Raw genomic sequence first — 56,314 nt, forward strand, 5'->3', positions numbered from 1 at the left:
TCGTCGACGGTTTCTGGGCTGCTGGCGTCGACGTGCGTGGCGGCGGCCCAGGAACGCGGGAAACTGAAGCGTTGGCGGCAGAGAATCTTGTCGGCCACGCGCATGCCATCGTCCTTTCAGGGGGCTCCGTTTTCGGCCTTGCAGCAGCCGATGGCGTCACCGTTGTTTTGTCCAGCCTGGATCACGGTTTGCGCTTGAGCGCTGGCAGTCCGGCGATTCCCATCGTGCCGGCTGCAGTGCTGCATGATCTTTCTAACGGCGGTGACAAGTCCTGGGGCTTGGAGCCGCCTTACCGGCGCCTTGGCATGGACGCAGCAGCTGCCGCCTCAGAGAGATTCGAACTCGGCAGCATTGGCGCCGGACGTGGTGCCAGAGCCGGACTGCTGCCTGGCGGCCTGGGATCAAGCTCGATTGCACTTGTAGACGGACTGATCGTTGGCGCGCTGGTTGCAGCCAACCCGGTCGGGTCTGTTCAGATGCCCGATCAGCGCAGCTACTGGGCCTGGCCGTTCGAGCTGGACCAAGAGTTTGGTGGCTACCGGCCTGAGCCCGCATCGATACTGCCGTGCAGCGAGCCGTCACCGGATGACTCCCGCCTGGCCGCCATCGGGCGCCTGCAAGCCGGGGCGAATACCACGCTGGCCATCGTCGCCTGCAACGCTGATCTGAGCAGTGCCGAGTGCAAGCGCGTTGCGATGATGGCCCACGACGGCATGGCCCGGGCCGTCAGGCCGGCTCACACGCCGTTCGATGGCGACACCGTATTCGCCTTGGCCGGCAAGCAGTTGAGCATGGGCACCGGTCTGGCACGGCAGGCGAAGGTCGGGCAAATCGGCGCCGCCGCCGCAGACTGCCTGGCGCGAGCCATTGCACGAGCGGTCTACATCGCCTCCATTCAAGCGGCTTGAACCGGCGGCGGTCTGACATAGCTCAAGCGCAATCGATGCTGGCAGCCCAGAATCCACGAGCTTGAGTCGCTGCAGTCGCAGGACCTCCAGCGAACACCATCACAGCATCGAGAGGGACATCATGTACAAGCGGATTCTGGTTCCATTGGACGGCAGCAGTACCTCGGACCGCGCACTCAAGGAAGCCGCGCAGTTGGCCAGCCAGCTGGGCTCGACACTGGTGCTCATGCATGTTCTTGATGACTTCCCGCTCTACGGCGAGATGGCAGTCACGCCCAGTTTTCAGCAGACGCTTGAGGTCTTGCGGGCTTATGGTGGTGAGTTGCTGCTCAAGGCCTCCAAACAGGACTTCATGACGGGCTTGCCGCATGAAACCCTTCAGCGCGAGGCCTTGGGGGCGCGCGTCGCGGATGTGATTGTGGAGCAAGCCGCAGTGTCCAACTGCCAGCTCATCGTTCTGGGCACACATGGGCGGCGCGGCATCAATCGCCTGCTGATGGGCAGTGACGCTGAACTGGTGCTCCGCCAGAGCATGGTGCCTGTGCTGATGGTCAAGGCTGAGTCGTTTCCTGACTGAACAGGACGCCCTCGTCTGCCTCAGGCTTTTCCGCCACCGCTGCAACGAAGGGGTGGCTGCGGCGGCCTCTCCTGCAGTTCACTGCTGAGTTGCTAGGCCGCAGCCGCATGACCCACGGTCTGCGAGAGCAGCACCTCATGGTCATGTGCGAGGCCCAAAGCATTCGCCATCGCAGCGCGGTCCAGCCACGCCCGGATGACGGTCGCAAGTCCGACGCTTGCAGCGTAAAGATAGATGTTCTGAGCGATGGCGCCAGCGGCGACATGGGCATACGCCGAGCGCTGCGCAGCCGGCACCATCTTCATGCGCCCGTGATCGGCGACGAAGATCAAGTCCAGCGGCGCGCTGTCGACAAAGTCCTGGTAGCCGCTGATGCGCCGCAGGTCGGCCGCGCACAACAACTCAAGTTGGTGACGAGCCGGATCAAAGCGGTAGGCGCCTTGAGGCAGTGCCACGATGATGTCGACTTCCTGTGCATTCAAGGCTGATGGTGCCGTGCGGCCACCGCCTGGGCGGTTCTGGCCATTAGCGGCCCAGAGCAGATCAGACAGTTGTTGAATTGGCAGCGCCTCAGTCCGGTAGCTGCGCACCGACTGGCGATGCTGCAGGGCCTGCATCAAAGGCATGCCACCTGTGCGCAGGGGTGGCGGCAGCACCACCGTGGAGGCCCCGCTTCCCTTGGCCGGCTCAGGTCGCAGTGCGCCCATCGCGCCGAGGACCAGTTTGGTCAGCATGTTCGTCATGATCGCTTCCCTCCCCTGCGTCACAGCGTATGCCTTCTGTTTGCGTCTGGATTGCGCTGGCTCAAGCTGTCGCAAGAAGCGGGCTTGGGGTTCGCGGGGCAAAAGCATGGCTACAATGCGCGCGGTCAGGAGAGAGCTTCCTCGCGGAAGCCGCCGAAGGCGCAGTGGCACCGGTGATCCCAAGCTGCGAACGCTCAGGCAAAAGGACTGACAAGACGCCAATAACCCGGCGTTCCTCACTGGAGAGAGATGGGTCTTTGAATCCATCCACCGAAGGGGCAAGCTGTCGACGATCTGTCGGTGGCCAATCTCTCAGGTAAAGCGGACAGCGAGGGCATTTCCCCCCACTTCATTGGAAGTGGGTTACCAGAGTGCCCTCGGAGTTTTCAGTCATGTCCGCCAGCGAAGTCCTCCACAAGACCCCCCTGCACGCCCTTCATGTCGAACTCGGTGCCAAGATGGTGCCGTTTGGCGGCTATGACATGCCGGTGCAGTACCCCGCAGGCATCATGGCCGAGCACAAGCACACGCGTGCATCCGCTGGCCTGTTCGACGTCTCCCACATGGGCCAGGTTCGCCTGGTCGGCACCGGCGCCGCAGCGGCGATGGAAACAATCGTGCCGGTCGACGTGGTCGACCTGGGCGTCTTCAAGCAGCGCTATGCGCTGTTCACCAACGACACCGGCGGCATCCTGGACGATCTGATGATCTGCCGCCGCCCGGACGATCTGTTTGTGGTGGTCAATGCAGGCTGCAAGGTGCAAGACATCGCCCATATGCAAGCCAAGCTGGGTGGCCAGTGCGAAGTGATTCCCATGCCCGAACAAGCGCTGCTGGCGCTGCAGGGCCCGAAGGCCGTGACCGCGCTGTCGCGACTGAACCCCGAGGTCGCCAAGTTGACCTTCATGACCGGCGGCTTCTTCGAGCTCGACGGTATCCCCACCTTCCTGACCCGCTCGGGCTACACCGGCGAAGATGGCTTCGAGATCTCGGTCCACCAGGACCAGGCCGTGGCTCTGGCCCGCAAGCTGCTGGCTCAATCCGAAGTGATGCCCATCGGCCTGGGCGCGCGCGACTCGCTGCGACTGGAGGCGGGACTGTGCCTCTATGGCCATGACATCGACACCAGCACAACGCCGGTCGAAGCCTCCATCACCTGGGCGATCCAGAAGGTCCGCCGGCCCGGCGGCGCGCGCGCGGGAGGCTACCCCGGAGCAGCGGTCATCGAGCAGCAGCTCAGCCAGGGTGCGACGCGCAAGCGCGTCGGCCTGATCAGCGGAGAGCGCATGCCGGTTCGTGAAGGCGCCAAGATCGTTGATGCCAGCGGCACCGAAATCGGCGTGGTCACCAGCGGCACGCTGGGTCCGACGGTCGGCAAGCCGGTGGCGCTGGCCTATCTGCAGACCCCTCACGCGGCCCTCGGCACGGAGGTCTTTGCCCTGGTGCGCGACAAGCGCACGCCGATGACGGTCACCTCCACGCCTTTCACGCCCAACGGATACTTCCGCGGCTGATTCCCAGATTCCAACTTTGACACGGAGCCTTTCCATGAGCATCAAGTACACGCCCGACCACGAATGGGTCCAGATCGAAGCCGACGGCACCGTGACCGTGGGCATCACGGTCCACGCACAGGATGCGCTGGGTGATGTGGTGTTTGTCGACCTGCCCGAAGTCGGCGCGAGTTTTGCCAGCAAGGACGTCGCCGGCGTCGTCGAGTCGGTGAAGGCTGCGGCTGATGTCTACATGCCGGTCAGCGGCGAGATCACCGCTGTCAACGAAGAACTGCGCAATGACCCTGCGCTGGCCAACAGCGACCCGCTGAAGTCCGGTTGGTTCTTCAAGGTGAAGCTCTCCAACCCGTCCGAGCTGGATGCGTTGATGGACAGCACCGCCTACGACGAGCTGGTCAAGAACAGCTGAAGTGAGATAAACCCCTCGCTCAGGCCCGCCGCGCTGAACGCGGGCGTGACTGGGCGGTCCCTAGAGGGGAGACGGTGATGTCGGCAGCTCGGAGCCGCCTGCATCATCTGGCGGGCCGGCTTGGGGCGGCCCGGCGCTCGGCCCGCCGAAACCACAGATAGAGAGATTGTTGCCATGTTGATGTCTGCCCTGAAGCCGCTCGGCGAACTCGAGAACGCCGCTGAATTCCATGCCCGCCACATTGGCCCCGATGCCGCTGACGAAGCCGCGATGCTGTCTGTCATCGGTGCGGCCTCCCGCCGTGCCCTGATCGAGTCGGTGGTGCCGGCCTCGATCAAGCGCTCGCAAGGCATGCAACTGCTGCCCGCCATCAGCGAGGCGCAGGCACTGGCTGAGCTGAAGGCCTTGGCCTCGCAGAACCAAGTGCTGAAGAGCTTCATCGGCCAGGGCTACTACGGCACGCTGACGCCGGGCGTCATCCTGCGCAACATCCTCGAGAACCCGGCCTGGTACACCGCCTACACGCCCTATCAGGCTGAAATCTCGCAAGGCCGCATGGAGGCGCTGGTCAATTTCCAGACCATGCTGACCGACCTGACCGGCATGTCGATCGCCAACGCCTCGATGCTGGACGAGGCGACTGCCGCCGCCGAGGCCATGACCTTGGCAGCCCGTGGCGGCAAGAGCAAGAGCCAGGTTTTCTATGTGGCCGATGATGTGCTGCCCCAGACGCTGGAGGTGATACAGACGCGCGCCAATCCCCTCGGCATAGAGGTTCGCGTCTGCAGCGGCGATCAGGCCTTGGACAACGACAGCTTTGCTGTGCTGCTGCAGTACCCTGGCGTCAACGGCGAAGTACGCGACTACGCCGACTGGATCGCCAAGTACAAGGCTCGCAGCAACGGCGTCGTCATCATGGCTGCCGACCTGTTGGCCCTGACCCTGATCAAAGCCCCGGCCGAGCTGGGTGCCGACATCGCTGTTGGCAACACCCAGCGCTTCGGCATGCCCATGGGCAACGGCGGCCCGCACGCCGCCTATCTGGCTTGCCGCGACGAATTCAAGCGGTCGATGCCTGGCCGCCTGGTCGGCGTCAGCATCGACTCGCACGGCAAACCGGCCTATCGCCTGGCGCTGCAGACCCGCGAGCAGCACATCCGTCGCGAGAAGGCCACCTCGAACATCTGCACCGCCCAGGTCCTGCCGGCCGTGGTTGCCAGCATGTATGCGGTCTATCACGGCCCGCAAGGCCTCAAGCGCATCGCGCAGCGCGTGGCCAGCTACACCGCGATGCTGGCGCAAGGCCTGACCGAGCTGGGCCGCAAGGTGCTGACCTCGCAAGCCTTTGACACCCTGACCATCGAGACCGGGGTCGACACCGATCGCATCCTGGCTGCGGCACTCGCCGCAGGCGCAAATCTGCGTCGCGTCTCCGATCAGCACCTCGGCGTTTCGCTGGACGAGACCAGCACGCAGGCCGACGTGGCCTCGCTGTGGTCCTGGTTCGCCAGTCCCGGCCAGAAGCTGCCCGAGCTGGCGGCCTTTGCCAAGGGTGTTGATTCGCTGATTCCGCCGGCGCTGCGCCGCAGCAGCGCCTTCCTGACGCACCCGGTCTTCAACCGCTATCACTCCGAGACCGAGATGCTGCGCTATCTGCGCAGCCTTGCCGACAAGGATCTGGCGCTGGACCGAAGCATGATTCCGCTGGGCTCTTGCACGATGAAGCTGAACGCCACCAGCGAGATGATCCCCATCACTTGGCCGGAGTTCGCCAACATCCATCCCTTCGCCCCGCAGAATCAGCTGAAGGGTTATGCGCTGCTGGACCAGCAGCTCACCGCCTGGCTCTGCCAGGCAACCGGCTACGCGGGCATCTCGCTGCAACCCAACGCCGGCTCGCAAGGCGAGTACGCCGGCCTGCTGGCGATCAAGGCCTGGCATGAGTCGCGCGGCGAAGGCCATCGCAAGATCTGCCTGATTCCTGAGTCGGCCCACGGCACCAACCCGGCCTCGGCCCAGATGGTTGGCATGCAGGTGGTGGTCACCAAGTGCGACAAAGAAGGCAATATCGATCTGGTCGATCTGCAGGCCAAGTGCGAGCAGCATGCCGCCAATCTGGCCGCGATCATGATCACCTACCCCTCCACCTATGGCGTGTTCGACACCCATGTGACGGAGATCTGCGCGATGGTGCGCAAGCATGGTGGCCGGGTCTATGTGGACGGCGCCAATATGAACGCGCTGGTCGGCGTGGCGGCACCGGGCGAGTTCGGTGGCGATGTCTCGCACCTGAACCTGCACAAGACCTTCTGCATCCCACACGGCGGTGGCGGCCCCGGTGTCGGACCGGTCTGCGTGGTCGAGGACCTGGTGCCCTTCCTGCCGGCACATCGCTCGGCCGGCATTGGTGCCGCAACGAATATCGGTGCGGTCAGCGCAGCACCTCTGGGCAATGCCGCGGTGCTGCCGATCTCGTGGATGTATGTGCGCATGATGGGCGCCGACGGCCTGACGGCTGCCACTGAGGTGGCGATCCTGTCTGCCAACTATGTGGCGGCGCGTCTGGCCGATGCTTACGACATCCACTTCAGCGGCAATATCGCTGGCGTCAAGGGCGGCGGCGTGGCGCATGAGTGCATTCTGGACCTTCGCCCGCTGAAGGAAACCAGCGGCATCAGCGCCGAGGATGTGGCCAAGCGCCTGATCGACTACGGCTTCCATGCGCCGACGTTGTCCTTCCCGGTCGCTGGCACGCTGATGGTCGAGCCGACCGAGAGCGAATCCAAGCATGAGCTGGACCGCTTCTGCGACGCGATGCTGGCGATCCGCGCTGAGATTGCCAAGGTCGAGGCGGGCAGCTGGAGCCGCGAGGACAACCCGCTGGTGAACGCGCCGCACACTGCCGAAAGCATGCTCAAGGCCGACTGGGCGCATGGCTACACCCGCGAGGAGGCTGCCTATCCGCTGGCTTCGCTGCGCAAGCAGAAGTACTGGGTGCCGGTCGGCCGTGTCGATAACGTGCATGGCGACCGCAACCTGTTCTGCTCCTGCCTGCCGCTGAGCGAGTACCAGTAATCTCCGCGTGATCCCGGGCTTGCCGTCCACCGACTGCGCAGCCCTGATGACCGCCTGTCCGACACCTTCGGCAGGCGGTTTTTTCCAAGCCGGCCCACTCCACACCGGAAGGATTCCGAATGGCTGTCTCCGTATTCGACCTCTTCAAGATCGGCATCGGGCCTTCGAGCTCGCACACCGTCGGCCCGATGCGTGCCGCGCGGCTGTTTGGCTTGCGGCTCAAGCACGACGGCCTGTTGGCGCGCACCGCGCGCGTGCAGGTCATTCTCTACGGCAGCCTGGGCGCCACCGGCAAGGGCCATGGCAGCGACAAGGCCGTGCTGCTGGGGCTGGCTGGCCATGAACCGGACAGCGTGGATGTGGAAGCCATTCCCGCACTGCTCGACGCCATCCGCGCCGGCGCGATGAACCTCATCGGCGAACACGAGCTGCGTTTCGATGAGTCGAAAGACCTGGTCTTCAAGCGCCGCGAATCGCTGCCTTTCCATGCCAACGGCATGCGCTGCCTGGCTTTTGATGCCGACGGTGAGGAGATCGCCAACCGCATCTACTACTCGGTGGGCGGTGGCTTCGTGGTCAGCGACGAGGTGGCCGCCGACGGCTCCAAGCAAAAGGTCATTGCGCCCGATGCTACGGTGCTGCCCTTCCCTTTCAAGAGCGGCGACGAATTGCTGGCGCTGACGCGCCAGCATGGCATCAGCATTGCCGACGTGATGCGCCGCAACGAGCGCCGCTGGCGCACTGATGAAGAGACCCGCGCCGGCTTGCTGCGCATCTGGCAGACCATGCAGGACTGCGTCACGCGGGGCTGCCGCACAGAAGGCATCCTGCCCGGCGGCTTTAAGGTGAAGCGCCGCGCCGCGCAACTGCACCGCGACCTGACCAGCAACCCGGAAGCCGCCTTGCGCGACCCCCTGCAGGTGATGGACTGGGTCAACCTCTACGCACTGGCGGTCAATGAGGAAAACGCCGCCGGTGGCCGGGTGGTGACTGCGCCGACCAATGGCGCGGCCGGCATCGTGCCTGCGGTGCTGCATTACTACACACGCTTCGTGCACGGATCCAACGAAGATGGCGTCGTCGACTTTCTGTTGACGGCGGCGGCCATCGGAATTCTCTACAAGGAGAACGCCTCGATTTCTGGCGCCGAAGTCGGTTGTCAGGGCGAGGTTGGCGTGGCCTGCTCGATGGCGGCTGCAGCCTTGTGCCAGGTGATGGGCGGCACCCCCGAACAAGTGGAGAACGCGGCCGAGATCGGCATGGAGCACCACCTGGGACTGACCTGCGATCCGGTGGGCGGACTGGTGCAGATTCCGTGCATCGAGCGCAATGCCATCGCCTCGGTCAAGGCGATCAACGCGGCGCGCATGGCGCTGCGCGGCGATGGCACGCACTTCGTCAGCCTCGACAAGGTCATCAAGACCATGCGCGAGACCGGAGCCGACATGGCCGCCAAGTACAAGGAAACCGCACGCGGCGGCTTGGCAGTGAATATCGTCGAATGCTAAAAAAGGCGCTGCCTCTCGGCAGCGCCAACCCTCTCCTCCTCCCCCCCCTCACTTTTTAGCGCGGATCTTTGCCAGCTCGGCCTGGGTTTCGTTCCACAACTCCATACCGACATTAGTGGCAATGGACGCGTTGACGCGAGTGAGCCTGTCGCGCATGCGGGCTGCCTCGGCAGGGCTCAGTTCATTGATCTGCATACCCTTGGTCCTCAGGTCTACCAAGGCCTTGGCGGCTTCTGCGCGTGTGTCCTTGCGCTCGAAGTCGCGGCTGATGACCGCAGCCTTTTGCAGCACCGTGCGCTCGTCCTGGCTCAGTCCGTCCCAGTATTTCTTGCTGACCAGCATGATCCACGGGCTGTAGACGTGGTTGGTCACGGTCAGGTACTTTTGCACCTCGTAGAACTTGGCTGAAAGGATGGTGTTGTACGGGTTCTCCTGCCCGTCCACCGCCTTGGTCTCCAGTGCACTGAACAGTTCAGAGAATGGCAGCGGCACCGCATTGGCGCCCAGCGACTTGAAGCTCTCGAGGAAGACATTGTTCTGCATCACGCGCAGCTTGATGCCGTCCAGGTCTTCCAGTTTCGCGACGGCACGCTTGTTGTTGGTCAGGTTGCGGAATCCGTTTTCCCAGTAGACAAGTCCCACCAGACCTTTTTCTTCGAGCTTGGCCTTGACCTTGTCGCCGATCGGGCCATCAAGCAGCGCATCGGCCTCCTTGCTGTTGTTGATCAGGAAGGGGGTGTCCCACAGGGCCATTTCCTTGGCAATGCCGACCAACGTGGCGGTGGATCCCACCATCATTTCCTGCGCACCACCGATCAGGGCCTGCTGCATCTGGGTGTCGGGACCGAGCGCGGCGTTACCGATGGCTCGCAGCTTCATCTTGCCGCCCGATAGCTTCTCCACGTTCTCGGCAAACACCTTGACGGCACGGCCTTGGTTGCTGGCTTCGGCGAGGCCGTAGCCAAATCGGATCATGCGCGGCTTGATGTCCTGCGCTTGGGCAGCAGTGGTTCCGAGGGTCAGGGAAATGATGCCAAGTGCAAGCAGGCTGCGGCGAAGGGTTTTCATTTGTGGGTCTCCTGGTTATGGTCGGGTCATGACTAACGCATCCACGCCATGGGCGCGATGACGATCTGCGGGAACACGGTGAACAAGGTAAGTATCAGCACATAGGTGATCAGGAAGGGGTTCACCCCCTTGATGACCTGGTGCATGGAGAGTCGCCCAACACTGGCCACCACATTCAGCACCGTGCCAACGGGCGGGGTGATCAGGCCAATGGCACCGTTGAGCACGAACATCAGGCCGAAATAGACGGGGTCGATGCCGGCCTTGACGGCGATGGGCAACATCACGGGCGCGAAGATCAAGATGGTGGGCGTCAGGTCCAAGGCCGTGCCGATCAGTACCAGGGTGATCATCATCATGGCCATCAGCAGGCGCGGCGACTCGATCAGACCGCCCAGCCAGCCGCTCAAGACATTGGGTAGGTCAGCGAGCGTGATCATGTAGCTGGCCACCTGGGCACCAGCACATAGGAACATCACAACGGCGGTGGTCTTGGCCGCGCGCACCAGCACGTCGTGAAGCTCACGCAGATTGAGCTCGCGGTGAATGAAGGCTGCCACCACCAAGGCGTAGAACGCTGCCACCACGGCTGCTTCGGTGGGCGTGAACAGCCCCGACTTCATGCCTCCAATGATGATCAGGGGCATCAGCATCGCCCAGAACGCCTTGACGGTGGCACGCAGCCGCTCGCGCATGGGCAAGGGTGTGCCGGAAGGCAGATCCATGCGGCGCAGTTGCAGCTTCCAGGCCACGATCAGTCCCAGCCCCATGATCAAGCCCGGCACGATGCCTGAGATGAACAGGGCAGAGATCGAGGTGTTGGTCGTCACCCCGTAGATCACGAAAGGCATCGATGGCGGGATGATGGGGGCGATGATGCCGCCGGCGGCGATCAGGCCCGCCGAGGTGTGCATGGGGTAACCATGGGCCCGCATCATGGGCAGCAGGATGGTGGCCAGAGCGGCAGTGTCGGCCAGCGCCGAGCCACTCATGCTGGCCATCAACACCGCTGCGCCAATGACCACGAACCCCAGGCCGCCGCGGATATGTCCGACCCAGGCCTGCGCCATGGCGATGATGCGCCGGCTGATGCCACCCGCGTTCATCAACTCTCCGGCCAGGATGAAGAAGGGCACGGCCAGCAGCGGGAAGCTGTCGATACCGGCCACCATGTTCTGTGCGAGCAGCTGGGTGTCCCAGAAGTCCAAGGCCCAGGCCATGCCGGCACCGGTCAGCACTAGGGCGATGGCCATCGGCATGCCGATACCCATCAGCACCACCATGCCCAGCACGAAGATCACGAAGGCCAGAGCCTCATTGCTCAAATTCAACCAGGCCATATCACTCCACCTCCACACCGTGGCCCAAATCCAGCGGCGTGCGCCTGATCAACTGGGTCAACGCGATCACGCCGATCACAAGCGCACTCAAGAGCGCCGGCAAAGGCAGCAGCGCACTGGAGTAGCCCAACACCACCGATTGACTGTCAAGTCCGACCACCACCTGCTGCCACGCACCCCAGCCCACCAGTACGCAGGCCAGCAGCACGGCCAGGCGTATCAAGCCCGTCATCAGCTTCATCAAATGCGGCTTTTTCCGCAGCGGTATCAACAGACTGGTGAACGCCATGTGCTCACCGAGTGGATAGGCCGCCGTGGCACCGATGAACACCATCCAGACGAACAGCAGTCTCGACAGCTCCTCACTCGCTGCCACGCCGCTGCCGAAGGCATAGCGAAGCACGACATTGATGAAGACCGCCGCGGCCATCACCGCCAGGCAAAGAGCCATGGCGGTTTCACTGCTTCGTTGCCACAGCGGTTTGGCTGGGCTTGCGTTTGTGATGGGGCTCATCAGCCGCCTCCTTTAAGCCAGGCCAAGACCTGAGCAAGTTGTTGATCGAGGGACGTGGCGGCGGCGACCGTGACGACACCCTCTTCATCATCTGGCGCTTCCAGTGCGGCGAACTGGCTGGACACCAGGCTCACCGGGAACAGATGCTCAGCTGAGCGCGCCGCGACGCGCTGCAGCGACAGCTCCCGACTGATGTCCAGGTACACAAAGCGCAGACCCGGTGATGCAGCCCTCAGCTGATCGCGATAGCTGCGCTTCAAGGCCGAGCAGGCCAGGACACCGCCGTGCTCTGCGCCGGCAAGCGCGGCGGACAGGCGCTCCAGCCAGCCCTGGCGGTCCGCATCGGTAAGCGGGATGCCGGCGCGCATTTTTGCGATCGATTCGTCGGCGTGATACGAATCGCCTTCGATGTACGGCGTGCCCAAGGCCTGAGCCAAGGTGAGGCCCAGACTGGACTTGCCGCAGCCGGCGACTCCCATCACCACAAGCTTTCTCATCTTTCGTCCACCTCTCGACCAGACCTGTTTCGCAATTTCATACCGATGACTTGTTATGGATAGCGCTATCCGACTCGCGCCGAAAAGAGGGCGACCGGATATCGCCTCTATGTTCAACGGCCCCCGCAAGGACCGATTGCTTCTCTAGCCGGCCTGTCGTCTCGCAAGGACAAATATCCTTGCGCGCCGAAGCTGGACAGCGCTATCCTAAGCCAAACTCAATTCAAGCCAATCAGGGTATACACGCAACGATGTCGAGCTCGAACGTTAAGAAGGCCGCCAACTCCCCTGTCCCATCACCGGCACGCCGCCCGCGTGCGAGCGGGCGCACGACCCTGGCCGATGTCGCCCAGGCCGCACAGGTCAGCCCGATAACCGTGTCACGCGCGCTGCGCGGAGAACGCGCCGTGGCCCCAGACCTGGTCGAGCGCGTGCAGGCTGCCGCTCGCGAGTTGGGCTACGTGCCGGATCCGGCTGCTCGTGCGCTGGCGTCCAGTCGCAGCAGCCATGTGGCGGTCTTGATCCCCCTGCTGAGCAATGCGCTGTTCGTGGACCTGTTGGACGCCGTGCAGCGCCGGCTGCTCCCGGCGGGCTATCAAACCCTGATCGGAGTGACACACTACGACCCGGCCGAGGAAGAAGCCTTGCTCAGCAACTTTTTGCTGCACCGCCCCGCGGGCCTGATCGTCACCGGCTTCGACCGCACCGATGCGGCGCGCCAGTTGATCGAAAGCAGTGGCGTGCCCTGTGTCCATGTGATGGAAACGACACAGCAGGACGGTGTCTACAGCGTCGGGTTTTCACAGTCCGATGCGGGCGCGGCCATGACGCAGGTCCTGATCGATCGTGGCTACCGGCGCATTGCATTCGCGGCGGCGCAACTGGACCCCCGTACCCTGCAGCGCGTCCAAGGCTACCGCCAAGCCATGCAGGCTGCCGGCCGCCTGGATCACAAGCTGGAATGGCTGAGCCCTGAACGTTCTTCGCTGGCCTTGGGAGGCGAATTGTTCGAACGCATCCATGCGGATGACCCGGCGGTCGACGCCATCTTTTTCAACAATGACGACCTGGCCCAAGGTGCCTTGCTGGCTGCCCTTCGACTGGGAGTGAAAGTGCCCGAGCAGGTCGCCGTGGCCGGCTTCAACGACTTGACGGGCAGTGACCAGATGCTGCCCCCACTGGCCACTGTACGCACTCCGCGCAGTGCCATCGGCGCGCGCGCTGCGGTGATGCTGATGAAGCTGATGCGCGGCGAAGCCGTGGCGGAGCCGAGCTCGGACCTGGGCTTTGAACTGGTGCTGCGCGGCAGTGTCTGAATGCACCGCCGCGCATGCGCCATCAGTCGGCCCCTGAAGGGGCCAGAGCAGTATCATGAGACTGCTGCACGTCCTCAACCAAGGCCTTGGACTGGCGGTCTCGCACCAGATAGCTGTAGATCACCGGCACCACAACCAGGGTCAGCAGCGTCGAGGTGATCACGCCGCCGATGATGGCGCGGCCCATCGGCGCCTGGATTTCGCCGCCTTCATTGAGCGCAATCGCCATTGGAAGCATGCCGAACACCATCGCCGCGGTCGTCATCATGATCGGCCGCATGCGGATCAGACCGGCCTGCAGCAGCGCCTCGGCCACGGTGGCGCCGGCCTTGCGCGCATGGTTGGCGAAGTCCACCAGCAGAATGGCGTTTTTGGTCACTAGACCCATCAGCATCACCAGGCCGATCATCGAGAACACATTCAGCGTCGAGTTCCACAGCAGCAGCGCCAGCATCACGCCGATCAGCGCCAGGGGCAGCGAGGCCATGATCGCAATCGGCTGCAGGAAGCTGCCGAATTGGCTGGCCAGCACGATGTAGATGAAGATCACCGCCAGCCCCATCGCGCCCAGCAGGCCCGAAAACGCCTCGGCCTGCTGCTTGCCGGCGCCGTCCACCATGAAGGAGACGCCTGGCGGCAACTGGGTGGACTTGATCAGCTTCTGTACCTCGGCATTGACCTCGCCCGAGGTACGTCCCTGCACGCCGGCGAAGACGGCCTCGCGCCGCTGCAGGTTCTGGCGCCGGATCACCTCCGGGTTGAAGACCTGCTCGATGGTAGCCACCTGGTCGAGCGCGATCGGGGAGCCGTCCTTGGCAAAGGCAACCGGCAGCTTGCGCATCTGCTCCACCCGTTCGCGCTGCTCACGCGGCAGGCGCAGCAGCACCTCGACCTGGTTGCCGTCCGGCGTGGTCCAGTAGGTCGCAACCTCGCCGTTCACATAGGCGCGCAGCGAGGAGGCGATCTGCGGTGCAGACAGGCCCAGTTCCCGTACGGCTGAATCCTTCAGGCGCACCGCATAGGCTGGCAAGCCGGGTTTGACCGTCGTATCCACGTCCACCGCACCCGGCACCTTCTTGATCTTCTCGACCAGGTCGGTGGCCGCCCGGGTCAGGGCCTCGGGATCGCTGCCCAGCAGCGTGATCCAGACCGGCTTGTCGAAGCCGACGCTGACCTCGATGCCCGGGATCTTGGCGATGTCGGCGCGGATCGCATCCTCGATCTGCTTCTGGCTGCGCTGGCGCAGCTTGCGATCCACCAGGGAGATGTTCATCGCGGCCTGGTTGCGGCCGGTGCTCAAGCCCTCGCCGGTGCTGCCCACCACGGTCGACAGGGTCTTGATCTCGGGATATTTCGAGACGATCTCCTCGACCTGGCGCACCTTGGCATCACCACGCTCCAGGCTGGAAGCCACCGGCTGGCGCAGCGTCACTTGCGTGAATCCCTGGTCGGTCTGTGGCACGAACTCGCTGCCCACCAGCGGCGCGAGTGCCAGCGCCACGACAAAGCTTGCAGCACCGCCAGCCAATACCAGACCGCGCGGCGTGATAGTGGCCCAGCGCAGGCGGCGCGGGCTGCTGCGGTCGCGCTGCCCCTGGCTGTCAAAGCCGCGGCCGTAAGCCGGCATCGGCGGCACGAACATGCGATAGCGACGGCCCGAGAACGCCCAGTGGATCAGGCGCTCGTAGGCGCTGTGCATCCAGTCCATCATGCGGTCGGTGCCGCGCATCAGATGGCCCAGCACAGGCAGCTTGGCCAGGCGCGTGCTCGGCGGATCCTTCCAAACGCTAGACAGCATCGGGTCCAGCGTGAAGCTGACGAACAGGCTCACCAGCACCGCCACCGCCACCGTGATGCCAAAGGGATGGAAGAACTTGCCAATGATGCCCCCCATGAAGGCCACCGGCACGAACACAGCGCAGATGGCGAAGGTGGTGGCCATCACCGCCAGGCCAATCTCATTGGTGCCATCGAAGGAGGCCTGGTGGTGGTCCTTGCCCATGGCGACGTGACGCACGATGTTCTCGCGCACCACGATGGCATCGTCGATCAGCAGGCCGATGCACAGCGACAGCGCCATCATCGTCATGAAGTTCAGCGTGAAACCGAAGGCATGAACGGCGATGAAGCTGGAGATCACCGCGATCGGCAAGGTCAAACCGGTGATGATGGTCGAGCGCCAGCTGTGCAGGAACAGGAAGACGATGGCCACCGTCAGCAGCGCGCCTTCGATCAGCGTGTGCTTCAGGCCGGTCAGAGAATTCTTGACCCAGTCGCTGCTGGCGTAGATCAGGTTCAGCTCCACATCCTTGGGCAGGCCGCGACGCAACTCCTCCATCGCTTCCTTCACCGCATCGCCGGTCTTGACGATGTTGGCGTCCTGCTGCTTGAAGACATTGAAGGTCACGGCCGGTGCGCCGTTGATGCGGGCCAGGTTGTCGGCCTCGCGCTCACGCTCCACCAGGGTACCCAGGTCGCCCAGCGTCAGCACCAGATTGCCGCGCCTCGCCACCACCTGATTGGCGAACTGCTTGGGGTCCTTGATTCGGCCCTCGACGCGCAGGATCGCGTCCGAGGTCTTGTCCGACAACACGCCCACCGGCTGGTCGGCATTGGCCTCGCGCAGAGCGCTGGCCACCTCGGCCGGTGTGATGCCATAGGCGCGCAGACGCAGCGGATCGAGGTCGATGCGCACCTCGCGCGTCACCATGCCGCCGACATCGACCTTGGCGACGCCCTCGACGCGCCCCAGGCGCTTGGCGATGGTCAGCTCGCTCATCATCGAGAGCTCGCGCGCCGGCCGGGTCTTGCTCATCAACGCCATCACCACCACAGGTTGGGCGTTATCGGCCTGGAAGCGCGAGACGATGGGCGCCTTCACGTCCTTGGGGAAGACCGCCTGCACGGTGGCGATGCGATCGCGCAGATCCTGCATCGCGCGGTTCATGTCGGTGTTCAGCGAGAACTCGACATTGGCCTGCACGCGCCCTTCGAAACTGCGCGACTGGATCTTGTCGACACCAGCGATAGTGTTGAGCGCCTCCTCCAGCGGCTTGGCGACTTCACGCTCCACCGCCTCGGGCGAGGCTCCGGGATAGCGCACATCAATATAGGCGCCGGGCAGCGAGATGTCGGGCATCTGCTCGACACCGAGCTTGGCGTAGGAAAACAGGCCCAGCACGCACAGGGCCACCATCACCATGGTCGCGAAGACCGGGTTCTGGATCGAGACTCGGGTCATCCACATCGGAGTCTCTCCTGCATCACTGCTGGTTGGTCGCGCCGCTGGCGGCCGCGCTGGCCACCTGCGCACGACTGGACACAACAGCCGCCTTAGCGCCATCGCGAAGGTTGTCGAAACGTGCAGCCAGCACCAGGGCCTCAGGCGCCAGGCCGGTCAGCACCTCGACCCGGCCTTCGCGCACATCGCGGCGACCGGTGGTGACGATGCGCCTAACCAGCGCACCGTTCTCGATCAGCCAGACCTGCTCCTGGCCGGAAGTGCTGCTGAGTGCGGCAATTGGCACCGCCAGCCGCTGAGTCTCGTCCGGCAGCTCGACACGTGCCATCGCGTACTGGCCGGCCCGGAATTCTTCCTTGGGATTGGCCAGCTCCAGCGTGACGCCGATCGAGCGCGTGCCGGGCTCGGCGGCCGGTGCGATGCGGGCGATGCGCGCTTCCACCGGGCGTTCGATGCCTTCGATGCGGACCTGCACCGGCATCCCCGGCTTCAGCCTGCTGACCTCATGGGTGCCGACCAGCCCGGCCAGTTCCAGCTTGCTCAGGTCGACGATGGTCAGCAGCTGCTGTTCGGCCGTCAGTTTTTCACCAGACAGCGCGTGCCGCTTGGCAACCACGCCGCTGATCGGCGCCACCAGCGCCGCCTGGCGCAGCGACGACTGACTGGTCTCGAGCTGCGCCTGGGCCACGGCCAGCTGGGCGCGAGCCGCCTCCAATGCTGCACGTGAAGTGTCCAGCGCCGTCGCGGCGATGAACTGTTGGTCGGCCAAGCCTTGGTTGGCCTTGTATTGGCGCTCGGCTTGCTCCAGCTGCGCCTTCGCAGACGCGACGCCGGCGCTGCGCTCGGCCACACGGTGGCGCAGTTCGTCCAGATCGATCTGGCCCAGCGCTTGGCCGGTGCGCACACGGCTGCCCTCAGCCACCGCCAGGCTCAGCAGCGTGCCGGCCGACTTGCTGCGCACGACGACCGTGCCCGGCGCCACCAACGGGCCGGAAAACTCGACCATGGCCGGCATGCTGACTCGCAAGGGCTTGAGCACCTCGTTGGCGACGAACTCCAGCGTCGGTTCAACCTTGGCCGCAGCTGTCGGCTTTGCGCCTGCATTCTTGCCGGCCCATATTGCCGCTCCCCCACCAGCCAGAGCCAGCACCGCCACGCCGCCAATCACCCATTGCTTGCGCATGGTCTCCCCTTCTTCGTCTGAGCTTGAAAACCGGCGCAGTGTATGGGGCCTGTTTGACAGGAACGGCGCAACTGCGACGAAACGCAGAAAGCTCGGCACGACCTGCAGAGTGCCTGGACCGGCCGCACAGGCCGCCTGCCCCATCAGTCCTGTGGGTGCGGCGCGGCAAGATGCAGTCGGCGGCTGCGCCAGCAGCACCACGCACCGCCCAGTGCAGCGGCACTGGCCGCCCAGAACACCACCGCATAGCCCATCTGCTGGGCCAGCCAGGCGCCGCCCACACCGCCGATGACGCCCGAGCTGCCGTAGCCCAACACCGAGTAGAGTGCCTGGCCGCGGCCACGCAGACGGCCTGGGAAATAGCGCGACACCAGCGCGATGCAGGCCGTGTGCTGCGCGGCAAAGGTCAGCGCATGGGTGCTCTGCGCCAGCACTAGCACCCAGAGCTGGCTGCCGAAGGCTGCGGTCAACGCAAATCGCCCGCTGGTCACCAGCGCAGCGGCCACCAGCCAGCCATGCAGGCTGCCGCGCTCCAGCAGCCGGCCCTGCAGCCAGAACCAGGCGATTTCCACCACCACCGAGACGGCCCACAGCATGCCGACCACCGGCTTGCCATAGGCCAGGCTGTCGAGATACAGGCTGAAGAAGGCATACAGCGCCGAGTGGGCCAGCACCGTCAGAAACACGCCGGCGAAGAACCAGCGAACCTCGGCGCGCCGCAGCACCTCGGACACCGGTGGCGACTCTTCATGCTCATGCGCGGCCGGTGCCGGCTGCACCGGCAGGCGCCAGGCCGCCATCACAACCAGGGCCAGCGAAATCAGCAGACACCAGACGAAGTGCTTGAGCCCGAAATGCTCGAACCACCAGCCCGCGGCCAACACGGCGGCCAGAAAGCCGATCGAGCCCCAGACGCGCACGCGCCCATAACGGCGGGCATCCATGCCCCCGCTGGCCGACAGATTGGCCGCCACCACTGTTTCGGTCAGCGGCACGATGGCGGCGTTGAACATGAACATCAGAAAGCTCGCCACCGCCAGCACCGCAAAGTTGGGCGGCAGGGCAAAGCCCAGCGCCGCCAGTGCGCTGGCCACAGCAGCCAGGCGGATCAGCTCGACGCGGCGCCCGCTGCGATCGGCCAGCGCGCCCCAGACATAGGGCGCAAACAGACGGGTCCAACTGGATACCGAGGCGAGCAGGCCGATCGCGAACACCGACAGGCCCAGCTCCTGGTACCAGAGCGGGGCATAGGGGTTGAAGACGCCGATCGAGAAGAAGTAGGCGCAGGACAGGACTGCGCTGGCCGCCAGGGTGCGACCGGCATCGGCCATCAGCGCTGGCCGGCGATCGGTGGCACCGGCAGGCGCACGTCAGCGCACTGGGCGCGGTGGCGCAGTGCGTGGTCCATCAGCACCAGGGCCAGCATGGCTTCGGCAATCGGCGTGGCGCGGATGCCGACGCAGGGGTCGTGGCGGCCGAAGGTCTCCACCGAGGTGGACGCCAGGCTGCGGTCGATCGAGGCCTTGGGCGTGCGGATGGAGCTGGTCGGCTTGATCGCGATCGATGCCGTGATGTCCTGCCCAGTGGAAATGCCGCCGAGCACGCCGCCGGCATGGTTGCTGACGAAACCCTCGGGGCTGAGCTCATCGCCATGGTGGCTGCCGCGCTGTGCGACGACACCGAAGCCATCGCCGATCTCGACGCCCTTGACCGCATTGATGCCCATCAGCGCGTAGGCGATGTCGGCATCGAGCTTGTCGAACAGCGGCTCGCCCAGGCCCACCGGCACGCCGCTGGCCTGCACCAGGATGCGCGCACCGACCGAGTCACCGTCGCGGCGCAGTTGGTCCATATAGGCTTCCAACTCGGCGATCTTGCTTACGTTGGCGGCGAAGAAGGGGTTGTTCGGCACATGGCCCCAGCCCTCGAACGGGATCTCGATCTCGCCCAACTGGGTCATGCAGCCGCGGAACTCGGTGCCATAGCTCTGCTTGAGCCATTTGCGCGCGACCGCGCCAGCGCCCACCATCGGCGCGGTCAGGCGTGCCGAACTGCGGCCGCCTCCGCGCGGATCGCGCAGGCCATATTTGCGCCAGTAGCTGTAGTCGGCGTGGCCGGGGCGGAAGGTGTCCAGAATGTTGCCGTAGTCCTTGCTGCGCTGGTCGGTGTTCTTGATCAGCAGGCAGATCGGCGTGCCGGTGGTCCGGCCTTCGTAGACGCCCGAGAGGATCTCCACCGCATCCGGCTCGTTGCGCTGGGTGACATGGCGGCTGGTGCCGGGGCGGCGACGGTCCAGCTCGGGCTGGATGTCGGCCTCGCTCAGCTCCAGCCCGGGAGGGCAGCCGTCGATCACGCAGCCGATGGCGGGTCCGTGGCTCTCGCCGAAATTGGTAACGCGGAACAAGTCGCCGAAAGTGCTGCCTGACATGGGAAACCCGGGGTGAACGAGGCGACCATTCTACGGGCCGCCCAAGCAAAAGACGGCCCGCAGGCCGTCCTTCGCGCGGGGCCAACCGGGCCTAGAGCTTGGACTCGGGCTGCGTCTCGCCCTCCTCGACCGGCCAGTCGCGGATATAGGCCTTGAGCATGCGGTTCTCGAAATCCTGGCTGTCGACCACCGCCTTGGCCACGTCGTAGAAAGAGATCACGCCATTGAGCGTCCGCCCGCCCAACACCGGCATATAGCGCGCGTGGCGGCCCAGCATCATGCGGCGCACCTCGTCCATTTCGGTCTCGGGCGTGCAGGTCAGCGGATGGTCGTCCATCACCGAGCGCACCAGCAGATGGCCGACCGATCCGCCGTTCTTGACCACGGCCGCGATCACTTCACGGAAGGTCAGCATGCCGACCAGATCGCCATGCTCCATCACCACCAGCGAACCGATGTCGTACTCAGCCATCGTGGTGACGGCTTCGGCGAGCGGCTGGTCGGGTTGGACGGTGTAGAGCGTGCCGCCTTTGACACGCAGAATATCGATGACTTTCATGGGGAAGATCCTTTGCCGGCTGCGACCGACTGGGCCGGAATTGCGCTGTGGGCAACATAGCACACAATCGCGCCACAACACATCTCGGAGACACCATGTCTGGCTTCGCCGACCCCGGCTTTGACACCTTGGCGCTACACGCTGGCGCTGCGCCCGATCCCACCACGGGTGCCCGCATCACGCCGCTACATCTGAGCACGTCCTTCGTGTTCGAGAGCGCCGAGCATGCCGCCTCGCTGTTCAATATGGAGCGCGCCGGGCATGTCTATTCGCGTCTGTCCAATCCGACCACAGCCGTCTTCGAGGAGCGTATGGCCGCGCTTGAAGGCGGCGTCGGCGCCATCGCCACCGCCAGCGGGCAGGCCGCGCTGCACCTGGCCATTGCCACCATCGCCGCGGCCGGCTCGCACATCGTCGCGTCCAGCAGCCTCTATGGCGGCTCGCACAATCTGCTGCACTACACGCTGGCGCGCTTCGGCATCAGCACCACCTTTGTCAAACCCGGCGACCTCGACGCCTGGCGCGCCGCGATCCGCCCAGAGACCCGGCTGCTGTTCGGCGAAACCGTCGGCAATCCGGCGATGGATGTGCTGGACATCCCCGGCATCTCGGCCATCGCGCACGAGGCCGGCCTGCCGATGCTGGTGGACGCCACGCTGTCGACGCCCTATCTGATCCAACCCTTCGCGCATGGCGCGGATCTGGTGTTCCACTCGGCCACCAAATTCCTCTGCGGTCACGGCACCGTGGTCGGCGGCGTGCTGGTGGACAGCGGCGGGTTCGATTGGGACGCGGCGCATGCGCGAAGCGGGCGCTTCGCCGAGTTGTGCGAGCCCTACGCCGGCTTCCACGACATGGTATTCAGCGAGGAAAGCACGGTCGGCGCCTTCCTGCTACGCGCGCGCCGCGAAGGCCTGCGTGACTTCGGCGCCTGCATGAGTCCGCACACCGCGTGGTTGATGCTGCAGGGCATCGAAACCTTGTCGCTGCGCATGCAGCGCCATGTGGCCAATGCGCAGAAGGTGGCCGAGTTCCTGGTGGGACAGGACTTCGTCGAGCGCGTCGGCTACCCGGGGCTGGCCTGCCATCCCAGTCATGCGCTGGCCCAGAAGCTGATGCCGCGCGGCTGCGGCGCGGTGTTCAGCTTCGACATCAAGGGCTCGCGCGAGCAGGGCCGGCGCTTCATCGAGGCGCTGCAGATCTTCTCGCACTTGGCCAATGTGGGCGATGCCCGCTCGCTGGTGATCCATCCGGCTTCCACCACGCACAGCCGCATGGACGACGCGGCGCTGGTCCGGGCCGGGATCGGTGCCGGCACGATTCGCCTGTCTATCGGCCTGGAAGATGCTGACGACCTGATCTCCGATCTGAAGCGCGCGCTGAAGATTGCCAGCAAGTGAAGAAGCGGAGCGCCTAGACATCATGGAACTTCGAGTCCTGGGCCAGACGGCCTATGCCTATACCGGCGGCAAGCGCTTTGACCCCGCCCTGCCCTGCGTCGTCTTCATCCACGGCGCGCTCAACGACCACAGCGTCTGGACCCTGCTGGCGCGCTGGCATGCACACCATGGCTACAGCGTGCTGGCCGTCGATCTGCCCGGCCATGGCCGCAGCGGCAATTGCGCACCGCTGCCCGATGTGCAATGCCTGGCCGATTGGGTCTTGGCGCTGCTGGACGCCGCCGGCGTGGCGCGTGCCGCCCTGGTGGGCCACAGCATGGGTTCGCTGATCGCGTTGGAGGCCGCTGCGCGCGCACCTGAACGCTCCAGCCATCTGGTGATGGTGGGCACCGCCTATCCGATGAAGGTTTCCGAAGCCCTGCTGGCCACGGCACGCGAAACACCGCTGAAGGCCATCGACATGGTCAACAGCTTCTCGCACTCGGGGCTGGCGACCAAGCCTTCCTATCCGGGGCCGGGCGCCTGGCTGCATGGCGGCGGCCGCGCGCTGATGCGACGCATCCAGTCCCGGCAGGGCCAGACCAATCTGTTCGAGCATGACTTCAAGGTCTGCGATGCCTATGCCGGCGGCCTGCAGGCGGCCGAGCGCGTCACTTGCCCGGCCAGCCTGATCCTCGGCGAGCGCGACCAGATGACCTCGCCGCGCCAGACCCGCGAGCTGGCCGCAGCGCTGAAGGCCCGGGTCTATACCGTGCCAGCCGGGCACGCCTTGATGGCCGAATCGCCGGATCCGGTGCTGGCCGCGATGCGGCGCGCGCTGGCGAACTGAAGTCAGCGCCAGGCGCTACCAGCGGCAGCCCTTGCCGCGCAGCGCATCGGCGGCAATCGCGGCCGCGCCCACCAGGCCGCTGTCACGATGCGCATCGCGGCAGTCGGCCCGCGCCGCGCCCTCGATGCTCTCGCCCAGCTTGCTCTTGCGCTCAGGTGGGTGCGGCAGCAGCTGCAGCACGCCGCGTGAGCTGCGCACTGAGACCTCGCCCGCGCGCGGCAGCGACAGGTTCAGTTTCGCTGGCGGCGCACTGGCCGAGGCCGAGGGCGGCGTGGCCACATCGTGGCCCAGCTGCGCGCCCGCGTCAGGGCCAGCGGCGACCGGCAGCCTGGGCGGCGGTGGCAGCAGCGGCAGTGCCGAGGCAGGTGGCGGGATGGCGGAAGTCGCCGGCATGGCAGGCGCGCTGGGCAGAGGCTGCAGCTCCGTGGCGTTTGCACTGACGGCTGCGGAGTCAGACAGCTTTTCGATCGGCCGCTCGATCGGTGTCGGCTGACGCGGCGCCGCAGGCAGGGCTGCCACCTCCGGCGGGGACTCGGCCTTGGCCGCAGCCGGCGCCAGCGGTGCGGTGGGCGCGCGGCGCGAGATGGCCGCAGGCTCCGGCAGGCTCGAACGCTGTACGGTCGGCAGGCTGAGCCCGGGCACAGCCTCCACCAGCTCAGACACTGCTGGCAATGGCCCGGTGCGTTCCAGCGCCGGTGTGCTGGGCGTGGGCAAGCGCAGCCGAGGCGCAGGTGCCAGTGCAGCCGCCGCAGCGGTCGCATCAATCGCCGACAAGGCTGGCGTCGCCAGGCGTTCGACCGCCGCCGGCGGCGGCTCCAGGCGTCTAGGTACGGTCGGCGCAGCTGGCAATGCAGCCGATAAGGGAGGCAGCACGGCCGCAGCGCTCGCGTCATCGCTGCCGGCCGCACTCGACAAGGGCTGCAGCGAGTCGGGCACACGCCCCACGCTTTGAGGGCTGCTTAGGCCGTTGGAAACCGCCGCAGGTTCCGTACTGCTGAGCGGCGCGACATCACCCAGGGGCTGCACCGCTTGTTGTGCATCTCGCGCTTGCCACAGGCCCAGCCTCGCGGCGCCTGGCTCAGGCGCTCGTGCTGCGGCATCCGATTCGGCGCGCACCGCGCCGCCGAATCGTCGGGACTTGGCCTCGCCCTGCGGGCCATTGTCCGGGACAGGCGGCGCTGGTGGACCGCTGCGGGCCTGGGGCTCATCCCAGCGCAGGCGCACGCTCAGGCTGCCCCAGGCGCCCTCACCCGGCCTCGCTTGCCCGCCGGGGGTGTTGCCCAGCATCAGCACCAGCCAGACGTGCAGCAACAGCGCCAGCACAAGGCATTGGCGCAGGCGCTGTTCGGCCAATCGAGGCTGCCTCGTCAAAGCTAGGGTCGAAGGTAGTTGCAGCACGGCAGACGCGGAGGGCGCAGTCGGAGAAGCCGGAATGCCGCGCAGTGTGCCAGAGCGGGCTTGTCCCGATGGTGGTCGGCGCGGCTTGCGCGTGCAATCAGGCCCTCTCCCACTGCATCCGCCCGAACATGAGCCAGAGCGCCGATCTCGACCGCGTGAAGAGCTTCAGCAGCTTCGCTGAGTTCTACCCCTTCTACTTGGGCGAGCACAGCAATCGCATGTGCCGCCGCCTGCACTTCCTGGGCTCGACGCTGGCGCTGCTGTGCCTGGGCATGCTGGTACGCAGTGGCGACTGGAGCTGGCTGCTGTACGGCCTGCTGGCCGGCTATGGCTGCGCCTGGCTCGGCCACTTCGGCTTTGAGAAGAACAAGCCGGCCTCGTTCAAGCGCCCGCTCTACAGCTTCATGGGTGACTGGGTGATGTATCGCGACATCTGGCTTGGCCGGGTCAAGCTCTGACCCCGTCCCCGGTGCTCAAGCGAGTGTGCGGCGCAGATTGAGCAGCATGTCGGCCACCATTTCAGGCAGCTCGTACCGAAGCTTCCAGCCCCAGTCTTGCTGGGCCACGCGGTCGTCAATGCGCTGCGGCCAGCTGGCGGCGATGGCCTGACGAAAGTCCGGCGCATAGCGGATCTCGAAGCCGGGGATGTGCTTGCGGATCTCGGTAGCGATCTCGGCCGGCGTGAAGCTGATGCCAGCAAGGTTGTAGGAGCCGCGCTGGGTGATCGCCTCGGCCGGCGCTTCCATCAGCTCGATCGTGGCGCGCAGCGCATCGCTCATGTACATCATCGGCAAGGCCTGACCCTCTTCGAGGAAGCAGCTGTAGCGGCCCTCCTTCAGCGCGGCATGGAAGATCTCCACAGCGTAGTCGGTGGTGCCGCCGCCCGGCGGCGTCTTCCAGCTGATCAGGCCCGGATAACGCAGGCTGCGCACGTCAACGCCGTGGTTGGCGTGGTACCAGGCGCACCAGCGCTCGCCGGCCAACTTGGAGATGCCGTAGACCGTGGTCGGGTCCATCACCGTGCTCTGCGGCGTGTCGAGCGCCGGCGTGCCAGGGCCGAAGGCGGCGATGGAGCTGGGCCAGAACACGCGCTCCAGCTTGGCGGTGCGCGCCAGCTCCAACACATTGAGCAGGCCCTTCATGTTCAGGTCCCAGGCCCACATCGGGTGCTTCTCGCCACTGGCTGATAGCGCCGCCGCCAGGTGATAGATCTGCGTGATGCTGTGGCGTTTCACAACTGCGGTCAGCGCGGCGGCGTCGGTCACGTCCAGCATCTCGTGTGCCAACTGCGGCACGCGGCCTTGCGGGGCCACATCGCTGGTGATGACGGCGTCATTGCCGTGACGCTGGGCCAGTTCCAGCGCCAGCTCACTGCCGATCTGCCCGTTGGCACCAATGATCAGGATGCGGGGGCTTTTCTTTTGCTTCGTCGTCGTCATGCTCAGGCCTTGATCAATCCAAGTTCACGTCCGGCCTGCGCGAAGGCGGCCACGGCACGCTCCAGGTGTTCACGCTCGTGCACGGCCGAAATCTGCACGCGGATGCGCGCCTGGCCTTTGGGCACTACCGGGAAGAAGAAACCCACGGCATAGACACCCAGTTCCAGCAGGCGCGCGCTCAGGCGCTGCGCCATCACCGCGTCATAGACCATGATTGGCACGATCGGGTGGGTGCCGGGCTTGATCTCGAAGCCTGCTTGCTGGATGGCCGCGCGGAAATACGCCGTGCTGGCCTCCAGCTTGTCGCGCAAGGCCGTTGAGCCTTCCAGCAAGTCCAGCACCGCGATCGAGGCGCCGACAATGGACGGCGCCACCGTGTTGGAGAACAGGTAGGGGCGCGAGCGCTGACGCAGCAGCTCGATCACTTCCTTGCGGCCGCTGGTGAAGCCGCCCGAGGCACCGCCCAGCGCCTTGCCCAAGGTGCCTGTGATGATGTCGATCTTGCCGAACACCTCGCAATATTCATGCGTGCCGCGGCCCGTCTTGCCCAGGAAGCCGCTGGCATGGCATTCGTCGATGCCCAGCAGCGCGCCATAGCGGTCAGTGATGGCCCGGATCTGGTCGAGTTGCGCAATGGTGCCGTCCATCGAAAACACGCCGTCGGTGAAGACCAGCTTGAAGCGGGCACCATCCGCCTCGGCCTGCTGCAGGCAGCGCTCAAGGTCGGCCATGTCGTTGTGCTTGTAGCGATAGCGCTTGGCCTTGCACAGGCGAATGCCGTCGATGATGGAGGCGTGGTTCAGCTCGTCGCTGATGATCGCGTCTTGCTCGCCCAGCAGCGGTTCGAACAGGCCGCCGTTGGCATCAAAGGCCGCCGCGTAAAGAATGGTGTCCTCGGTGCCGAGGAAGCGGGCCAGGCGCTGCTCCAGCGTCTTGTGCAGGTCCTGCGTGCCGCAGATAAAGCGCACCGACGAGAGGCCGTAGCCATGCGTGTCCAACGCGTGATGCGCGGCGGACAGCACGGCTGGGTGCGCGGACAGACCCAGGTAGTTGTTGGCGCAGAGATTGATCACCTCGCGGCCGTCGTTGGTGTGCACGACGGCGCCCTGCGGACCGGTGATGACGCGCTCGCTCTTGAACAGGCCGGCGTCGCGGATCGTCTGCAGTTCCTGACGCAGATGCGCATAGAAGTCTTCTGCGGTGCTCATGCTGGGGTCTCCTGGTGCACAATTCACTAAATAGAACGCAGTTCGATATATCGAACTTGTGTGCAGTATCTGAGATTTTCTTTTCAAGGTCAAGCCATGTCCACACTCCTAGTCGACCCCACAGAGCCGCCGCGCGTGGGCGCCACCCTGCAGGCGCTGCGTCAGGCCCAGGGCTTGTCCTTGGATGAGTTGTCTCGGCGTGCCGGCGTCTCCAAGTCGATGTTGTCGCAGATCGAGCGCAACCAGGCCAATCCCACGGTGGCCGTGGTCTGGCGCTTGGCGAACGCGCTGCGGGTGGAACTGTCGGAGCTGCTCAGCGGTGCGCGCTCAAATGCACCAGCCATCGAGACCGTGGCCTCGCACGCTACGCCCGGCCTCAACAGCCCGGACGGGCTGTGCCATCTGCGCATCCTGGGCCCGATCGACCTGGCGGGCCAATTCGAGTGGTACGAGCTGAGCATCAAGCCGGGTGGTGCACTCGAATCCGCCCCGCATGAACCAGGATCGCGCGAGCACCTCAGCGTGCTGTCCGGCAGCCTGGAAGTGACAGCGGGCGGTGCTGAGCAGACCGTCAAGACCGGCGAGACGGCACGCTACGCCGTGGATGGCGTGCATGCCATCCGCAACAAGGGCAAGCAAGCGGCCAGCGCGCTGCTGGTGGTGATCAACGCCTGAGGCGTGGCCGCAGTCAGGCGCTTAGCGCAACAAGTCAGCCAAGGACGTACGCTCCCAGTCGCTGCGCCGCCACAGCGGCTGCAGGCTGTTGCTGCTGCACTGGGCAAGCAAGGCGTTGAGCAGCGGTGCTGCCGGCGTGTTCTCGGGGGCATGCAGCAACACCAGGCGCTGCGCGCCCGCCTCGTCGAGTCGGCCCAGCAGATCGAGCGTCAGCAGCGTGTCCAGAACGGGTTCCATCTGCAAAGGATCGACGCGCAGGCGTTTGGCCAGCGCCAGCGCGGACACGCCTCCTTCGCCTCGCGATTGGCTGCGCCATAGTTCGCGCAGACACTCAAGCGCCAGCTCAAGCTCGAAACCAGGCACCTCTGGCCGGTACAGCAGCCGGGACGCCAGCGCCGGCGCATTGGCCGCGAGCAAAGCCCCAAGCAGCACGATCACCCAGCCCAGGTAGAGCCAGATCAGGAAGATGGGCAAGGTGGCGAAGGCGCCGTATAGCGTCGAATAGGTGGGCACCTGCTTAACGTAGAGCGCCAGCAGGGTCTTGGCCAAGTTGAAGCCCAGTGCCACGAAGACCCCGCCCAGCAAGGCGTGGCGCCAGCGCACATGGGTGTTGGGCACGTAGTGGAACAAGCCGCCCACCGCTAGCGTCAGCACTAGCAACTCCAGCACGCTCAGCAGGCTACTGAGCCCGCCGGGCAGGCCGGTGACCCAACCTTTGCCGGCGGTGATGGCATAGCTGGTCAGCGTCAGGCTGGCACCCAGCAGCAAGGGCCCGAGCGTCAGTGCCGCCCAGTACACCAACACCCGCTGCGCAAACGGGCGTGGCCGCTGGACGCGCCAGATGCGGTTCAGCGTGCGGTCGATGGTCAGCATCACCATCAGCGCGGTGACACCCAGTACCACCAGACCAACCAGCCCCAAGCGGTTGGCCTTGGCGGCAAACTGGGTCAGTGCCGCCAGCACGGGGCGCGCGATATTGGTCGGGATCAGACTCTGGAGGAAGTACTTCTCCAGCGCCTGCTGGAAGGACGAGAAAATCGGGAAAGCGGTGAACAAGGCCAGCATCACTGTGATCAGCGGCACCAGCGATATCAGTGTGGTGAAGGTCAGACTGCCGGCGGTCTGGCCGAGCCGTTCCTCGCGAAAGCGCAGGCGCAGCATCTGGAAGCTGGCGACCCAGGGCCAGCGGATGAGTTCGCCGACCAGATCGATCGCGAAGCATCGTTGAAGCAGAGAGCGGGATGACATGGCTGGCTATGATGCCAGCCATGTCGACCTCCTCCGCAGAATCCGTTGCCTTGCGCACGCAGCCCAGTGCGCGCGAAGTTTTTTCCCGCAACCTGGCCCTGGTCTCGCTGCTGGCTTTGATCGTGTTGTGCCTGGCCTGGGAATTGTGGCTGGCCCCCACCGGCCGCGGCACCTTGGCCATCAAGGCCTTGCCCTTGGTGCTGCCGCTGCTGGGCCTGTGGCGCTACCGCATGTACACCTTTCGCTGGCTGAGTCTGCTGGTGTGGCTGTACTTCACCGAGGGCCTGGTTCGTGCCGCCAGCGACAGCGGGCTGTCCGCAGCACTGGCGGCGGGCGAGGTCGTGCTGAGCGTGCTGGTGTTCAGCGCCTGTGCCTGGCATGTGCGCCTGCGCCTGAGCGCCGCCAAGCAGGCTCGGGCTGAGCAAGCCCGGTCCAGCGCGGACGCCACGTGAGCACTTTGGCCCTGCTGCAGGCACTGCGCGCCGAACTGGGCGAAGCCCAGGTGCTCAGCGAGGGTGATCTGTCCGGCTATGAAGTGGACTGGCGCAAGCGATATCCCGGCCGTGCGCTGGCCGTGGTGCGCCCAGGCAGCACGGCCGAGGTGGCATGCGTGCTGCGCCTGTGCTCGGCCCATGGCATTGCCGTCGTGCCGCAAGGCGGCAATACCGGCTTGGTGGGCGGCGGTGTGCCGGATGCAAGCGGGCGCCAGATCCTGCTGAGCCTGCAGCGCCTGAACAAGGTGCGCGCCATCGACGCCGCCAATCTGACGATGACGGTGGAAGCTGGCTGTGTGCTGCAGGCGGTGCAGCAAGCCGCGGCGGCGCAAGGCTTGTTGTTCCCGCTCAGCCTGGCGGCCGAGGGCAGCTGCACCATCGGCGGCAATCTGGCCACCAATGCCGGCGGCACTGCGGTGCTGCGCTACGGCAATGCGCGCGATCTGTGCCTGGGGCTGGAAGTCGTGACCGCACAGGGCGAGGTGCTGCAGGGCTTGTCCGGCCTGCGCAAGGACAACACCGGCTACGACTTGCGCCATCTCTTTGTCGGCAGCGAGGGCACGCTGGGCGTGATCACCGCCGCCACGCTCAAGGTCTACCCGCAGCCGGCAGCCCGCATGACCGCCCTCGCGGCCTGTGACACGCTGGAGGCTGCCGTGGCCCTGCTCGGCCTGGCGCAGTCACGCGCCGGTTCCGGGCTCACCGGCTTCGAGCTGATGAATCGTTTCTCGCTCGATCTGGTGCGGCGCCATTTCGCCCAGCTGCGCCAGCCGCTGCCACCGTGCCCCTGGACCGTGCTGCTGGAGGTATCGGATACGGAGAGCGACGCGCATGCCCGCGGCGTCTTCGAAGGCCTGCTTGAGAGCGCCCTTGAGCGCGGCTTGATCAGCGATGCGGCCATCGCCGAGACCCTGGAGCAGTCGCATGCGATGTGGCATCTGCGCGAGTCCATTCCGCTGGCCCAGGCCGAGGAAGGCCTCAACATCAAGCACGACATCGCGCTGCCGATCTCGCTGATTCCGCAATTCGTGGCGCGCACCGATGCCGCGCTTGAGGCCGCCATCCCGGGCATCCGCATGGTCGACTTCGGCCACCTGGGCGATGGCAATCTGCACTACAACGTGCAAGCTCCCGAAGGGCTCGACGCCGCTGCCTTCCTGCGCGAGCATGAGCCGGCGGTCAACCGCATCGTGTTCGACGCGGTGCAAGTCCATGGCGGCTCGATCTCGGCCGAGCATGGCATCGGCCAGCTCAAGCGTGAGGAACTGGCCGAGCGCAAGGACCCGGTGGCGCTGGCGCTGATGCGCTCAATCAAGCAGGCACTGGACCCACAGGGCCTGCTCAATCCGGGCCGGCTTATCTGAAGGCGTAGCCGAAGGTCAGCAGGTTCAGCAAACGCTTGGGCCTGCTCAGCAGGCGCCAGACCAGGCGAATCAGCGTCAGCGCCAGCAGCGCTTCGATGAAGGTCATCAGGAAGGCCAGGCCGGTGTTCCAGCGCTCAGCCCGGCGCTTGAACTTCGCCACCATGCGGTCACGCGCAATCTCGATGCTGTCGTAGAAGCTGGGCACCATCAGCAAGGTCAGGAAGGTCGAGGTGATGGTGCCGCCGATGATGGCCACCGCCATCGGGCGGTAGAACTCGCCGCCCTCCCCCACGCCGATCGCGACCGGCAGCATGCCAGCGACCAGCGCGAAGGTGGTCATCAAGATGGGCCGGAAGCGCATGCGCCCGGCGTGCATCAGCGCTTCCTCGCGGTTGACGCCCTGGGCCTCCTCGGCCCGCGCCGCATCCAGCAGCAGGATCGCATTCTTGGCCACCAGGCCGGCCAGCATGATGATGCCGATGAAGCTCATCAGATTGAGCGTGCCGCCGGTCAGCAGTAGCGCCACCACCACGCCGATCAATGACAGAGGCAGCGAAAGCATCACGCCCAGCGGCGCGGTGAAGGAGCCGAACTGCATCACCAGGATCAAGTACATCAACGCGATGCCTGAGAACAACGCGATGCCCATCTCGCGGAACACCTCTTGCTGGTCGCGCGAGGCACCAGCCAGCTCCAGGCCGTAGCCAGGCGGGAACTTGATCGCCTTGGCCAGCTTCAGCGCGTCTTGCGTCACCTCGCCCGGTGAGCGGCCCTGCACATTGGCCGACACGGCAATCATGCGCTTGCCATCGGCATGCTGGATGCGTGACGGCCCCTTGCCCATCTTGATCTCTGCAATCTGTTCCAGCGGCACCATCATGCCGCTGCCGGCCACGGTGATCGGCAGGCGTTCGATATTGCTGGCGTCCACCCGGTCCTGCGGGTGCAGGCGCACCGCCACATCTCGCGTCTCGCCGGTGGGGTCGACCCAGTCACCGACCTCGACGCCGGCAAACGCAACGCGCAGCGCGCCGGCCGCGTCAGCAACCGAAATGCCCATGGCGTTGGCGAGACCGCGGTTCAGTTCGATCTGCAGTTCCATCTGCGGGTCCTGCTCGGACAGGCCGACGTCGACCGCGCCGGGCACCTGGCGCAGCTTGTCCATGAACTCGTTGGTGATTTCGAGCAGCTTGCGCGAATCAGCACCCGAGAAGCGGATCTGCACCGGCTTCTGCGCGCCGTTGTTCAGGTCATCCAGCACCACGTATTCGGCACCCACCAGGCGCGAGACGCGCCCGCGCAGGTCCTTCGCCAACTCGGCCGCGCTGCGCTTGCGCTCGGTGCTCTTGCCGATGTCCACATAGATGCGGCCACCGCTGGGGTTGACGTTGGCGTTGGTGGCCTTGGTCTCCGGCATCTGACGGGCCAACGCGGCAGCCGCTTCCACTTTCAGCTTGGCATATTCAAGGCTGGAGCTCGCCGGCGTGCGCACCTCGACGGCAATCGTGCCTGCGTCGGACGCCGGCAGGAAGCTGGAGCCACCGAACTTGGCCTGCAGCACGATGGCCAGCACGAAGCTCAGCACCGCCAGCACGGCCATCCAGCGGCGGTGATGCAAGGCCCAGGCGATCACCTGGCCATAGCGGTCGGCCTGGTCGTCGAACCAGTCGTTGAAACGCTTCAGCAAGGCCGAGATGCCCTTCTTCGGCGCCTCATGATGGCCAGGAGGATCGCCCCAGTAGGCCGACAGCATCGGGTCAAGCGTGAAGGAGATGAACAGACTCACCAGCACCGAAGCCACCACCGTGAGCCCGAAGGGTCGGAACCATTCACCCGACACACCCGGCATGAAGGCCACCGGTACGAACACCGCGACGATGGCGAAGGTGGTGGCGGTGACGGCAAGGCCGATCTCGGCCGTGCCCTTGAGCGCCGCGGTGCGCCGGTCAGCGCCCATCTCCATGTGTCGCACGATGTTCTCACGCACCACGATGGCATCGTCGATCAGCACGCCGATGGCCAGCGACAGGCCCAGCAGGCTCATGAAGTTGAGCGTGAAGCCGCACAGCCAGACGGCGATGAAGGCGGCAATCACCGAGGTCGGCAGCGACAGCGCGGTGATCAGCGTCGAGCGCCAGGAGTTCAGGAACACATAGACCACAAAAACCGTCAGCCCAGCGCCGAACACCAGCGCGTGAATGACGTTGTAGAGGCTGTTCTCGGCATCCTTGCCGCCGTCCTGCGTGATCTCCAGTTGCGTGCCCTTGGGCAGCGTCTTGCCGATGTCGTCGACTGCCTTGCGAACCTGCTCGGCCACCGTCACCGTCGAGGCGTCACGTGCCCGGGTGACGGAAAGGCCGACGTTGGGCAGGCCATTGCGAATGGAGGCACTGGTGCGCTCGGCAAAGCCGTCCTGCACGCTGGCGACCTGGCCCAGCCGGATCAGCTCGTTGCCGCTGCGGCGCACCACGATCTGTTCGAACTCAGCCGGTGACTCCAGTCGACCGAGCAGACGAATGCTCTGGTCTTCCAGCGTGCCACGCACCTTGCCCACTGGCGCGGTGGTGTTCTGGGCTCGCAGTGCACCCACCACCTCGGTGACCGAGACGTTGTACTCGCGCAGTTTCTGCGCGTGCAGCAGCACCGACAGCTCTCGGCGCAGCGCGCCATTCACATTGACCGTGGCCACACCCGGGATCGCGCGGAAACGATCCGCCAGCTCATCCTCCGCCAAGCGAGAGATGTCAGCGTGGCTTTGCTGGGTCGACGACAGCGCCAGCTGCATGATGGGCTGGGCGGCCGGGTCGATGCGCTGCAGCACCGGCTCGCGCATTTCAAGCGGCAGCTTGTGGCGCACCGCGCCGATGGCGTTGCGCACCTCATCGGCTGCCTCGACCATGTTCTTGTCGAAGTTGAATATCAGCAGCAGCTGGGCATTGCCCTCACTGGCGGTGGCGCGCACCTCGGTGACGCCGGCGATGGTCTGCAGCGACTTCTCGATGCGGTTGACGATCTCGCGCTCGGTGGTCTCCGGCGAGGCGCCTGGGTAGGCGATATTGACCACCAGCAGCGGCTGCTCGACATCGGGGATCTGGTTGACGCGCAGCTTGGACAGGGCCAGCAGGCCCAGACACATCAGCGCGATGATCAGGACGATGGTCGCAACGGGTTTCTTGACACTGAAGTCGGACAAGAACATGGCTCAGCCCCCCTTTGCGGTGCCGGCCTTGGCCAACTCGGCAATCTGGCCATCGACAAGATTGCTGCCGGGATTGCGCAGCACCTGAGCGCCAGCCAGCAGGCCGTTGCGGATTGCATAGTGGCCGCGCCGCGCATCACGCTCGCCCAGCTGTACTTCGGTGCGCATGATCTTGCCATCCTTGAACTGCCAGACCTGGCTGCGCCCGTCCTTGGTTTGCACAGCGCTTTCTGGCACCGTTGGCAGGCGTCCGCTGCCATCGCCGGTCTGGATGCGCCCCTCGGCGTACAGGCCCGACACCGATGGCGCCTCACCCTCGATGGCGATCAGCACCTCAACCTGACGCGTCAGCGCGTTGGCCGAGGCATCGATGCGTTTGACACGGCCCTTGAACTCGGTGTCGGGATAACCGTTGACCTTGAAGGCAACGGCCTGACCGGCCTTGAGTTCCGGCAGGCGATCGGCCGAGACCCGACCTTCGAAGCGCAGGGTCTCGGGCGCGATCACCTTGACCAGCTCCTTGCCCATCTGCGCTGTATCGCCGGCCGAGACCTTGCGCTCGCTGACCACGCCATCGAAGGGCGCGCGCACCTCAGTGCGGGTCAGCTGCTGGCGGGCCGAGGCCACGCGGGCACGTGCCGCCACTAGATCGCTTTGCGCATTGTTGCGGCGGACTTCGGCGTCTTCCATCGCCTGCAGCGAGCTCATGCCCTGGGCCTGCAGCGTCTTGAGGCGCTGGTGCTGGCGCTCGGCCTGCTCGAAGCTCTGGCCGGAGGCGCGGGCTGCTTCTTCGGCCGAGGCCAGGCTGTCGCGGATCGATGTGTCGTCCAGGCGCACCAGCAGATCACCGCGCCGCACGCGCTCGCCGTTTTCCTTCAGCACCGCGAGCACCAGCGCTGACACCTCGGCGCGAAGGTCGGCGCGCTTCTCGGGCAGCAGGCTGCCGGTGACCACAGGGCCGCTGGCCTGATTGCCACCGTCAAGGGTGTGCAGGTCTTCAGCGGACAGCAGCAACGCCTTTGCTGATTGGCTCGTTGCGGTGGTGGTGGTGGGGCTGGATGCCGGGGCCTTGGCCGACGCGGCCTGAGCCGCAGCATCAGCCTTGTTGTCTTCTGGCTTGCCACAGGCAACGAGGGCTGTGGCGAGGGCCAGCAGGCTGGCATGGGCGAGAAGGCTGTGACGCATCATTCCTTGGTCTCCGGCGGTGAGAGGCGCAGTCGCCTCTTCTGAAGCGGCGCATCTTGCCACGCGTCGATTCCGCCAATGCATCGATGTGCGACGAACGCAAGGCCTGCGTTCGTGAACTGCGGCATCAGCGGATGAGTTGCCCGCGCACCCCTGCTTTGCTATTGCAGCTCTCGCTTGTCGATCAACGGCAAGGCGAGCAGCTCGATGCCCTCCTCCTGCAGCGCATGGGCCTCCTTCACCGAGGTTTGTCCGCGGATACCGCGCGCCTCTGTCTCGCCGTAGTGGATGCGCCGCGCTTCTTCGGCGAAGCGTTGACCGACATCTTCGGTTTGCGCGAGGACCTGGGCAAGCGCGCGTGCGGCCAAGGCCTGCAGTTGCTGGTGCAGCGGATCTGCTTCGGCCGGGGTGCGCTCGATCGCGGTGCCGGCGGGCGCCGTCACAGCAGAAGTGTCTGATGCTGTTTCGGGCCGGGCGTCGCGCAGATGCGAGACGTTCAAGCGAGGCGCGCTTGGCAGACGCTGGACCTGGTCATGGCCGCAAACCGGGCACGTCAGCAGCTTTCGTTGCTGCTGGGTCTCGTAGTCTGCGGAAGATCCGAACCAGCCTTCGAAGCGATGGCCGGCCGTGCATCCCAGGTTGAGGACGATCATGGGGCGATGATAGGTCGCATACCGCTCAGGCGATCTGCTGCCAGTCCAATGCCCATGCGCCCGACTGCCAACGCTGCAGCCACAGCAAGCCGATCAGCGTCTTGGCGTCCGTCAGCTGACCACCCGCAGCCAAGGCATCCAGCTCTTCAGTGCTGTGGAACACGACGTCAAGGAACTCACCATCGTCAAGCTGGCGTGTCCCGGCGCGCAAGCCCCGCGCGAAGAAGATCTCGATGCCCTCGTCCGAATAGGCGATGGCGTTGTGCAGCACGCCGGCGTGGGCCCAGCTTGTGGCGGTGTAGCCGGTTTCCTCGGCCAATTCGCGTCGGGCGCAGTCCAGCGCGGATTCGGCAGGATCCAGCTTGCCTGCCGGAAACTCAAGCATCACGCGCTGCATGGGGTAGCGGAACTGCCGCTCCATCACCAGACGACCATCATCCAGAAGCGGCACGATCATTACCGCACCGGGGTGGACGATGTACTCGCGCGAGGCATGCTTGCCGTTCGGCAGCAGCACGCTGTCGCGGCGAACGTTCAGGAAATGACCTTGGTAAACCAGGCTCGTGTCGGCTTGTCGCTCTTGGAGACGCGCAAGTTCGGCTGGATCACTGTCCTCGCCTTCAGTCCTCATGGCGCCCGCGGCGCAGGTAGCGCCAGACGAAGCCTGGGAAGCCCAGCGTGACGAACAGGCACAGCGCGGCCGCATAGAACTCCCAGCGCTGCGGGTGGCGCTGGCCGACGTGGGATTCAAACAGCATGCCGGCCGAAAGGCTGAGCGCTGCAAGCAGGCACAGCTCAAGCGCACGCCAAGCAAACGGCTTGTCCTTGAGATAAGGGCCAACCAGCAGAATGCGGTTGCTGAGATACGGTAGGTTGGCTGCCAGCAGCATCAGCGCGAGCAGCAGCCAGACCAGGGCGCTCTGGTTCATATCAGTTTGCCGACTGTGCGGTTCAGTGGCCCAAGGCCATGATGGCCTGGGCACAGAGGGCCATCAAACCGCCGGGCAGCAGGCCGAAGATCAGCACGGCAGCGCCGTTGATCGAGAGCACAGCGCGCATGTCCGCTGGAGCGCGGAGCTCGGCAGTATCCGTCGGCGCATCAAAGAACATCGTCTTGATGACACGCAGGTAGTAGTAGGCACCGATCAAGGACATCACCACCGCCGCAATCGCCATGCCGATGTACAGGCTCTGCCCCGTGGCAACCAGGGCCTGCAGCACGGACAGCTTGGCATAGAAGCCCGCGGTAGGCGGGATGCCGGCCAGCGACAGCATGAACAAGGTCATCAGCGCTGCATACCAGGGACTGCGCTTGGCCAGACCGGCGAGGTCTGCAATCTCCTCAGCCTCATGGCCTTGGCGGGAAAGCAGCAAGATGATGCCGAAGCTACCCAACGTCGTCATCACGTAGACGACCAAGTAGAACATCGCTGAGCTGTAGGCATTGGTGGCCGGCAGCGAGCTGCCCCCGATCACGCCAGCGGCCATGGCCAGCAGCATGAAGCCCATCTGCGCGATGGTCGAGTAGGCCAGCATGCGCTTAAGGTTGGTCTGTGCGATGGCGGCCAGGTTGCCTGTCACCAGCGACACCACGGACAGCACCAGCAGCATCTGCTGCCAGTCGAAGGCCAAAGGCATCATGCCTTCCACCAGCAGGCGCATGGTGATGGCAAATGCAGCCAGCTTCGGGGCCGCACCGATCAGCAGCGTCACGGCGGTCGGGGCGCCTTGGTAGACATCGGGCACCCACATGTGGAATGGTGCTGCGCCGAGCTTGAAGGCTAGGCCGGCGACGATGAAGACGACGCCGAAGACCAATACCGACTTGTTCGGTGCGCCGCTGGTCACGACCTGCAAGACCTCAGGAATCGACAGCGAGCCGGTGGCGCCATACATCATCGACAAGCCATAGAGCAGGAAGCCGCTGGCCAGCGCGCCGAGCACGAAGTACTTCATCGCCGCTTCGGTCGAGATCACATGGTCCCGACGCAGTGCTACCAGAGCGTAGAGCGACAGGCTCATCAACTCCAACCCGAGGTAGATCACCAGGAAGTTGGAGGCTTGCAGCATCACGCAGATACCGAGCAAGGAGAACAAGCTGAGGGTGAAGAGCTCCCCTTTCAGGATGTCCCGCTCGGCCGCATAGGGACGGGCATAGACCAGGGTCACCAGCGTTGCAAGGCAGGCGAAGAAGGCCAGCAGGTGGCCCATCGGGTCGGCGACCACCATGCCTTGCATCGCGATCTGGGTTTCACCAGCGTTGAAGTAACTCAGGTGCATGGCGCCCACGACCACCAGGGTCAGCTGGGTCAGCCAGTAGGTTGGGCGGCGTTGCGGGTCAGTGACCCACAGATCGACCAGAGCGACCACGCAGGCCATGGTCAGCAGAATGATTTCGGGATAAACCGCGAGCCAGTTGAAGGAGTTCATTTTCGGTCAGGCCCTCAGTTCAGTTTGCTGGTGGCCACATGCTTGAGCAGCTCGGTGACCGAGACCTGCATCACATCTGTGAACGGTTTGGGGTACACGCCCATCCAGATCACGGCAACGGCCAGCACGGCCAGCATGGTGAATTCGCGGGCGTTGATGTCCTTGAGTTCACGCACATGGTCGTTGGTGATCGCGCCAAAGTAGACGCGCTTGTACATCCACAGCGTGTAGGCAGCGCCGAAGATCAGTGCCGTAGCTGCGATCGCGCCCAGCCAGAAGTTGTACTTCACCGTGCCGAGGATCACCATCCACTCGCCGACGAAACCAGCGGTCGCCGGCAGGCCGCAATTAGCCATGGCGAACAGCAGCGCGAAGGCGGCAAACTTGGGCATCGTGTTGACGACACCGCCATAGGCGGCGATCTCGCGGCTGTGCACCCGGTCGTACAGCACGCCGATGCACAGAAACATGGCGCCGGAGACGAAACCGTGCGAGATCATCTGCACCAGCGCGCCAGCCACCCCCAGTTCGTTGAAGATGAAGAAGCCCAGCGTAACGAAGCCCATATGCGCGATCGACGAATAGGCGACCAGCTTCTTCATGTCCTGCTGCACCAGGGCCACCAGACCAATATAGACCACGGCGATCAACGACAGCGTGATCATGAGCCAGTCAAACTCGCGGGCAGCATCCGGGGCGATCGGCATCGAGAAACGCAGGAAGCCGTAGGCGCCCAGCTTCAGCATGATGGCGGCCAGCACCACCGAGCCGCCGGTGGGCGCCTCGACGTGGGCATCCGGAAGCCAGGTGTGCACCGGCCACATCGGCACTTTCACAGAGAAGGCAGCAAAGAAGGCAAAGAACAGCAGGGTCTGCGCGTTCAATGGCAGCGGCAGCTTGTGCCAGGTCTGGATGTCGAAGCTGCCACCGGACTTGACGTACAGGTACAGCAAGGCAATCAGCATCAGCAGCGAACCGGCCAGCGTGTAGAGGAAGAACTTGAACGCGGCATAGACGCGACGAGGCCCACCCCAGACGCCGATGATGATGTACATCGGAATCAGCGTCGCCTCGAAGAACACATAGAACAGCATGCCGTCCAGTGCCGAGAACACGCCGACCATCAGGCCGGACAGGATCAGGAAGGCGCCCATGTACTGATGGACGCGATCCTCGATCACCTCCCAGGCCGCGACCACGACGATCACGGTGATGAAGGCGGTCAGCGGCACGAACCACATCGAGATGCCGTCCACGCCGAGGTGGTAGTGGATGTTGAAGCGCTCGATCCACAGCAGCTTCTCGCTGAACTGCATGGCAGCGCTCGAGGTGTCGAATCCACTGATGAGCGGCAGCGTCACCGCGAAGCTCGCCAGAGCGGCAATCAAAGCCATCCAGCGCACATTGTTGGCCTGGTTGTCACGCCCATAAGCCAGCAGCACCAAGCCGCTGACGATGGGCAACCAGATAGCAAGACTAAGCAATCCCATTCTTGTTCTCCGCCCTGATCAAAGACCTGCCAAGGCCTTGAATTGGGGCCATATGTAGGGCCACAGCTGCCAGCTCATCAGGCCGATCACGCCAAGAATCATCACCAGCGCGTACCAATAGAGGTGGCCGGTCTGGACGCGGCGCACGATGCCGGCAATGCCGCCGACCATGCGCGCCGAGCCGTTGACGATCACGCCGTCGATGATGGCCTGATCGCCACCCTTCCAGAGGCCGGTTCCGAGACCGCGCGCGGCACGCGCCAGGATGTTCTCGTTGATCCAGTCCATGAAGTACTTGTTCTCCATGACCACGACCAGCGGGCGAAGGACCCTGCCCAGCGTGGCCGGGATGGCGGGAGCGATGATGTAGAACACATAGGCGGTCACGACACCGCCCAGCGCCAGCCAGAACGGGAGCGTCTGCAGACCATGCAAGGCCATCGCGCCAGCGCCATGGAAATGCTCGGTCAGGTACTTCATCGCCTGATGGATGTCGTGGTTGACGAAGATCGCGTCCTTGAACAGATCGCCGAACAGCATCGGCTGAATCGCCATGAAACCGATCACCACCGACGGGATGGCCAGCAGGATGAGCGGTGCGGTGACCACCCAGGGCGACTCATGCGGCTCATGGTGTTCACCATGGTCGTCGTGGTGGTCATGCTCGCCCGGGAACGGCTTGTGATGGAAGTTTTCCTTGCCGTGGAAGACCAGGAAATACATGCGGAAGGAGTAGAACGCAGTCACGAACACGCCGGCAACGACGGCGAAGTAGGCGAAGCTGGCGGCAGGCAGATTGCTGGCGCCGACGGCCAGAATGATCGAGTCCTTCGAGAAGAAACCCGAGAACAGCGGCGTGCCGATCAGCGCCAGCGAGCCCAGCAACGAGGTGATCCAGGTGATGGGCATGTACTTGCGCAGGCCGCCCATGTTGCGGATGTCCTGATCATGGTGCATGCCAATGATCACCGAGCCGGCGCCGAGGAACAGCAGGGCCTTGAAGAAGGCGTGCGTCATCAGATGGAACACGGCCACCGAGTAGGCTGAGACGCCCAGCGCCACTGTCATATAGCCCAGTTGCGACAGCGTCGAATAGGCCACCACGCGCTTGATGTCGTTCTGGATGATGCCCAGGAAGCCCATGAACAGCGCAGTGATCGCGCCGATCACCAGCACGAAGTTCAGTGCGGTGTCCGACAGCTCGAACAGCGGGCTGAAGCGCGCGACCATGAAGATGCCGGCCGTCACCATAGTTGCCGCGTGGATCAGTGCGGAGATCGGCGTAGGGCCTTCCATCGAGTCGGGCAGCCAGACATGCAGGGGGAACTGCGCGCTCTTGCCCATCGCGCCGATGAACAGGCAGATGCACGCCACTGTCAGCATCATCCAGTCGCTGCCCCACAGCGGCATGTTGAATTTGATCTGCGAGAGTTCGCCCGCCTTGGCAAAGGTCTCGGTGTAGTTCAGCGAACCGCCGTAGGCTACCAGCAGACCGATGCCGAGGATGAAGCCGAAGTCACCCACCCGGTTGACCAGGAAGGCCTTCATATTGGCGAAGATGGCTGTCGGCTTGGTGTACCAGAAGCCGATCAGCAGATAAGACACCAGGCCCACCGCTTCCCAACCGAAGAACAGCTGCAGCATGTTGTTGCTCATCACGAGCATCAACATCGAGAAGGTGAACAGCGAGATGTAGCTGAAGAAGCGCTGGTAGCCCGGATCTTCTTCCATGTAGCCGATGGTGTAGATGTGGACCATCAGCGACACAAAGGTCACCACGCACATCATCATCGCGCTTAGGCCGTCGACCAGGAACCCGATCTCCATCTTCAGGCCGCCGATGACCATCCACTCATAGAGCGTCTGGTTGAAGCGTGCGCCGTCGATGGCGACCGACTTCAGCGTCATTGCCGAGATGATGAAGGCGATCAGCACGCCCAGGATCGTGACCCAGTGCGTCAGGCGGCGGCCGATCAGGTTGCCGAAGAAACCGGCGACGATGGCACCAACCAGCGGCGCCATCGGCACCGCCAGCAGCATGTTCTGTGAGAGTGTTGCGGACATGTTCTGCTTAGCCCTTCAAGGCGTCCAGTTCTTCCACATTGATGCTGGCGCGGTTGCGGAACACGACCACCAGAATCGCCAGACCGATGGCCGACTCAGCGGCTGCCACGGTGAGGATGAAGAAGACGAAGACCTGTCCCGCCATATCGCCCAGATAGTGCGAGAAGGCCACGAAGTTCAGGTTGACCGCCAGCAGCATCAGCTCGATAGCCATCAGCAGCACGATCAGGTTCTTGCGGTTCAGGAAGATGCCGATCACCGACAGCGCAAACAAGATTGCGCCCAGCGTCAGGAAATGCCCGAGAGTCAATCCGGCCATCAGACGCCTCCGTTGCTGTTGTTGTCGGCCGCCGGCGCTTCGACCGTCGGCTTGACCTTGATGATGCGCAGGCGGTCCGCCTTGGTGACCTTCACCTGTTCGGCAGGGTTCTGGTAGCGCGAGTCCTTGCGTTGACGCAGCGTGAGCGCAATCGCAGCGATGATGGCCACCAGCAGCAGTACGGCAGCGATCTGCAGCGGGTACAGGTAGTGGGTGTAGATCTCGATGCCCAGGAGCTTGGTGTTCCCCATCTTCGCGGCGGCCGGGCTCAGTTCAGGCACGTTGCTGACGCGGAATCCGCTCATCAGGATGGCGGCCATCTCCAGTGCGATCAGGGCACCGACGAATCCGGCGAGCGGCAGATGCTTGTAGAAGCCCTCGCGCACCCGGTCAGAGCCGATGTCCAGCATCATCACGACGAAGAGGAACAGCACCATCACGGCGCCGATGTAGACGAGCACCAGCGTGATAGCCAGGAATTCGGCCTTCAGCAGCATCCAGATGCAGGACGCACTGAAGAAAGCCAGAATCAGGAACAGGGCCGAGTGGACGGTGCTGCGCGCAGTGATCACGCGAAACGATGCCCCCAAGAGAACAGCCGAGAAAAAGTAGAAGAGCGCGGTGATGGTGTCCATGCGATTCCCGCAGGTACTGCTCAAGCTTGCGTCCTGCGGCTAGGCAGGACGCGCAGGCTTCAGCGGTACTTGGCGTCGGCCTCCTTGCTGGCAGCGATTTCTGGTTCGAAGCGATCCCCGACAGCCAGCAGCATCTCCTTGGTGAAGTAGAGGTCGCCGCGCTTTTCGCCGTGGTATTCGAAGATATTGGTCTCGACGATCGAGTCCACCGGGCAGCTTTCTTCGCAGAAGCCGCAGAAGATGCACTTGGTCAGGTCGATGTCATAGCGGGTGGTGCGACGCGATCCGTCGGCTCGCACATCGCTTTCGATGGTGATCGCCATCGCGGGGCAGACGGCTTCGCACAGCTTGCAGGCGATGCAGCGCTCTTCCCCGTTTTCATAACGGCGCAGTGCATGCAGGCCGCGGAAGCGCGGCGACAGCGGCGTCTTCTCTTCCGGGAACTGCACCGTGATGTTGCGCGACAGGAAATGGCGGCCGGTCAGGGCCATGCCCTTGAACAGCTCGGTGAGCATGAAGCTCTTGACGAAATGGCTGAAGGAGCTCATTGCAGCAGACTCACTTCCAGATATTGAACGGAGACTGGATCCACAGGCCGACGACGACCAGCCAGATCAGAGTGACCGGAATGAAGATCTTCCAGCCCAGACGCATGATCTGGTCGTAGCGGAAGCGCGGGAATGTGGCGCGAACCCAGAGGAACATCGTCACGACAAAGAAGGTCTTGCCGAACAGCCAGGCCCAGTTCCAGAACGCCATCGTGTTCTGGATGAAGCTCGGAGTCTCCATGCCGAACAGGCTGAACGAGATCGGTGCCGACCAGCCACCCAGGAACAGGATCACCGCCAGTGCAGAGACCAGGATCATGTTGGCGTACTCGGCCAGGAAGAACATCGCGAACGACATGCCCGAGTACTCGATCATGTGGCCAGCCACGATTTCGGATTCGCCTTCCACCACGTCAAACGGGTGACGGTTGGTCTCGGCCAGGCCGGAGATGAAGTAGACGACGAAGATGGGCAGCAGCGGCAGCCAATTCCACGAAAGGAAGGTCAGGCCCATGTCGGCGAACATGCCCTGGGTCTGCAGCACGACGATGTCCGTCATGTACATGCTGCCTGACACCATCAGCACGACCACCAGGCAGAAGCCCATTGCGATCTCGTAGGACACCATCTGCGCCGAGGCACGCAGCGCGCCGAGGAAGGCGTACTTCGAGTTCGAGGCCCAGCCGGCGATGATGACGCCATAGACCTCCAGCGAGGTGATGGCCATCAGGAACAGCAGGCCGGCGTTCACGTTGGCGACCGCTGCGTCTGGGCCGAACGGGATCACCGCCCACGCTGCCAGCGCCGGCATGATGGTCATGATTGGGCCGAGGAAGAACAGGCCCTTGCTGGCCGCTGTCGGGACGATGATCTCCTTGAAGATCAGCTTCACGGCGTCAGCAATTGGGGTCAGCAGGCCGTAGGGACCGACACGGTTCGGGCCTGGTCGGATCTGTGACCAGCCAATCGCCTTGCGCTCCCACAGGGTCAGGTAGGCAACGCAGAGCATCAGCGGCGCAACCACCGCGATGATCTTGATCAGGCTCCAGACCACAGGCCAGAAACCGCCCAGCAGTGCACTGCCGGATTGGTAGAGGGTTTCGATCATGGGGGTGTTCCTCGCCTCAGGCCTTGGTGACGCTCAAGGCGCCGAACATCGGGCCGAGGGCTGCTGTTTCGGGCAGGCCCGCCGGGACGCGCACGACCTGGTCGGGCAGGTCGGCTTCGAGCTGAGCGAAGAGCTCGGCGCTGCCTGCTCCTTCCTGGCTGATGCGGACGCGGCCACCGGGTTGCAGGCCCAGCTGGTTCCACAAGGCCGAGGACACGCCGGCGACGGCCGACTGCTTGGCGTCGATGGTGAGCTGCAGCGAGCTCGCATGGCGCACCAAGGCATCCGTGGCGTAGATCGGCACAGGGCTCAGGCGCTGCAGGCCTGAAGCGGCGCCCGCGATTGCCGGGACAGCCGAAGTGGCGTTCGACAAACGTGCGGCCAGGGCCGCGGTATCGACGCCCAAGGCTTCGTTGCGGACTTGCTCAGAGCTTTCTTGCGCGAAGGAGGACAGCCCAAGCAGGTTGCCCAGCACGCGCAGGATCTTCCAGCCGGGGCGGGTTTCGCCTTGCGGCTTCACCACGCCGACGAAACTCTGGGCGCGGCCTTCAGCGTTGACGAAGGTGCCAGAGGATTCAGTGAACGGTGCCGTCGGCAGCAGTACATCAGCGTAGTCGAGTCCGCTCTTGAACGGGCTCATGACGACGACCATCTCGGCCGTTGCCAGCGCCTTGCTTGCGGCGGCTGGATTGGCGCCGTCCATAACCGGATCGACGTTCAGCAGCAGCAGGGCTTTCAAGCCGGCATCGCCGAGCATCTGGCCGGCATTCAAGCCGCCCTGCCCTGGCAAGGCATTCACCAACTGCGCGCCGACCGAGTTGGCCGCGTCCGTGAGGTAACCGACGCTGGCACCCGTCTGGGCGCCGATCCAGTTCGCCAAGGCCAGCAGGCTTGCGGCTTGCGGATGCTGGGCAGCGGCGTTGCCCAGCAGAATGGCTTTTTGCTGACCCGACAAGAGCGCATCGGCGATGGCTTGGGCCGCTTCGTCGGCCTGGCCAGCTACCGGGGCGCTCACGCCAGTGGCGGCGGCAATCGCCGTGGCCACGTCAGCCAGTGCCTGTGCCCAATCCGACGGAGCGGCGGTCAGACGCGCAGAAACCGGCATCAGCCAATCCTCCGCGGCGGCGTTGATGCTCAGGATCTGTGCGCCATGGCGGGCAGCCTGGCGCAGGCGCTGCGCGAACAGCGGGTGGTCCTTTCGGAGGAAGGATCCGACCACCAGTGCGCGGTCGAGGCTCGACAGCGACTCGATCGAGGTGCCCAGCCACTGAGCCTTGCCGTCAGCCGCGCGGTTGCTGAAGTCGGCATGGCGCAGGCGGTAGTCGATGTTCTCGCTGCCAAGGCCGCGAACCAGTTGCTTCAGCAGATGCAGTTCTTCTACCGTGCTGTGGGCTGAGCCCAGCGCGCCGATGGCCGACGCGCCGTGATCGTTCTTGATCTGCTTCAGCCCGTTTGCGACGTACTCAAGCGCGGTGGTCCAGTCGACCGTCTTCCATGCGCCGCCCTGCTTGATCATGGGCTGTGTGAGACGCGCATCGCTGTTCAGCGCCTCATAGGAGAAGCGGTCGCGGTCGGCGATCCAGCATTCGTTGACGGCTTCGTTCTCGAGCGGAACCACGCGCATCACCTGGTTGCCCTTGACCTGCACGATCAGGTTGGCACCGGTGGAGTCATGTGGGCTGACGCTCTTGCGACGTGCCAGTTCCCAGGTGCGGGCGCTGTAGCGGAAGGGCTTGCTTGTCAGTGCGCCGACCGGGCAGATGTCGATCATATTGCCCGACAACTCGGAGTTAACCGTGCGGCCGACAAAAGTCTGAATCTCGCTGTGCTCGCCGCGGTGGGCCATGCCCAGCTCCATCTGACCGGCAATCTCCTGGCCGAAACGGACGCAACGCGTGCAATGGATGCAGCGGCTCATTTCTTCCATGGAAACCAGCGGGCCGATGTTCTTGTGGAACACCACGCGTTTCTCTTCGCTGTAGCGCGACTGGCTGCCGCCGTAGCCCACGGCCAGATCCTGCAACTGGCACTCGCCGCCCTGGTCGCAGATCGGGCAATCCAGCGGGTGGTTGATCAGTAGGAACTCCATCACGCCTTGCTGGGCCTTGATGGCTTTATCGCTCTTGGTGCGCACGATCATGCCTTGCGTCACCGGAGTCGCGCATGCCGGCATCGGCTTGGGCGCCTTCTCCACGTCCACCAGGCACATGCGGCAGTTGGCGGCGATGGAGAGCTTCTTGTGATAGCAGAAGTGCGGGATGTAGGTTCCGGCCTTTTCGGCGGCATGCATGACCATGCTGCCTTCCAGAACCTCAATCTTCTTGCCGTCGAGTTCGATTTCAACCATAGCTTGTCCTGGCTTCAGTCCTGCTCTGCCGATTAGGCCGCCACCAGGGCCGTCTTGTGTTCGATGTAGTGCACGAACTCGTGCTTGAAGTGCTTGATCATCGCGCGCACCGGCATCGCAGCCGCGTCACCCAAGGCGCAGATTGTGCGGCCCTGGATGTTGTCGGCCACCGAATTCAGCAGGTCGATGTCCTCGGAGCGACCCTGGCCGTTAGCGATGCGTTCGATCACCCGGTGCATCCAGCCCGTACCCTCGCGGCAGGGCGTGCACTGGCCGCAGGACTCGTGGGCGTAGAAATAGGACAGGCGCAGCAGACTCTTGACCATGTCGCGCGAGTCGTCCATCACGATGACGGCACCCGAACCCAGCATGGAGCCAGCCTTGGCGATGGAGTCATAGTCCATCGTGCATTCCATCATCACGGCAGCAGGCAGCACGGGCGCAGAAGAGCCACCCGGGATCACGGCCTTCAGCTGGCGGCCCTTGCGGACACCGCCGGCCAACTCAAGCAGCTTGGCGAACGGTGTACCCAGCGGAACCTCGTAGTTGCCGGGACGCTCGACATCGCCTGACACCGAAAACAGCTTGGTGCCGCCGTTGTTGGGCTTGCCGATTTCCAGATAGGGCTGGCCGCCGTTGCGGATGATCCAGGGCACCGCCGCAAAGGTTTCGGTGTTGTTGATCGTCGTGGGCTTGCCGTACAGGCCGAAGCTGGCCGGGAACGGCGGCTTGAAGCGAGGCTGGCCTTTCTTGCCTTCGAGCGACTCCAGCAAGGCCGTTTCCTCGCCGCAGATGTAGGCGCCGAAACCATGGTGCGCATGCAACTGGAAGCTGAAGGTCGAGCCCAGGATGTTGTCGCCCAGCAGGCCAGCCGCCCGCGCCTCTTCCAGCGCGGCCTCGAAGCGTTCGTAGACCTCGAAGATCTCACCGTGGATGTAGTTGTAGCCCACCTTGATGCCCATCGCGAAGGCAGCAATTGCCATGCCTTCGATGACGATGTGGGGGTTGTACATCAGAATGTCGCGGTCCTTGCAGGTGCCTGGCTCGCCTTCGTCCGAGTTGCAGACCAGGTACTTCTGGCCTGGAAACTGGCGCGGCATGAAGCTCCACTTCAGGCCCGTCGGGAAGCCCGCACCGCCACGGCCACGCAGGCCGGAGGTCTTGACCTCAGCGATGACCTGATCGGCCGTCATGCCTTCGCCGCCGTCCTTGCCCAGGATCTTGCGCAGCGCGGCATAGCCGCCACGGGCTTCGTAGTCCTTTATGCCCCAGTTCTTGCCGTTAAGGTCGGCGCAGATCTGCGCGCCGATATGGCGGTCGTGGAAGCAGGTTTCTGCACCTGTTGCTTGAAACTTGGAAAGATCCAGCATGCTTTTGCCCTCAGTTCTTCTCAGCGGCGGCATGCGCCTTGAGCGTGGCCAGCAACTCGTCCAGCCGTTGCTCGCTCATGAAACTGCACATCTGGCGGTCGTTGACCAGCAGCACCGGCGCATCAGCGCAAGCTCCCAGGCATTCGCTCTTCTGCACAGTGAACAGCCCGTCAGCCGTCGTTCCACCCTGCTCCACGCCCAGCTTGTGGCAAAGGTGGTCCAGTGCACTCTGTCCATCCCGCAACTGGCAGGGCAGATTGGCACAGACGTTCAGCTTGAACTTGCCCAGCGGACGCTGGTTGTACATGTTGTAGAAGGTCGTGACCTCATACACCGCGATGGCCGGCATGCGCAGGTAGGCCGCAATCACGTCCTCGGCTTCGCGTGACACATGGCCTTGCTCCTGCTGCACGATCGTCAGGCAAGCCATCACGGCCGACTGTCGCTGTTCAGCCGGATACTTGGCAACTTCGCGGTCGAAGCGAGCGCGGGTGGCGTCGCTGAGTTGGTATGCGCTGCTCATCGGTCAATCTCGCCGAAAACAATGTCCATCGTGCCAATCACGGCCACCGCGTCGGCAATCATGTGGCCGCGCGACATCTCGTCGAGGGCCGCCAGATGGGAGAAGCCAGGGGCGCGGATCTTCAGGCGGTAAGGCTTGTTTGCGCCGTCGCTGACCATGTAGATGCCGAACTCGCCCTTGGGGTGCTCGACGGCTGCATAAGCCTCACCCTCTGGGACCCGGAAGCCTTCGGTGAAGAGCTTGAAGTGGTGGATCAGCTCTTCCATGTTTGACTTCATGCCCACACGCGAAGGCGGCGCCACCTTGTGGTTGTCGGTGATCACGGGGCCGGGGTTCTTGCGCAGCCAATCGACGCATTGCTGGATGATGCGATTGGACTGGCGCATTTCTTCGATCCGCACCACATAGCGGTCATAGGTATCCCCGTTCGTGCCGACGGGGATGTCGAAGTCCATCTGGCTGTAGACCTCATAGGGCTGGGTCTTGCGCAGGTCCCAGGGGATGCCGGTCGAGCGCAGCATGGCGCCCGTTAAGCCCAGATTCAGCGCTCGCTCCTGGGTCACGACACCAATGCCTACCGTGCGCTGCTTCCAGATACGGTTGTCAGTCAGCAGGGTTTCGTAGTCGTCAACGTTGGCGGGGAAACGCTTGCAGAAATCTTCGATGAAGTCCAGCAAGGTGCCCTGGCGGTTTTCGTTCAGGCGGGCAATCGCCTTGGCGTTCTTGATCTTGCTGACCTTGTACTGCGGCATGCTGTCCGGCAGGTCGCGATAGACGCCGCCGGGACGGAAATAGGCCGCATGCATGCGCGCGCCGGACACGGCCTCATACATGTCAAACAGATCCTCGCGCTCCCGGAAGGCGTAGATCAAGATGTTCATCGCACCGCAGTCGATGCCATGCGCGCCGAGCCACAACAGGTGGTTCAGCAATCGCGTGATCTCGGAGAACATCACGCGGATGTACTGCGCCCGCACAGGCACTTCGAGACCCAGAATCTTCTCGATCGCCAGGCAGTAGGCGTGCTCGTTGGACATCATCGACACGTAGTCGAGGCGGTCCATGTACGGCAGTGACTGGATGTAGGTCTTGCTCTCGGCCAGTTTCTCGGTGGCGCGGTGCAGAAGGCCAATGTGAGGGTCGGCGCGCTGGATGACTTCGCCATCGAGTTCAAGCACCAGGCGGAGCACACCGTGTGCTGCCGGGTGCTGAGGGCCAAAGTTCAGCGTGTAGTTCTTGATATCTGCCATGGATCAGGACTCCCGCTGGGCCGTCCCGAGGGAGGCTTGCGCCCCGACGGGGGGCAGCGAACGAAGTTGAGCGTGGAGGTCAATCATTTACAGACCGCCGTAGTTGTCTTCACGGATCACACGCGGCGTGATCTCACGCGGCTCGATGCTCACCGGTTGATAGATCACGCGCTTGGCGATGGCGTCGTAACGCATTTCCACATGCCCGGAGGTGGGGAAATCCTTGCGCATCGGATGACCGATGAAGCCGTAGTCCGTCAGGATGCGGCGCAGGTCTTCGTGGCCGACAAAGATGATGCCGAACAGGTCAAATGCCTCGCGCTCAAACCAGTTGGCGGCATTCCAGATCGGGTTGACCGATTCGATCTGCGGGAAATCGTCGTCAGCGCAAAACACTTTCAGACGGACGCGCCAGTTCTTGCTGACCGACAGCAAATGGACCACGACAGCAAAGCGCTGCCCTTCGTAGCCGCCATTGCCATACTCGCTGAAGTCCAGGCCACACAGGTCGATGAGTTGCTCGAACTGCAGGTCGGCATGGTCACGCAGAAGCTGCGCGACTTGTGCATAGTCCTGCGGGGTGACTTCGATCGTGATCTCGCCGAACTCTCGCTTGAGGCGCTGGATCTTGCCGCCGAGGGCCGCTTCCAGTGCTGCTTGCAGGGTATCAAGTTTGCTCATGGATGCAGGACCTCTCAGCGTGCGATCGTGTTTTCACGTCGGATCTTGGCCTGCAGCTGCAGGATGCCGTACAGCAGAGCCTCGGCGGTCGGCGGACAACCTGGCACGTAGACATCGACGGGAACGATGCGATCACAGCCGCGCACCACCGAATAGCTGTAGTGGTAATAGCCGCCGCCATTGGCGCAGGAGCCCATGCTCAAGACCCAACGCGGTTCGGCCATCTGGTCATACACCTTGCGCAGTGCCGGCGCCATCTTGTTGCACAAGGTGCCGGCCACGATCATCAAGTCAGACTGACGCGGACTTGGGCGAAACAGCATGCCGAATCGGTCGATGTCGTAGCGCGCCGCACCGGCATGCATCATCTCCACCGCGCAACATGCCAGGCCGAACGTCATCGGCCACAAGGATCCGGTCTTCGACCAGTTGATCAGCTTGTCCACCGAGGTGGTGACGAAGCCTTCTTTCAAAACGCCTTCGATGCCCATGGGGTGTACCTTCGGGTCAGCTCGTTATTCCCAGTCCAGGGCGCCTTTTTTCCACTCGTAGACAAAGCCCACGACCAGAATGCCCAGGAAAATCATCATCGCCCAGAAGCCGGTCGGCCCAATTTCCCGCAAGGCTACAGCCCAAGGGAACAGGAAGGCGATTTCCAGATCAAACAAAATGAAGAGAATGGCGACGAGGTAATAGCGCACGTCGAATTTCATGCGCGCATCCTCAAACGCCTCAAAGCCGCACTCGTAGGGTGAGTTCTTGGCTTGGTCGGGACGATTCGGGCCGAGGAGGTAGCCCAGAACCTGCGGCGCGATTCCGACGCCGGCACCGACCAGTATGAAGAGAATGACGGGCAGGTATTGTTCGAGATTCATGATCGCCGCTCTATATGCAGTGTCCGGCACGAGGCCAAACTGGAATCCACAAAAAGCAACGGGCGCGCCGCCAGCGAATCACTCCGCTTACGGACCGCGCCCGCCTTGTGCCCAGTAGCGGCACAGCCGCCACGACAGGGCGCTTCGACTGACATACTGCCGATCTCCACCTGCAGATACCGGCGAAACTGCCAGTCGATAAATACTTGGTGCCGACGGCGAGACTCGAACTCGCACAGCTTTCGCCACTACCCCCTCAAGATAGCGTGTCTACCAATTTCACCACGTCGGCATTGTTTGTTGCCGTCTGATTGCGTGAGGATTGCTGCTCAGACAGCCTCGAATTCTATACCGAAAAAACCCTGACCCAAGGCGATTTTCCCGTGAAAACTTTGTTTCGCCCCGGGTCCTGGGCACCTTCAGCCACGATCAGTTCGAGGCGGCGGGCGCAGCCGGCTGGGCCGCGACAGGCGCGGTCGCACCGGGGATCGCAGCAGCGCCAGACGCAGGCACGGAGACCGGCGCAGCTCGATCAAGGATGCTTTCCGCCTGTGGCGCGGTTGCGCGCGTGTTGGAAATATAAGCCAGCGCCAAGGTGCACACGAAGAACACCGTGGCACATACCGCCGTACTGCGCGACAGGAAGTTGGCGCTGCCGGTGGCGCCGAACAGGCTGCCAGACGCGCCGCTGCCGAAGGAAGCGCCCATATCAGCGCCCTTGCCGTGCTGCACCAGCACCAGAACGATCATCGTCAAGGCGCTCAAAAGCTGCAGGGCCAGCACCAGGTTCAGCAAGACTTGCATTTCTAGTTCTCCAGAAAACTCTTTGGGGGGCTCTTGCCCCCGGATTCAAACTTAGCCGGCTGCCCGGCAGATGGCCGAAAAATCAGCCGCTTTCAATGCTGCGCCACCAATCAACCCGCCATCGATGTCCGGCTGGGCGAACAACTCCGCGGCATTGTCAGGCTTGACGCTGCCGCCATAGAGCAGCCGCATCGAGCCCGCTTTCTGGGTTGCCGCCGACAGCAAGTTGCGCAGCACGGCGTGAACCGCTTGGGCTTGTGCAGGTGAGGCCGTCAGGCCCGTCCCAATCGCCCAGACCGGCTCGTAGGCCACGACAATCTCGCCGATGCAATGGGTCAATGTGTGGATCACGGCAGACAGCTGGCGTTTGACGACCAGCTCAGTCTGCCCTGCCTCACGCTCAGCCAAGGTTTCGCCGACACAGACAATCGGCGTTACACCATGTGCCAGTGCAGCCTTGGCTTTGTCTGCCACCAACTGATCGCTCTCGGCATGATAAGCGCGTCGCTCGGAGTGCCCGACGATGACATAGCGGCAGCCCACATCCGCCAGCATGACGGACGACACCTCGCCGGTGTAGGCGCCTTGCTCACGCGCCGAACAGTCCTGCGCACCAAAACTCACTTGCGATCCGGTCAGTGCAAGCGCTGTCTCGGTGATGTAGGGGAATGGCACGCAGACCGCCACCTCAGCACTCCACGGGCCGGCCTCTTTCAGGCCGCTCAGCAGCAGGGCATTGGCAGCACGGCTGCCATGCATCTTCCAGTTACCTACGACCAATTTCCTGCGCATTGCTCTTGTCTCCACGCTCAGTTCTTTACCCAGCTCAGCACAATTTTTCCAATGTGCTCGCCAGACTCCATCAGTGCATGCGCTTCGGCGGTGCGATCGGCCAGCAACTCGCGAAAGATGACCGGTCGAATGTCGCGAGACTCAAGCAAAGGCCACACCTTTTCACGCAAAGCCTGCGCAATGCCAGCCTTGAACGCCACCGACCGCGGACGCAGTGTCGAACCACTGATCGTCAGGCGACGCCGCAGCAGTTGCCCGGCATCGAAGCCGGCCTGGCTGCCGCCCTGCACTGCGATAACTACGCAGCGCCCGTCATCTGCGAGGCACTCGATGTTGCGCGCCACGTAGCCACCCGCCACCATGTCGAGAATCACGTCGACGCCGCGGCCGTTGGTGGCTTGCTTGCATTCAGCGACGAAGTCCTGCTCGCGATAGTTGATCGCCACATCCGCACCCAGCCTCAAACAGGCTGCAGCCTTTTCGGCGCTACCCACCGTCACCAGGACGCGAGCGCCGAAAGCTTTGGCCAACTGAATCGCCGTGACCCCGATACCGCTGCTACCGCCGTGGATCAGGATGTTCTCGCCAGCACACAGGTGCGCGCGCTCAAACACATTGCTCCACACGGTGAAGTAGGTTTCAGGCAGGCTTGCTGCTTCGACCATGCTCCACCCCGCCGGCACGGGCAGACACTGCGCAACAGGTGCAGTGCAAAGCTCTGCGTAACCGCCGCCAGCCACCAAAGCGCACACCTTGTCGCCAAGCTGGAACCCAGCCGCAGCAAGCGAAGCATCGTCGCCGGCCACGATCCGCCCGGCCACTTCGAGGCCAGGCAGATCGCTTGCGCCGGCGGGAGGCGGGTAAGCCCCCTTGCGTTGAAGCACGTCAGGGCGATTGATGCCAAAAGCCTCAACCGCGATCAGGCACTCCCCGACGCCGGCTTGCGGGTCTGGGCGCTCAATTAGCTGCAGTACTTCAGGCGCACCGGGGCGCGTGATGGCAATCGCCTTCATCGAAAGGCCTTACTCGGCAGCGCCCTCTTGTGCTGCCGGAGCAGCAGGCGTCGGCGCAGCATCACGGTCGATCAGTGCCTTCATCGACAGCTTGATGCGGCCCTTCTCATCGGTCTCCAGCACCTTGACCTTGACGATCTGGCCTTCGGTCAGGAAATCAGTGACCTTCTCGACACGCTGGTGAGCGATCTGGCTGATGTGCAGCAAACCATCCTTGCCGGGCAGCAGGTTGACCAGGGCACCGAAGTCCAGGATCTTGGTGATCGGGCCTTCGTAGACCTTGCCGATCTCCACTTCCGCGGTGATCTCCTGAATGCGCTTCTTCGCGTACTCAGCCTTCTCGCCATCGGTCGAAGCGATCGTGATGGTGCCGTCTTCGCCGATGTCGATGGTGGTGCCGGTTTCTTCGGTCAGCGCACGGATGGTGGCGCCGCCCTTGCCGATCACGTCGCGGATCTTCTCCGGGTTGATCTTCATCGTGTACAGGCGCGGCGCGAACTGCGACACCTCGGTGTTGGCCGTGCCCATGGCCTCGACCATCTTGCCGAGAATGTGCATGCGGGCTTCCTTGGCCTGAGCCAGCGCCACCTGCATGATTTCCTTGGTGATGCCCTGGATCTTGATGTCCATCTGCAGGGCGGTCACGCCAGCCGTCGTGCCGGCCACCTTGAAGTCCATGTCGCCCAGGTGATCTTCGTCACCCAGGATGTCCGTCAGCACGGCGAAGCGGTTGCCGTCCTTGATCAGGCCCATGGCGATGCCGGCCACGTGGGCCTTCATCGGCACGCCGGCGTCCATCAGCGCGAGGCAGCCGCCGCAGACCGAAGCCATCGACGAGGAGCCATTGGACTCGGTGATTTCCGAGACCACGCGCAGCGAGTACGGGAAGTCTTCCTTGCTCGGCAGCGCGGCAACCAGCGCACGCTTGGCCAGGCGGCCGTGGCCGATTTCGCGACGCTTCGGGCTGCCGACACGACCCGTCTCGCCAGTAGCGAAGGGAGGCATGTTGTAGTGCAGCATGAAACGGTCTTCGAACTCGCCGGCCAGCGCATCGATGCGCTGAGCGTCGCGGTCCGTGCCCAGGGTCGCAACGACCAGCGCCTGGGTTTCGCCACGGGTGAACAGCGCGGAGCCGTGGGTGCGCGGCAGCACGCCGTTGCGGATTTCGATGGGGCGCACGGTGCGAGTGTCGCGGCCGTCGATGCGCGGCTCACCGGCCAGGATCTGGCTGCGCACGATGCGAGCCTCGATCTCGAACAGCAGACCATCGACCTCGACGCCGTCGAACTCCGCACCCTCAGCCTTCAGTGTTTCCTTGACCTTGGCATAAGCCTCGCGGCACGCTTGCGTGCGAGCCTGCTTCGAGCGGATCTGGTAGGCCGCGCGCAATGCGCCTTCGGCCAGCTCAGTGACCTTGGCGATGAAGGGCTCATTCTTGGCCGGAGCTTTCCAGTCCCACACCGGCTTGCCGGCGTCACGCACCAGCTCATGGATGGCGTTGATGGCGATGTTGCCCTGCTCATGGCCGAACACCACGGCGCCCAGCATCAACTCTTCGCTCAGCTGGTCGGCCTCGGACTCGACCATCAGCACGGCGGACTCGGTGCCGGCAACGACCAGATCCATCTTCGAGTTGAGCAGCTCGGTCTTGCCCGGGTTCAGCACGTACTCGCCGTTGACGTAGCCCACGCGCGCAGCGCCGATCGGGCCATTGAACGGGATGCCGGAGATGGACAAGGCAGCCGAGGTACCAATCATCGCAGCGATGTCAGCCTGAACTTCCGGGTTCAGCGACAGCACATGGATGACCACCTGCACTTCGTTGAAGAAGCCCTCGGGGAACAGCGGGCGAATCGGGCGGTCGATCAGGCGGCTGGTCAGTGTCTCCAGTTCGCTGGGGCGACCTTCGCGCTTGAAGAAACTGCCAGGGATCTTGCCGGCGGCGTAGGTCTTTTCGAGGTAATCAACAGTCAGTGGGAAAAAGTCCTGACCAGGCTTGGCCTCGCTCTTTGCCACAACAGTCGCCAGCACCACGGTGCCTTCGATATCGACGATGACGGCACCACTCGACTGGCGAGCGACTTCACCCGTCT

General features: G+C 64.1%; 50 protein-coding genes, 1 tRNA gene and 2 riboswitches (1 of these 53 cut by a window edge). Of the genes, 13 read left to right on the top strand and 38 right to left on the bottom strand.

Going from position 1 to position 56,314, the window contains the following annotated elements; genetic code table 11:
* On the top strand, positions 1 to 908 hold a 908-nt coding region (locus ACIQ67_RS02685; protein ID WP_397532810.1), incomplete at its 5' end, for a P1 family peptidase.
* Positions 909 to 1,029: 121 nt separating this feature from the next.
* Complete coding sequence (locus ACIQ67_RS02690; RefSeq protein ID WP_397532811.1) at positions 1,030 to 1,485, top strand: universal stress protein; 456 nt, start codon at positions 1,030 to 1,032, stop codon at positions 1,483 to 1,485.
* Between the two features lie 92 nt (positions 1,486 to 1,577).
* On the opposite strand, the gene ACIQ67_RS02695 is transcribed toward ACIQ67_RS02690, so the two are convergent.
* Positions 1,578 to 2,228, bottom strand: a complete 651-nt coding sequence (locus tag ACIQ67_RS02695) for a nitroreductase family protein (RefSeq protein WP_397532812.1) — start codon at positions 2,226 to 2,228, stop codon at positions 1,578 to 1,580.
* 116 nt (positions 2,229 to 2,344) lie between these two features.
* A riboswitch (glycine riboswitch) is annotated at positions 2,345 to 2,448 on the top strand.
* A 9-nt stretch (positions 2,449 to 2,457) separates the two neighbouring features.
* Positions 2,458 to 2,567: riboswitch (glycine riboswitch) on the top strand.
* A gap of 53 nt (positions 2,568 to 2,620) precedes the next feature.
* On the opposite strand from ACIQ67_RS02695, the gene gcvT reads away from it, so the two are divergent.
* The 4 genes from gcvT to ACIQ67_RS02715 all read left to right on the top strand — a co-directional run bounded on the left by gcvT (position 2,621) and on the right by ACIQ67_RS02715 (position 8,734).
* The gene (gene gcvT, locus ACIQ67_RS02700) at positions 2,621 to 3,742 is read left to right on the top strand and encodes a glycine cleavage system aminomethyltransferase GcvT (RefSeq protein ID WP_397532813.1); all 1,122 of its coding nucleotides are present in this window, start codon (positions 2,621 to 2,623) and stop codon (positions 3,740 to 3,742) included.
* A gap of 34 nt (positions 3,743 to 3,776) precedes the next feature.
* Complete coding sequence (gene gcvH, locus ACIQ67_RS02705; RefSeq protein WP_397532814.1) at positions 3,777 to 4,151, top strand: glycine cleavage system protein GcvH; 375 nt, start codon at positions 3,777 to 3,779, stop codon at positions 4,149 to 4,151.
* A 174-nt stretch (positions 4,152 to 4,325) separates the two neighbouring features.
* Positions 4,326 to 7,226 (top strand): aminomethyl-transferring glycine dehydrogenase, encoded by a 2,901-nt coding sequence (gene gcvP, locus ACIQ67_RS02710; RefSeq protein ID WP_397532815.1) that lies wholly within the window; start codon positions 4,326 to 4,328, stop codon positions 7,224 to 7,226.
* A 119-nt stretch (positions 7,227 to 7,345) separates the two neighbouring features.
* A complete protein-coding gene (locus ACIQ67_RS02715) occupies positions 7,346 to 8,734 on the top strand; it encodes an L-serine ammonia-lyase (RefSeq protein ID WP_397532816.1) in 1,389 nt (462 codons plus the stop codon).
* A 48-nt stretch (positions 8,735 to 8,782) separates the two neighbouring features.
* Here ACIQ67_RS02715 and ACIQ67_RS02720 read toward each other — a convergent pair whose 3' ends face one another.
* From ACIQ67_RS02720 to ACIQ67_RS02735, 4 genes are all read right to left on the bottom strand, one after another.
* Entirely contained in the window at positions 8,783 to 9,802 is a 1,020-nt protein-coding gene (locus ACIQ67_RS02720) for a TRAP transporter substrate-binding protein (RefSeq protein ID WP_397532817.1), read from the bottom strand.
* A 32-nt stretch (positions 9,803 to 9,834) separates the two neighbouring features.
* A complete protein-coding gene (locus ACIQ67_RS02725; RefSeq protein ID WP_397532818.1) occupies positions 9,835 to 11,142 on the bottom strand; it encodes a TRAP transporter large permease in 1,308 nt (435 codons plus the stop codon).
* A 1-nt stretch (position 11,143) separates the two neighbouring features.
* Positions 11,144 to 11,593: a TRAP transporter small permease subunit gene (locus ACIQ67_RS02730; protein WP_397532819.1), complete on the bottom strand. Its 450-nt coding sequence runs from the start codon at positions 11,591 to 11,593 to the stop codon at positions 11,144 to 11,146.
* A 62-nt stretch (positions 11,594 to 11,655) separates the two neighbouring features.
* Positions 11,656 to 12,153, bottom strand: a complete 498-nt coding sequence (locus ACIQ67_RS02735) for a gluconokinase (RefSeq protein ID WP_397532820.1) — start codon at positions 12,151 to 12,153, stop codon at positions 11,656 to 11,658.
* Between the two features lie 251 nt (positions 12,154 to 12,404).
* Between ACIQ67_RS02735 and ACIQ67_RS02740 the strand changes: the two genes are divergently transcribed.
* Positions 12,405 to 13,469 carry a LacI family DNA-binding transcriptional regulator gene (locus ACIQ67_RS02740; RefSeq protein ID WP_397532821.1) on the top strand — a complete coding sequence of 355 codons (1,065 nt, stop codon included), beginning with the start codon at positions 12,405 to 12,407 and terminating at the stop codon, positions 13,467 to 13,469.
* Between the two features lie 22 nt (positions 13,470 to 13,491).
* Here the strand turns inward: ACIQ67_RS02740 and ACIQ67_RS02745 are convergent, their stop codons facing one another.
* The 5 genes from ACIQ67_RS02745 to ACIQ67_RS02765 all read right to left on the bottom strand — a co-directional run bounded on the left by ACIQ67_RS02745 (position 13,492) and on the right by ACIQ67_RS02765 (position 20,880).
* Positions 13,492 to 16,716, bottom strand: a complete 3,225-nt coding sequence (locus tag ACIQ67_RS02745) for an efflux RND transporter permease subunit (RefSeq protein WP_397532822.1) — start codon at positions 16,714 to 16,716, stop codon at positions 13,492 to 13,494.
* A 16-nt stretch (positions 16,717 to 16,732) separates the two neighbouring features.
* Positions 16,733 to 17,893, bottom strand: coding sequence for an efflux RND transporter periplasmic adaptor subunit (locus ACIQ67_RS02750; RefSeq protein WP_397532823.1), 1,161 nt, complete (start codon positions 17,891 to 17,893; stop codon positions 16,733 to 16,735).
* Between the two features lie 143 nt (positions 17,894 to 18,036).
* The gene (locus ACIQ67_RS02755) at positions 18,037 to 19,224 is read right to left on the bottom strand and encodes an MFS transporter (protein ID WP_397532824.1); all 1,188 of its coding nucleotides are present in this window, start codon (positions 19,222 to 19,224) and stop codon (positions 18,037 to 18,039) included.
* Positions 19,224 to 20,321 (bottom strand): chorismate synthase, encoded by a 1,098-nt coding sequence (gene aroC, locus ACIQ67_RS02760; protein ID WP_397532825.1) that lies wholly within the window; start codon positions 20,319 to 20,321, stop codon positions 19,224 to 19,226. The genes ACIQ67_RS02755 and aroC overlap by 1 nt, the downstream gene beginning before the upstream one ends.
* A gap of 91 nt (positions 20,322 to 20,412) precedes the next feature.
* A complete protein-coding gene (locus tag ACIQ67_RS02765; protein ID WP_397532826.1) occupies positions 20,413 to 20,880 on the bottom strand; it encodes a CBS domain-containing protein in 468 nt (155 codons plus the stop codon).
* A gap of 95 nt (positions 20,881 to 20,975) precedes the next feature.
* Here ACIQ67_RS02765 and ACIQ67_RS02770 point away from each other — a divergent pair, with 95 nt between their 5' ends.
* On the top strand, positions 20,976 to 22,280 hold the full coding sequence (locus ACIQ67_RS02770; RefSeq protein ID WP_397532827.1) for an O-acetylhomoserine aminocarboxypropyltransferase: 1,305 nt from the start codon (positions 20,976 to 20,978) through the stop codon (positions 22,278 to 22,280).
* A gap of 22 nt (positions 22,281 to 22,302) precedes the next feature.
* Positions 22,303 to 23,109, top strand: a complete 807-nt coding sequence (locus ACIQ67_RS02775; RefSeq protein ID WP_397532828.1) for an alpha/beta fold hydrolase — start codon at positions 22,303 to 22,305, stop codon at positions 23,107 to 23,109.
* Positions 23,110 to 23,124: 15 nt separating this feature from the next.
* On the opposite strand, the gene ACIQ67_RS02780 is transcribed toward ACIQ67_RS02775, so the two are convergent.
* Complete coding sequence (locus ACIQ67_RS02780; RefSeq protein WP_397532829.1) at positions 23,125 to 24,462, bottom strand: hypothetical protein; 1,338 nt, start codon at positions 24,460 to 24,462, stop codon at positions 23,125 to 23,127.
* 173 nt (positions 24,463 to 24,635) lie between these two features.
* Between ACIQ67_RS02780 and ACIQ67_RS02785 the strand changes: the two genes are divergently transcribed.
* Positions 24,636 to 24,965, top strand: a complete 330-nt coding sequence (locus ACIQ67_RS02785) for an Mpo1-like protein (RefSeq protein WP_397532830.1) — start codon at positions 24,636 to 24,638, stop codon at positions 24,963 to 24,965.
* Between the two features lie 15 nt (positions 24,966 to 24,980).
* Here the strand turns inward: ACIQ67_RS02785 and ACIQ67_RS02790 are convergent, their stop codons facing one another.
* Both ACIQ67_RS02790 and kbl read right to left on the bottom strand, forming a co-directional pair.
* Positions 24,981 to 25,946: an NAD-dependent epimerase/dehydratase family protein gene (locus ACIQ67_RS02790; protein WP_397532831.1), complete on the bottom strand. Its 966-nt coding sequence runs from the start codon at positions 25,944 to 25,946 to the stop codon at positions 24,981 to 24,983.
* A gap of 2 nt (positions 25,947 to 25,948) precedes the next feature.
* Positions 25,949 to 27,154, bottom strand: coding sequence for a glycine C-acetyltransferase (kbl, locus tag ACIQ67_RS02795; protein ID WP_397532832.1), 1,206 nt, complete (start codon positions 27,152 to 27,154; stop codon positions 25,949 to 25,951).
* Between the two features lie 96 nt (positions 27,155 to 27,250).
* Here kbl and ACIQ67_RS02800 point away from each other — a divergent pair, with 96 nt between their 5' ends.
* Positions 27,251 to 27,829: a helix-turn-helix domain-containing protein gene (locus ACIQ67_RS02800; RefSeq protein ID WP_397532833.1), complete on the top strand. Its 579-nt coding sequence runs from the start codon at positions 27,251 to 27,253 to the stop codon at positions 27,827 to 27,829.
* A 21-nt stretch (positions 27,830 to 27,850) separates the two neighbouring features.
* Here the strand turns inward: ACIQ67_RS02800 and ACIQ67_RS02805 are convergent, their stop codons facing one another.
* On the bottom strand, positions 27,851 to 29,077 hold the full coding sequence (locus tag ACIQ67_RS02805) for a YihY family inner membrane protein (protein ID WP_397532834.1): 1,227 nt from the start codon (positions 29,075 to 29,077) through the stop codon (positions 27,851 to 27,853).
* A gap of 20 nt (positions 29,078 to 29,097) precedes the next feature.
* Here ACIQ67_RS02805 and ACIQ67_RS02810 point away from each other — a divergent pair, with 20 nt between their 5' ends.
* Positions 29,098 to 29,529, top strand: a complete 432-nt coding sequence (locus ACIQ67_RS02810; protein WP_397532835.1) for a DUF2069 domain-containing protein — start codon at positions 29,098 to 29,100, stop codon at positions 29,527 to 29,529.
* A gap of 5 nt (positions 29,530 to 29,534) precedes the next feature.
* Complete coding sequence (locus tag ACIQ67_RS02815; protein ID WP_397532891.1) at positions 29,535 to 30,935, top strand: FAD-binding oxidoreductase; 1,401 nt, start codon at positions 29,535 to 29,537, stop codon at positions 30,933 to 30,935.
* Here the strand turns inward: ACIQ67_RS02815 and ACIQ67_RS02820 are convergent.
* The 24 genes from ACIQ67_RS02820 to pnp all read right to left on the bottom strand — a co-directional run.
* Positions 30,928 to 34,134, bottom strand: a complete 3,207-nt coding sequence (locus ACIQ67_RS02820) for an efflux RND transporter permease subunit (RefSeq protein ID WP_397532836.1) — start codon at positions 34,132 to 34,134, stop codon at positions 30,928 to 30,930. The genes ACIQ67_RS02815 and ACIQ67_RS02820 overlap by 8 nt on opposite strands.
* A 3-nt stretch (positions 34,135 to 34,137) precedes the next feature.
* Positions 34,138 to 35,319 (bottom strand): efflux RND transporter periplasmic adaptor subunit, encoded by a 1,182-nt coding sequence (locus tag ACIQ67_RS02825; RefSeq protein WP_397532837.1) that lies wholly within the window; start codon positions 35,317 to 35,319, stop codon positions 34,138 to 34,140.
* 161 nt (positions 35,320 to 35,480) lie between these two features.
* Positions 35,481 to 35,972, bottom strand: coding sequence for a DUF1178 family protein (locus tag ACIQ67_RS02830; RefSeq protein ID WP_397532838.1), 492 nt, complete (start codon positions 35,970 to 35,972; stop codon positions 35,481 to 35,483).
* Between the two features lie 25 nt (positions 35,973 to 35,997).
* Positions 35,998 to 36,603, bottom strand: a complete 606-nt coding sequence (locus tag ACIQ67_RS02835) for an NUDIX domain-containing protein (RefSeq protein WP_397532839.1) — start codon at positions 36,601 to 36,603, stop codon at positions 35,998 to 36,000.
* Entirely contained in the window at positions 36,593 to 36,901 is a 309-nt protein-coding gene (locus ACIQ67_RS02840; RefSeq protein ID WP_397532840.1) for a DUF2818 family protein, read from the bottom strand. Before ACIQ67_RS02840 ends, ACIQ67_RS02835 begins: the two co-directional genes overlap by 11 nt.
* Before the next feature lie 22 nt (positions 36,902 to 36,923).
* Entirely contained in the window at positions 36,924 to 38,402 is a 1,479-nt protein-coding gene (gene nuoN / locus ACIQ67_RS02845; protein WP_397532841.1) for an NADH-quinone oxidoreductase subunit NuoN, read from the bottom strand.
* Between the two features lie 14 nt (positions 38,403 to 38,416).
* Positions 38,417 to 39,892 (bottom strand): NADH-quinone oxidoreductase subunit M, encoded by a 1,476-nt coding sequence (locus tag ACIQ67_RS02850; protein ID WP_397532842.1) that lies wholly within the window; start codon positions 39,890 to 39,892, stop codon positions 38,417 to 38,419.
* Between the two features lie 18 nt (positions 39,893 to 39,910).
* On the bottom strand, positions 39,911 to 41,956 hold the full coding sequence (nuoL, locus tag ACIQ67_RS02855) for an NADH-quinone oxidoreductase subunit L (RefSeq protein WP_397532843.1): 2,046 nt from the start codon (positions 41,954 to 41,956) through the stop codon (positions 39,911 to 39,913).
* Between the two features lie 7 nt (positions 41,957 to 41,963).
* Entirely contained in the window at positions 41,964 to 42,275 is a 312-nt protein-coding gene (gene nuoK, locus ACIQ67_RS02860) for an NADH-quinone oxidoreductase subunit NuoK (RefSeq protein WP_397532844.1), read from the bottom strand.
* Positions 42,275 to 42,910 carry an NADH-quinone oxidoreductase subunit J gene (locus ACIQ67_RS02865; protein WP_397532845.1) on the bottom strand — a complete coding sequence of 212 codons (636 nt, stop codon included), beginning with the start codon at positions 42,908 to 42,910 and terminating at the stop codon, positions 42,275 to 42,277. The genes nuoK and ACIQ67_RS02865 overlap by 1 nt, the downstream gene beginning before the upstream one ends.
* 59 nt (positions 42,911 to 42,969) lie before the next feature.
* Complete coding sequence (gene nuoI, locus ACIQ67_RS02870) at positions 42,970 to 43,458, bottom strand: NADH-quinone oxidoreductase subunit NuoI (RefSeq protein ID WP_397532846.1); 489 nt, start codon at positions 43,456 to 43,458, stop codon at positions 42,970 to 42,972.
* Between the two features lie 10 nt (positions 43,459 to 43,468).
* On the bottom strand, positions 43,469 to 44,566 hold the full coding sequence (gene nuoH / locus ACIQ67_RS02875) for an NADH-quinone oxidoreductase subunit NuoH (RefSeq protein ID WP_397532847.1): 1,098 nt from the start codon (positions 44,564 to 44,566) through the stop codon (positions 43,469 to 43,471).
* Positions 44,567 to 44,582: 16 nt separating this feature from the next.
* Positions 44,583 to 46,913, bottom strand: a complete 2,331-nt coding sequence (gene nuoG / locus ACIQ67_RS02880; RefSeq protein WP_397532848.1) for an NADH-quinone oxidoreductase subunit NuoG — start codon at positions 46,911 to 46,913, stop codon at positions 44,583 to 44,585.
* 32 nt (positions 46,914 to 46,945) lie between these two features.
* Positions 46,946 to 48,283, bottom strand: a complete 1,338-nt coding sequence (gene nuoF / locus ACIQ67_RS02885; protein WP_397532849.1) for an NADH-quinone oxidoreductase subunit NuoF — start codon at positions 48,281 to 48,283, stop codon at positions 46,946 to 46,948.
* A 10-nt stretch (positions 48,284 to 48,293) separates the two neighbouring features.
* A complete protein-coding gene (gene nuoE, locus ACIQ67_RS02890; RefSeq protein ID WP_397532850.1) occupies positions 48,294 to 48,806 on the bottom strand; it encodes an NADH-quinone oxidoreductase subunit NuoE in 513 nt (170 codons plus the stop codon).
* Positions 48,803 to 50,056, bottom strand: coding sequence for an NADH-quinone oxidoreductase subunit D (locus tag ACIQ67_RS02895; RefSeq protein ID WP_397532851.1), 1,254 nt, complete (start codon positions 50,054 to 50,056; stop codon positions 48,803 to 48,805). The genes nuoE and ACIQ67_RS02895 overlap by 4 nt, the downstream gene beginning before the upstream one ends.
* An 87-nt stretch (positions 50,057 to 50,143) precedes the next feature.
* Positions 50,144 to 50,737, bottom strand: coding sequence for an NADH-quinone oxidoreductase subunit C (locus ACIQ67_RS02900; RefSeq protein ID WP_397532852.1), 594 nt, complete (start codon positions 50,735 to 50,737; stop codon positions 50,144 to 50,146).
* 14 nt (positions 50,738 to 50,751) lie between these two features.
* On the bottom strand, positions 50,752 to 51,228 hold the full coding sequence (locus tag ACIQ67_RS02905) for an NADH-quinone oxidoreductase subunit B family protein (RefSeq protein ID WP_046113908.1): 477 nt from the start codon (positions 51,226 to 51,228) through the stop codon (positions 50,752 to 50,754).
* Between the two features lie 24 nt (positions 51,229 to 51,252).
* Positions 51,253 to 51,612, bottom strand: a complete 360-nt coding sequence (locus ACIQ67_RS02910) for an NADH-quinone oxidoreductase subunit A (RefSeq protein WP_397532853.1) — start codon at positions 51,610 to 51,612, stop codon at positions 51,253 to 51,255.
* 207 nt (positions 51,613 to 51,819) lie between these two features.
* Positions 51,820 to 51,904, bottom strand: a tRNA-Leu gene (locus tag ACIQ67_RS02915).
* A gap of 137 nt (positions 51,905 to 52,041) precedes the next feature.
* Complete coding sequence (gene secG / locus ACIQ67_RS02920; RefSeq protein ID WP_397532854.1) at positions 52,042 to 52,416, bottom strand: preprotein translocase subunit SecG; 375 nt, start codon at positions 52,414 to 52,416, stop codon at positions 52,042 to 52,044.
* Between the two features lie 51 nt (positions 52,417 to 52,467).
* Positions 52,468 to 53,208, bottom strand: coding sequence for a triose-phosphate isomerase (gene tpiA, locus ACIQ67_RS02925; protein ID WP_397532892.1), 741 nt, complete (start codon positions 53,206 to 53,208; stop codon positions 52,468 to 52,470).
* Between the two features lie 17 nt (positions 53,209 to 53,225).
* Positions 53,226 to 54,221 carry an NAD(P)H-quinone oxidoreductase gene (locus ACIQ67_RS02930; protein ID WP_397532855.1) on the bottom strand — a complete coding sequence of 332 codons (996 nt, stop codon included), beginning with the start codon at positions 54,219 to 54,221 and terminating at the stop codon, positions 53,226 to 53,228.
* A 9-nt stretch (positions 54,222 to 54,230) separates the two neighbouring features.
* Positions 54,231 to 56,314, bottom strand: partial view of a polyribonucleotide nucleotidyltransferase gene (gene pnp, locus ACIQ67_RS02935; protein WP_397532856.1) — the 3' portion only. The gene runs 61 nt beyond the window's last position; 2,084 of the gene's 2,145 nt are visible here — the last part of the coding sequence; its start codon lies beyond the right edge, outside the window; the stop codon is at positions 54,231 to 54,233.

Origin of the sequence: Roseateles sp., from assembly GCF_044373315.1 — a bacterium.
In the GTDB taxonomy this organism is placed as follows: Bacteria; Pseudomonadota; Gammaproteobacteria; order Burkholderiales; family Burkholderiaceae_C; genus JACDQM01.

Excerpts from the sequence above, each read along its gene's own strand:
- ACIQ67_RS02740 (WP_397532821.1), top strand. The coding sequence starts at position 12,405 with ATGTCGAGCTCGAACGTTAAGAAGGCCGCCAACTCCCCTGTCCCATCA.
- ACIQ67_RS02745 (WP_397532822.1), bottom strand. The coding sequence starts at position 16,716 with ATGTGGATGACCCGAGTCTCGATCCAGAACCCGGTCTTCGCGACCATG.
- ACIQ67_RS02765 (WP_397532826.1), bottom strand. The coding sequence starts at position 20,880 with ATGAAAGTCATCGATATTCTGCGTGTCAAAGGCGGCACGCTCTACACC.
- ACIQ67_RS02690 (WP_397532811.1), top strand. The coding sequence starts at position 1,030 with ATGTACAAGCGGATTCTGGTTCCATTGGACGGCAGCAGTACCTCGGAC.
- ACIQ67_RS02825 (WP_397532837.1), bottom strand. The coding sequence starts at position 35,319 with ATGCGTCACAGCCTTCTCGCCCATGCCAGCCTGCTGGCCCTCGCCACA.
- ACIQ67_RS02735 (WP_397532820.1), bottom strand. The coding sequence starts at position 12,153 with ATGAGAAAGCTTGTGGTGATGGGAGTCGCCGGCTGCGGCAAGTCCAGT.
- nuoK (WP_397532844.1), bottom strand. The coding sequence starts at position 42,275 with ATGGCCGGATTGACTCTCGGGCATTTCCTGACGCTGGGCGCAATCTTG.
- ACIQ67_RS02905 (WP_046113908.1), bottom strand. The coding sequence starts at position 51,228 with ATGGGCATCGAAGGCGTTTTGAAAGAAGGCTTCGTCACCACCTCGGTG.
- ACIQ67_RS02770 (WP_397532827.1), top strand. The coding sequence starts at position 20,976 with ATGTCTGGCTTCGCCGACCCCGGCTTTGACACCTTGGCGCTACACGCT.
- tpiA (WP_397532892.1), bottom strand. The coding sequence starts at position 53,208 with ATGCGCAGGAAATTGGTCGTAGGTAACTGGAAGATGCATGGCAGCCGT.
- ACIQ67_RS02715 (WP_397532816.1), top strand. The coding sequence starts at position 7,346 with ATGGCTGTCTCCGTATTCGACCTCTTCAAGATCGGCATCGGGCCTTCG.
- ACIQ67_RS02900 (WP_397532852.1), bottom strand. The coding sequence starts at position 50,737 with ATGAGCAAACTTGATACCCTGCAAGCAGCACTGGAAGCGGCCCTCGGC.
- ACIQ67_RS02725 (WP_397532818.1), bottom strand. The coding sequence starts at position 11,142 with ATGGCCTGGTTGAATTTGAGCAATGAGGCTCTGGCCTTCGTGATCTTC.
- ACIQ67_RS02910 (WP_397532853.1), bottom strand. The coding sequence starts at position 51,612 with ATGAATCTCGAACAATACCTGCCCGTCATTCTCTTCATACTGGTCGGT.
- nuoG (WP_397532848.1), bottom strand. The coding sequence starts at position 46,913 with ATGGTTGAAATCGAACTCGACGGCAAGAAGATTGAGGTTCTGGAAGGC.
- gcvH (WP_397532814.1), top strand. The coding sequence starts at position 3,777 with ATGAGCATCAAGTACACGCCCGACCACGAATGGGTCCAGATCGAAGCC.
- nuoN (WP_397532841.1), bottom strand. The coding sequence starts at position 38,402 with ATGAACTCCTTCAACTGGCTCGCGGTTTATCCCGAAATCATTCTGCTG.
- secG (WP_397532854.1), bottom strand. The coding sequence starts at position 52,416 with ATGCAAGTCTTGCTGAACCTGGTGCTGGCCCTGCAGCTTTTGAGCGCC.
- nuoH (WP_397532847.1), bottom strand. The coding sequence starts at position 44,566 with ATGATCGAAACCCTCTACCAATCCGGCAGTGCACTGCTGGGCGGTTTC.
- gcvT (WP_397532813.1), top strand. The coding sequence starts at position 2,621 with ATGTCCGCCAGCGAAGTCCTCCACAAGACCCCCCTGCACGCCCTTCAT.
- ACIQ67_RS02835 (WP_397532839.1), bottom strand. The coding sequence starts at position 36,603 with ATGAGGACTGAAGGCGAGGACAGTGATCCAGCCGAACTTGCGCGTCTC.
- nuoI (WP_397532846.1), bottom strand. The coding sequence starts at position 43,458 with ATGAGCTCCTTCAGCCATTTCGTCAAGAGCTTCATGCTCACCGAGCTG.
- ACIQ67_RS02865 (WP_397532845.1), bottom strand. The coding sequence starts at position 42,910 with ATGGACACCATCACCGCGCTCTTCTACTTTTTCTCGGCTGTTCTCTTG.
- ACIQ67_RS02810 (WP_397532835.1), top strand. The coding sequence starts at position 29,098 with ATGTCGACCTCCTCCGCAGAATCCGTTGCCTTGCGCACGCAGCCCAGT.
- ACIQ67_RS02730 (WP_397532819.1), bottom strand. The coding sequence starts at position 11,593 with ATGGCTCTTTGCCTGGCGGTGATGGCCGCGGCGGTCTTCATCAATGTC.
- ACIQ67_RS02800 (WP_397532833.1), top strand. The coding sequence starts at position 27,251 with ATGTCCACACTCCTAGTCGACCCCACAGAGCCGCCGCGCGTGGGCGCC.
- ACIQ67_RS02930 (WP_397532855.1), bottom strand. The coding sequence starts at position 54,221 with ATGAAGGCGATTGCCATCACGCGCCCCGGTGCGCCTGAAGTACTGCAG.
- ACIQ67_RS02775 (WP_397532828.1), top strand. The coding sequence starts at position 22,303 with ATGGAACTTCGAGTCCTGGGCCAGACGGCCTATGCCTATACCGGCGGC.
- ACIQ67_RS02755 (WP_397532824.1), bottom strand. The coding sequence starts at position 19,224 with ATGGCCGATGCCGGTCGCACCCTGGCGGCCAGCGCAGTCCTGTCCTGC.
- ACIQ67_RS02750 (WP_397532823.1), bottom strand. The coding sequence starts at position 17,893 with ATGCGCAAGCAATGGGTGATTGGCGGCGTGGCGGTGCTGGCTCTGGCT.
- nuoL (WP_397532843.1), bottom strand. The coding sequence starts at position 41,956 with ATGTCCGCAACACTCTCACAGAACATGCTGCTGGCGGTGCCGATGGCG.
- ACIQ67_RS02850 (WP_397532842.1), bottom strand. The coding sequence starts at position 39,892 with ATGGGATTGCTTAGTCTTGCTATCTGGTTGCCCATCGTCAGCGGCTTG.
- gcvP (WP_397532815.1), top strand. The coding sequence starts at position 4,326 with ATGTTGATGTCTGCCCTGAAGCCGCTCGGCGAACTCGAGAACGCCGCT.
- ACIQ67_RS02695 (WP_397532812.1), bottom strand. The coding sequence starts at position 2,228 with ATGACGAACATGCTGACCAAACTGGTCCTCGGCGCGATGGGCGCACTG.
- nuoE (WP_397532850.1), bottom strand. The coding sequence starts at position 48,806 with ATGAGCAGCGCATACCAACTCAGCGACGCCACCCGCGCTCGCTTCGAC.
- kbl (WP_397532832.1), bottom strand. The coding sequence starts at position 27,154 with ATGAGCACCGCAGAAGACTTCTATGCGCATCTGCGTCAGGAACTGCAG.
- ACIQ67_RS02820 (WP_397532836.1), bottom strand. The coding sequence starts at position 34,134 with ATGTTCTTGTCCGACTTCAGTGTCAAGAAACCCGTTGCGACCATCGTC.
- ACIQ67_RS02830 (WP_397532838.1), bottom strand. The coding sequence starts at position 35,972 with ATGATCGTCCTCAACCTGGGATGCACGGCCGGCCATCGCTTCGAAGGC.
- ACIQ67_RS02840 (WP_397532840.1), bottom strand. The coding sequence starts at position 36,901 with ATGAACCAGAGCGCCCTGGTCTGGCTGCTGCTCGCGCTGATGCTGCTG.
- ACIQ67_RS02785 (WP_397532830.1), top strand. The coding sequence starts at position 24,636 with ATGAGCCAGAGCGCCGATCTCGACCGCGTGAAGAGCTTCAGCAGCTTC.
- ACIQ67_RS02895 (WP_397532851.1), bottom strand. The coding sequence starts at position 50,056 with ATGGCAGATATCAAGAACTACACGCTGAACTTTGGCCCTCAGCACCCG.
- ACIQ67_RS02805 (WP_397532834.1), bottom strand. The coding sequence starts at position 29,077 with ATGTCATCCCGCTCTCTGCTTCAACGATGCTTCGCGATCGATCTGGTC.
- nuoF (WP_397532849.1), bottom strand. The coding sequence starts at position 48,283 with ATGCTGGATCTTTCCAAGTTTCAAGCAACAGGTGCAGAAACCTGCTTC.
- ACIQ67_RS02790 (WP_397532831.1), bottom strand. The coding sequence starts at position 25,946 with ATGACGACGACGAAGCAAAAGAAAAGCCCCCGCATCCTGATCATTGGT.
- ACIQ67_RS02720 (WP_397532817.1), bottom strand. The coding sequence starts at position 9,802 with ATGAAAACCCTTCGCCGCAGCCTGCTTGCACTTGGCATCATTTCCCTG.
- aroC (WP_397532825.1), bottom strand. The coding sequence starts at position 20,321 with ATGTCAGGCAGCACTTTCGGCGACTTGTTCCGCGTTACCAATTTCGGC.